General features: G+C 69.7%; 46 protein-coding genes, 1 tRNA gene and 1 pseudogene (1 of these 48 running past the window's edge). 11 read left to right on the top strand and 37 right to left on the bottom strand.

What is annotated here, in order from left to right:
• Nucleotides 1-1,396, top strand: partial view of a glycosyl hydrolase family 18 protein gene (locus ACFYNP_RS35620; RefSeq protein ID WP_388791354.1) — the 3' portion only. The gene continues 446 nt to the left of window position 1, outside the view; the window shows 1,396 of its 1,842 coding nt (coding positions 447-1,842); the start codon falls outside the window, past its left edge; its stop codon occupies nucleotides 1,394-1,396.
• A 158-nt stretch (nucleotides 1,397-1,554) separates the two neighbouring features.
• Here the strand turns inward: ACFYNP_RS35620 and ACFYNP_RS35615 are convergent, their stop codons facing one another.
• The 25 genes from ACFYNP_RS35615 to ACFYNP_RS35495 form a co-directional block, all read right to left on the bottom strand.
• Complete coding sequence (locus tag ACFYNP_RS35615) at nucleotides 1,555-2,001, bottom strand: DUF2550 domain-containing protein (protein ID WP_388420245.1); 447 nt, start codon at nucleotides 1,999-2,001, stop codon at nucleotides 1,555-1,557.
• A 127-nt stretch (nucleotides 2,002-2,128) separates the two neighbouring features.
• Nucleotides 2,129-2,503 carry a F0F1 ATP synthase subunit epsilon gene (locus ACFYNP_RS35610; RefSeq protein ID WP_100577446.1) on the bottom strand — a complete coding sequence of 125 codons (375 nt, stop codon included), beginning with the start codon at nucleotides 2,501-2,503 and terminating at the stop codon, nucleotides 2,129-2,131.
• A gap of 110 nt (nucleotides 2,504-2,613) precedes the next feature.
• Nucleotides 2,614-4,056, bottom strand: coding sequence for a F0F1 ATP synthase subunit beta (gene atpD, locus ACFYNP_RS35605; RefSeq protein ID WP_100577445.1), 1,443 nt, complete (start codon nucleotides 4,054-4,056; stop codon nucleotides 2,614-2,616).
• Nucleotides 4,056-4,973 (bottom strand): F0F1 ATP synthase subunit gamma, encoded by a 918-nt coding sequence (locus ACFYNP_RS35600; RefSeq protein WP_388420247.1) that lies wholly within the window; start codon nucleotides 4,971-4,973, stop codon nucleotides 4,056-4,058. Before ACFYNP_RS35600 ends, atpD begins: the two co-directional genes overlap by 1 nt.
• Before the next feature lie 23 nt (nucleotides 4,974-4,996).
• Nucleotides 4,997-6,589, bottom strand: a complete 1,593-nt coding sequence (gene atpA / locus ACFYNP_RS35595; RefSeq protein ID WP_350232672.1) for a F0F1 ATP synthase subunit alpha — start codon at nucleotides 6,587-6,589, stop codon at nucleotides 4,997-4,999.
• A 139-nt stretch (nucleotides 6,590-6,728) separates the two neighbouring features.
• Nucleotides 6,729-7,544: a F0F1 ATP synthase subunit delta gene (locus ACFYNP_RS35590; protein WP_388420248.1), complete on the bottom strand. Its 816-nt coding sequence runs from the start codon at nucleotides 7,542-7,544 to the stop codon at nucleotides 6,729-6,731.
• Complete coding sequence (locus ACFYNP_RS35585) at nucleotides 7,541-8,077, bottom strand: F0F1 ATP synthase subunit B (RefSeq protein ID WP_100577624.1); 537 nt, start codon at nucleotides 8,075-8,077, stop codon at nucleotides 7,541-7,543. Before ACFYNP_RS35585 ends, ACFYNP_RS35590 begins: the two co-directional genes overlap by 4 nt.
• A 53-nt stretch (nucleotides 8,078-8,130) precedes the next feature.
• Entirely contained in the window at nucleotides 8,131-8,367 is a 237-nt protein-coding gene (locus tag ACFYNP_RS35580; RefSeq protein WP_328309584.1) for a F0F1 ATP synthase subunit C, read from the bottom strand.
• 76 nt (nucleotides 8,368-8,443) lie between these two features.
• A complete protein-coding gene (gene atpB / locus ACFYNP_RS35575; RefSeq protein WP_100577440.1) occupies nucleotides 8,444-9,271 on the bottom strand; it encodes a F0F1 ATP synthase subunit A in 828 nt (275 codons plus the stop codon).
• 225 nt (nucleotides 9,272-9,496) lie between these two features.
• On the bottom strand, nucleotides 9,497-9,934 hold the full coding sequence (locus ACFYNP_RS35570; protein WP_388420249.1) for a hypothetical protein: 438 nt from the start codon (nucleotides 9,932-9,934) through the stop codon (nucleotides 9,497-9,499).
• A gap of 264 nt (nucleotides 9,935-10,198) precedes the next feature.
• Nucleotides 10,199-11,527, bottom strand: a complete 1,329-nt coding sequence (locus ACFYNP_RS35565; protein WP_388420250.1) for an MraY family glycosyltransferase — start codon at nucleotides 11,525-11,527, stop codon at nucleotides 10,199-10,201.
• A gap of 226 nt (nucleotides 11,528-11,753) precedes the next feature.
• On the bottom strand, nucleotides 11,754-12,998 hold the full coding sequence (glyA, locus tag ACFYNP_RS35560; RefSeq protein ID WP_388791352.1) for a serine hydroxymethyltransferase: 1,245 nt from the start codon (nucleotides 12,996-12,998) through the stop codon (nucleotides 11,754-11,756).
• 66 nt (nucleotides 12,999-13,064) lie between these two features.
• Complete coding sequence (locus tag ACFYNP_RS35555; RefSeq protein WP_167156911.1) at nucleotides 13,065-13,715, bottom strand: protein-tyrosine-phosphatase; 651 nt, start codon at nucleotides 13,713-13,715, stop codon at nucleotides 13,065-13,067.
• Complete coding sequence (locus ACFYNP_RS35550; protein ID WP_388420252.1) at nucleotides 13,712-14,359, bottom strand: L-threonylcarbamoyladenylate synthase; 648 nt, start codon at nucleotides 14,357-14,359, stop codon at nucleotides 13,712-13,714. The genes ACFYNP_RS35555 and ACFYNP_RS35550 overlap by 4 nt, the downstream gene beginning before the upstream one ends.
• A gap of 46 nt (nucleotides 14,360-14,405) precedes the next feature.
• Nucleotides 14,406-15,287, bottom strand: coding sequence for a peptide chain release factor N(5)-glutamine methyltransferase (prmC, locus tag ACFYNP_RS35545; protein ID WP_100577434.1), 882 nt, complete (start codon nucleotides 15,285-15,287; stop codon nucleotides 14,406-14,408).
• A 32-nt stretch (nucleotides 15,288-15,319) separates the two neighbouring features.
• Nucleotides 15,320-16,399: a peptide chain release factor 1 gene (gene prfA, locus ACFYNP_RS35540; RefSeq protein WP_388420253.1), complete on the bottom strand. Its 1,080-nt coding sequence runs from the start codon at nucleotides 16,397-16,399 to the stop codon at nucleotides 15,320-15,322.
• Between the two features lie 102 nt (nucleotides 16,400-16,501).
• Nucleotides 16,502-16,729, bottom strand: coding sequence for a 50S ribosomal protein L31 (gene rpmE, locus ACFYNP_RS35535; protein WP_053726981.1), 228 nt, complete (start codon nucleotides 16,727-16,729; stop codon nucleotides 16,502-16,504).
• A 157-nt stretch (nucleotides 16,730-16,886) separates the two neighbouring features.
• Complete coding sequence (locus tag ACFYNP_RS35530) at nucleotides 16,887-17,996, bottom strand: LCP family protein (RefSeq protein ID WP_388791350.1); 1,110 nt, start codon at nucleotides 17,994-17,996, stop codon at nucleotides 16,887-16,889.
• Between the two features lie 434 nt (nucleotides 17,997-18,430).
• The gene (gene rho, locus ACFYNP_RS35525) at nucleotides 18,431-20,500 is read right to left on the bottom strand and encodes a transcription termination factor Rho (RefSeq protein ID WP_388791348.1); all 2,070 of its coding nucleotides are present in this window, start codon (nucleotides 20,498-20,500) and stop codon (nucleotides 18,431-18,433) included.
• A gap of 403 nt (nucleotides 20,501-20,903) precedes the next feature.
• A complete protein-coding gene (thrB, locus tag ACFYNP_RS35520; protein WP_382597119.1) occupies nucleotides 20,904-21,821 on the bottom strand; it encodes a homoserine kinase in 918 nt (305 codons plus the stop codon).
• A gap of 281 nt (nucleotides 21,822-22,102) precedes the next feature.
• Nucleotides 22,103-23,161: a threonine synthase gene (gene thrC, locus ACFYNP_RS35515; protein WP_388420257.1), complete on the bottom strand. Its 1,059-nt coding sequence runs from the start codon at nucleotides 23,159-23,161 to the stop codon at nucleotides 22,103-22,105.
• Nucleotides 23,162-23,167: 6 nt separating this feature from the next.
• A complete protein-coding gene (locus ACFYNP_RS35510) occupies nucleotides 23,168-24,457 on the bottom strand; it encodes a homoserine dehydrogenase (protein ID WP_382597209.1) in 1,290 nt (429 codons plus the stop codon).
• A gap of 101 nt (nucleotides 24,458-24,558) precedes the next feature.
• A complete protein-coding gene (gene lysA / locus ACFYNP_RS35505) occupies nucleotides 24,559-25,950 on the bottom strand; it encodes a diaminopimelate decarboxylase (RefSeq protein ID WP_388791346.1) in 1,392 nt (463 codons plus the stop codon).
• Between the two features lie 71 nt (nucleotides 25,951-26,021).
• Complete coding sequence (gene nrtL / locus ACFYNP_RS35500; protein ID WP_388791344.1) at nucleotides 26,022-27,014, bottom strand: ArgS-related anticodon-binding protein NrtL; 993 nt, start codon at nucleotides 27,012-27,014, stop codon at nucleotides 26,022-26,024.
• Between the two features lie 90 nt (nucleotides 27,015-27,104).
• A complete protein-coding gene (locus tag ACFYNP_RS35495) occupies nucleotides 27,105-27,533 on the bottom strand; it encodes a response regulator (protein WP_388420279.1) in 429 nt (142 codons plus the stop codon).
• A 166-nt stretch (nucleotides 27,534-27,699) separates the two neighbouring features.
• Between ACFYNP_RS35495 and ACFYNP_RS35490 the strand changes: the two genes are divergently transcribed.
• A tRNA-Arg gene (locus ACFYNP_RS35490) sits at nucleotides 27,700-27,771 on the top strand.
• 434 nt (nucleotides 27,772-28,205) lie between these two features.
• Here ACFYNP_RS35490 and ACFYNP_RS35485 read toward each other — a convergent pair.
• The 4 genes from ACFYNP_RS35485 to ACFYNP_RS35470 are packed head-to-tail and all read right to left on the bottom strand — an operon-like array spanning nucleotide 28,206 to nucleotide 37,228.
• On the bottom strand, nucleotides 28,206-30,980 hold the full coding sequence (locus ACFYNP_RS35485) for a pPIWI_RE module domain-containing protein (protein WP_388791342.1): 2,775 nt from the start codon (nucleotides 30,978-30,980) through the stop codon (nucleotides 28,206-28,208).
• Nucleotides 30,981-31,012: 32 nt separating this feature from the next.
• Complete coding sequence (locus tag ACFYNP_RS35480; RefSeq protein ID WP_388791340.1) at nucleotides 31,013-34,528, bottom strand: hypothetical protein; 3,516 nt, start codon at nucleotides 34,526-34,528, stop codon at nucleotides 31,013-31,015.
• Complete coding sequence (locus tag ACFYNP_RS35475; RefSeq protein ID WP_388791338.1) at nucleotides 34,521-35,666, bottom strand: hypothetical protein; 1,146 nt, start codon at nucleotides 35,664-35,666, stop codon at nucleotides 34,521-34,523. Before ACFYNP_RS35475 ends, ACFYNP_RS35480 begins: the two co-directional genes overlap by 8 nt.
• Nucleotides 35,663-37,228: a PD-(D/E)XK nuclease family protein gene (locus ACFYNP_RS35470; RefSeq protein ID WP_388420263.1), complete on the bottom strand. Its 1,566-nt coding sequence runs from the start codon at nucleotides 37,226-37,228 to the stop codon at nucleotides 35,663-35,665. The genes ACFYNP_RS35475 and ACFYNP_RS35470 overlap by 4 nt, the downstream gene beginning before the upstream one ends.
• Before the next feature lie 44 nt (nucleotides 37,229-37,272).
• Between ACFYNP_RS35470 and ACFYNP_RS35465 the strand changes: the two genes are divergently transcribed.
• The gene (locus ACFYNP_RS35465) at nucleotides 37,273-38,178 is read left to right on the top strand and encodes a serine/threonine-protein kinase (RefSeq protein WP_388420264.1); all 906 of its coding nucleotides are present in this window, start codon (nucleotides 37,273-37,275) and stop codon (nucleotides 38,176-38,178) included.
• A 30-nt stretch (nucleotides 38,179-38,208) separates the two neighbouring features.
• Here ACFYNP_RS35465 and ACFYNP_RS35460 read toward each other — a convergent pair whose 3' ends face one another.
• Complete coding sequence (locus ACFYNP_RS35460; protein WP_388420265.1) at nucleotides 38,209-40,869, bottom strand: tetratricopeptide repeat protein; 2,661 nt, start codon at nucleotides 40,867-40,869, stop codon at nucleotides 38,209-38,211.
• A gap of 340 nt (nucleotides 40,870-41,209) precedes the next feature.
• Here ACFYNP_RS35460 and ACFYNP_RS35455 point away from each other — a divergent pair, with 340 nt between their 5' ends.
• The 3 genes from ACFYNP_RS35455 to ACFYNP_RS35445 all read left to right on the top strand — a co-directional run bounded on the left by ACFYNP_RS35455 (nucleotide 41,210) and on the right by ACFYNP_RS35445 (nucleotide 42,653).
• On the top strand, nucleotides 41,210-41,368 hold the full coding sequence (locus ACFYNP_RS35455) for a hypothetical protein (protein WP_329186016.1): 159 nt from the start codon (nucleotides 41,210-41,212) through the stop codon (nucleotides 41,366-41,368).
• Between the two features lie 245 nt (nucleotides 41,369-41,613).
• Entirely contained in the window at nucleotides 41,614-42,378 is a 765-nt protein-coding gene (locus ACFYNP_RS35450) for a hypothetical protein (RefSeq protein ID WP_388420266.1), read from the top strand.
• Nucleotides 42,375-42,653, top strand: coding sequence for a helix-turn-helix domain-containing protein (locus ACFYNP_RS35445; protein ID WP_388791336.1), 279 nt, complete (start codon nucleotides 42,375-42,377; stop codon nucleotides 42,651-42,653). The genes ACFYNP_RS35450 and ACFYNP_RS35445 overlap by 4 nt, the downstream gene beginning before the upstream one ends.
• Nucleotides 42,654-43,897: 1,244 nt before the next feature.
• Here the strand turns inward: ACFYNP_RS35445 and ACFYNP_RS35440 are convergent.
• A complete protein-coding gene (locus ACFYNP_RS35440) occupies nucleotides 43,898-44,497 on the bottom strand; it encodes a hypothetical protein (RefSeq protein WP_388791334.1) in 600 nt (199 codons plus the stop codon).
• 426 nt (nucleotides 44,498-44,923) lie between these two features.
• Here ACFYNP_RS35440 and ACFYNP_RS35435 point away from each other — a divergent pair, with 426 nt between their 5' ends.
• Together ACFYNP_RS35435 and ACFYNP_RS35430 are read left to right on the top strand one after the other, a co-directional pair.
• A complete protein-coding gene (locus tag ACFYNP_RS35435) occupies nucleotides 44,924-45,187 on the top strand; it encodes a CopG family transcriptional regulator (RefSeq protein ID WP_388420268.1) in 264 nt (87 codons plus the stop codon).
• The gene (locus ACFYNP_RS35430) at nucleotides 45,184-45,597 is read left to right on the top strand and encodes a PIN domain-containing protein (RefSeq protein ID WP_388420269.1); all 414 of its coding nucleotides are present in this window, start codon (nucleotides 45,184-45,186) and stop codon (nucleotides 45,595-45,597) included. Before ACFYNP_RS35435 ends, ACFYNP_RS35430 begins: the two co-directional genes overlap by 4 nt.
• A 325-nt stretch (nucleotides 45,598-45,922) precedes the next feature.
• Here ACFYNP_RS35430 and ACFYNP_RS35425 read toward each other — a convergent pair whose 3' ends face one another.
• Entirely contained in the window at nucleotides 45,923-46,045 is a 123-nt protein-coding gene (locus ACFYNP_RS35425) for a hypothetical protein (protein WP_388791332.1), read from the bottom strand.
• Between the two features lie 170 nt (nucleotides 46,046-46,215).
• On the opposite strand from ACFYNP_RS35425, the gene ACFYNP_RS35420 reads away from it, so the two are divergent.
• A complete protein-coding gene (locus tag ACFYNP_RS35420) occupies nucleotides 46,216-46,353 on the top strand; it encodes a DUF4253 domain-containing protein (RefSeq protein WP_388420271.1) in 138 nt (45 codons plus the stop codon).
• A gap of 43 nt (nucleotides 46,354-46,396) precedes the next feature.
• Here ACFYNP_RS35420 and ACFYNP_RS35415 read toward each other — a convergent pair whose 3' ends face one another.
• From ACFYNP_RS35415 to ACFYNP_RS35395, 5 genes are all read right to left on the bottom strand, one after another.
• Complete coding sequence (locus tag ACFYNP_RS35415) at nucleotides 46,397-49,480, bottom strand: type I restriction endonuclease subunit R (protein ID WP_388420272.1); 3,084 nt, start codon at nucleotides 49,478-49,480, stop codon at nucleotides 46,397-46,399.
• Nucleotides 49,477-50,697, bottom strand: coding sequence for a restriction endonuclease subunit S (locus tag ACFYNP_RS35410; RefSeq protein ID WP_388420273.1), 1,221 nt, complete (start codon nucleotides 50,695-50,697; stop codon nucleotides 49,477-49,479). The genes ACFYNP_RS35415 and ACFYNP_RS35410 overlap by 4 nt, the downstream gene beginning before the upstream one ends.
• Entirely contained in the window at nucleotides 50,694-52,256 is a 1,563-nt protein-coding gene (locus ACFYNP_RS35405; protein WP_388420274.1) for an N-6 DNA methylase, read from the bottom strand. The genes ACFYNP_RS35410 and ACFYNP_RS35405 overlap by 4 nt, the downstream gene beginning before the upstream one ends.
• Before the next feature lie 87 nt (nucleotides 52,257-52,343).
• Nucleotides 52,344-54,398 (bottom strand): hypothetical protein, encoded by a 2,055-nt coding sequence (locus ACFYNP_RS35400; RefSeq protein ID WP_388420275.1) that lies wholly within the window; start codon nucleotides 54,396-54,398, stop codon nucleotides 52,344-52,346.
• The gene (locus ACFYNP_RS35395) at nucleotides 54,395-55,069 is read right to left on the bottom strand and encodes a hypothetical protein (protein ID WP_388420276.1); all 675 of its coding nucleotides are present in this window, start codon (nucleotides 55,067-55,069) and stop codon (nucleotides 54,395-54,397) included. Before ACFYNP_RS35395 ends, ACFYNP_RS35400 begins: the two co-directional genes overlap by 4 nt.
• A 470-nt stretch (nucleotides 55,070-55,539) precedes the next feature.
• On the opposite strand from ACFYNP_RS35395, the pseudogene ACFYNP_RS35390 reads away from it, so the two are divergent.
• Nucleotides 55,540-56,368: pseudogene (locus ACFYNP_RS35390) on the top strand (transposase); the annotation flags it as partial.
• Between the two features lie 772 nt (nucleotides 56,369-57,140).
• Nucleotides 57,141-57,671, top strand: a 531-nt coding sequence (locus tag ACFYNP_RS35385; protein WP_388791330.1) for a hypothetical protein, incomplete at its 3' end; no start/stop codon positions are given.

Genomic DNA, 57,671 nt, shown 5'->3' with positions numbered 1-57,671 from the left:
CGCCCCCGGCACCCCGACCGCGAGCAACGTCACCGACACCGGCGTCTCGCTGTCCTGGTCGGCGGCGACCGACGACAAGGGCGTCAAGAACTACGACGTCTACCGCGGCTCCGCGAAGGTCGCGACCGTCACCGGCACGACGTACGCCGACTCGGGCCTGACCAAGGGCACGACGTACACCTACAGCGTGACCGCGCGCGACACGGCCGACCAGACGGGCCCCTCCTCGGGCTCGGTCACCGTGACGACCACCGGCGGGGGCGGCGGCCCCCAGCCCGGCGGTGACAAGGTGCGGCTCGGCTACTTCACCGACTGGGGCATCTACCAGCGCAACTACCAGGTGAAGAACATCGTCACCTCGGGCTCGGCGAGCAAGCTGACCCACATCAACTACGCGTTCGGCAACGTCACCAACGGGCAGTGCGCCATCGGTGACGCGTACGCCGACTACCAGAAGACGTACGACGCGTCCTCCAGCGTGGACGGCACCGCCGACACCTGGGACCAGCCGGTCGCGGGCAACATCAACCAGCTCCGCGAGCTGAAGAAGAAGTACCCGAACATCAAGATCCTCTGGTCCTTCGGCGGCTGGACCTGGTCCGGCGGCTTCGGCGCGGCGGCGGCCAACCCGACGGCCTTCGCGAACTCCTGCTACTCGCTGGTCAAGGACCCGCGCTGGGCCGATGTCTTCGACGGCATCGACATCGACTGGGAGTACCCGAACGCCTGCGGCCTGTCCTGCGACACCAGCGGTGCCACGGCCCTGACGAACGTGCTCTCGGCGCTGCGCGCCAAGTTCGGCAGCTCCGCACTCGTCACGGCGGCCGTCACCGCAGACGGTTCGACGGGCGGCAAGATGGACGCGGCCGACTACGGGGGCGCGGCGGCCTACGTCGACTGGTACAACGTGATGACGTACGACTTCTTCGGCGCGTGGGACGCCAAGGGGCCGACCGCCCCGCACTCCCCGCTCACGTCGTACAACGGCATCCCGATCGCGGGCTTCAACACGGACGCGGCGATCCAGAAGTTCATCGGCAAGGGCGTCCCGGCGAACAAGCTCAACCTGGGCATCGGTTTCTACGGCCGCGGCTGGACGGGTGTCACCCAGGACGCCCCCGGCGGCACCGCGACCGGGCCGGCGCCCGGCACGTACGAGCAGGGCATCGAGGACTACAAGGTCCTCAAGACCGCCTGCCCCGTGACCGGCACGATCGCGGGCACGGCGTACGCGCACTGCGGTTCCAACTGGTGGAGCTATGACACCCCGGCGACGATCGGCGGGAAGATGACGTACGTGAAGAACCAGGGGTTGAGGGGAGCCTTCTTCTGGGAGTTCAGCGGTGACACGTCGAATGGCGAGTTGATCTCGGCGATCGACAGCGGCCTCAAGTAACCCGGGCCGCGCTGCCCGACCCTGCCCGACCCTGCCTGACCCGGAAAGCGGGCCCGTCCCCCGCCCCGGGTCAGGCTTTCGTCTGCGGACCCACGGGGCTGGTCGCGCAGCTCCCCGCGCCCCCGAAGCACCCGGGTGCGGGCGACCCCAGCGAGGGCCTACGCCACGTTCACCCGCTGGCCGGGCGGGGCCGCCTCCAGCCAGGCGAGGAAACCGGTCAGCGCGTCCTCGCTCATCGCCAGCTCAAGGCGCGTACCCCGGTGCGTACAGCCGAGGATGATCGCGTCGGACAGCAACGCCAGCTCCTCCTCGCCCTCCGGCAGGCGACGGGAGACCACGTCGATGGCGGAACGCTCAAGAACCCGGCGTGGCCGAGGCGCGTAGGAGAAGACGCGGAACCACTCGATCCGGTCGCCGTTGTAGCGGGCCACCCCGTACACCCAGCCCTTGCCGCTGGTGTCCGGCACCTCCGGCAGGTTCCACCGCAGACTGCAGTCGAACGTGCCGCCCGAGCGCTGGATCAGCCGCCGGCGCAGACCGAAGACGAAGAGTCCCACCAGTACCAGCGCGACAACCAGACCACACACAAGCAGAGCGAGGGTCATCTACACCGACCTCCTCGCTCAACCAGTAATCCAGTAACGGAAAAATCTGCCTGCATCGCCTCAGCCGCGACCGGCTCCGGAAAATTCCGGACCGAGCCGCGGCTGAGGGAAATCTCCGGCGGGGGTGCTAGCGCACCGCCACCGCGCGCAGTCGTACGTCGGCGCGTCGCTCAGCGGCGGCGTCCGACTCCGACTTCGCGCTCTCCAGCGCACGCTCGGCACGCTGGACGTCGATCTCGTCCGCCAGCTCGGCGATCTCGGCGAGCAGCGAAAGCTTGTTGTCGGCGAAGGAGATGAATCCACCGTGCACCGCCGCGACGACGGTGCTGCCCTCGCTCGTACGGATCATCACCGGGCCCGACTCCAGCACACCAAGGAGCGGCTGGTGACCGGGCATGACGCCGATGTCGCCGGACGTGGTGCGCGCGACGACCAGGGTGGCCTCGCCGGACCACACGCTGCGGTCCGCGGCGACGAGCTCGACGTGCAGCTCAGTAGCCATGGTTGGCTCCTCGGGTCACCACCCGGCGGTTCGGCCGGGTGTTGGGTCGAATTCTAGTAGGCGTACACGAAGGGGCGGGACGCACCCGCCCCTTCGTGCGGTCGGGCGCGTCAGGAGACGCCCAGCTCCTTGGCGTTGGCCTTGAGGTCCTCCAGGCCACCGCACATGAAGAACGCCTGCTCGGGGAAGTGGTCGTACTCGCCGTCGCAGATCTGGTTGAACGCCGTGATCGACTCTTCCAGCGGAACGTCCGAACCGTCGACGCCGGTGAACTGCTTGGCGACGTGCGTGTTCTGCGACAGGAAGCGCTCCACGCGGCGGGCGCGGTGCACGACCAGCTTGTCCTCTTCGCCGAGCTCGTCGATGCCGAGGATGGCGATGATGTCCTGGAGGTCCTTGTACTTCTGCAGGATCGTCTTGACGCGCATGGCGGCGTCGTAGTGCTCCTGCGCGATGTAGCGCGGGTCCAGGATGCGGGACGTGGAGTCCAGCGGGTCCACGGCCGGGTAGATGCCCTTCTCGGAGATCGGACGGGAGAGAACCGTCGTCGCGTCGAGGTGGGCGAACGTGGTGGCCGGGGCCGGGTCGGTCAGGTCGTCCGCGGGGACGTAGATCGCCTGCATCGAGGTGATCGAGTGACCACGGGTCGAGGTGATGCGCTCCTGGAGGAGACCCATCTCGTCGGCCAGGTTCGGCTGGTAACCCACCGCGGAGGGCATACGGCCGAGCAGGGTCGACACCTCGGAACCCGCCTGGGTGTACCGGAAGATGTTGTCGATGAAGAAGAGGACGTCCTGCTTCTGGACGTCACGGAAGTACTCCGCCATCGTCAGACCGGCCAGGGCGACCCGCAGACGCGTGCCCGGCGGCTCGTCCATCTGACCGAAGACCAGGGCGGTCTTGTCGATGACGCCCGAGTCCTGCATTTCCTCGATGAGGTCGTTGCCCTCACGGGTGCGCTCGCCGACACCGGCGAACACCGACACACCGTCGTGGTTGTTGGCCACGCGGTAGATCATTTCCTGGATGAGGACGGTCTTGCCGACACCGGCACCACCGAACAGGCCGATCTTTCCACCCTTGACGTACGGGGTGAGAAGGTCGATGACCTTGACGCCGGTCTCGAACATCTCGGTCTTCGACTCAAGCTGGTCGAAGTTGGGCGCCTTGCGGTGGATCGGCCAGCGCTCGCCGATGTTGGCGTTCTCCTCGGGCTTGTTCAGCACCTCACCGAGGGTGTTGAACACCTTGCCCTTGGTGAAGTCGCCGACCGGCACCGTGATGCCGTTGCCCGTGTCGGTCACCGGGGCCTGGCGGACCAGACCGTCGGTGGGCTGCATCGAGATCGCGCGGACGATGCCGTCACCCAGGTGCTGGGCGACTTCGAGCGTCAGCGTCTTGAGCTTGCCGTCCTCGGCCGGGTCGGCGACCTGGACGTGCAGCGCGTTGTAGATGTCCGGCATCGCGTCGACGGGGAACTCCACGTCGACGACCGGGCCGATGACCCGGGCGACGCGGCCCGTGGCAACGGCCGTCTCAACAGTGGTCGTCATTACTTGTCACTCCCCGCGGTCGCGTCGGCCAGCGCACTGGAGCCACCGACGATCTCGCTGATTTCCTGGGTGATTTCGGCCTGGCGGGCCGCGTTGGCAAGCCGGGAGAGGCTCTTGATGAGCTCCCCGGCGTTGTCGGTGGCCGACTTCATCGCACGGCGGCGGGCGGCGTGCTCGGAAGCGGCCGACTGGAGCAGCGCGTTGTAGATGCGGCTTTCGACGTAGCGCGGCAGCAGGGCGTCGAGGACGTCCTCCGCCGACGGCTCGAAGTCGAAGAGCGGAAGGATCTCGTCCTTCGTGCCCGTCTGCTCCTGAGCCTTCTCAAGCGACAAGGGCAGCATCCGGTTGTCGACCGGCGTCTGCGTCATCATCGACACGAACTCCGTGAAGACGATGTGCAGTTCGTCCGCGCCGCCCTCGGCCGTCTCCGTCTGGATGGCCTCGATCAGCGGTGCGGCCACCTGCTTGGCGTCCGCGTAGGTCGGGCTGTCGGTGAAGCCGGTCCACGACTGTGAGACCTTGCGCTCACGGAAGCCGTAGTAGGCGACGCCCTTGCGGCCGACGATGTACGTGTCGACCTCCTTGCCCTCGCCGCGCAGCCGCTCCGAGAGCCTCTCCGCGGCCTTGATGGCGTTGGAGGAGTAGCCGCCGGCCAGACCGCGGTCGCTCGTGATGAGCAGGACCGCGGCGCGGACCGGGGCCTCGGCCTCGGTGGTGAGCGGGTGCTTGGTGGTGGAGCCGGTCGCAACCGCGGTCACCGCACGGGTGAGCTCGGCCGCGTACGGCGTGGAGGCCGCCACCTGGCGCTGCGCCTTGACGATGCGCGAGGCGGCGATCATCTCCATCGCCTTGGTGATCTTCTTGGTCGCGGTGACGGATCGGATGCGACGCTTGTAGACCCGGAGCTGCGCTCCCATGAGTCAGGTCCCTTCCGTCGTCGTCACTTGCTGGTGCTGACCGGCACGTCGTCGCCCAGGAGCTTGCCGTCCGAGGTCTCGAACTGCCGCTTGAAGCCGGCGATGGCGTCGGCCACGGACTGGAGCGTGTCGTCCGACATCTTGGCGCCCTCGGCGATCGAGGTGAGGAGCTCCTTGCGCTCGCGGCGCAGGTACTCCAGCAGCTCGGCCTCGAAGCGGCGGATGTCCTCGACCGGGACGTCGTCCATCTTGCCGGTGGTGCCGGCCCAGATGGAGACGACCTGCTCCTCGACCGGGAACGGCGAGTACTGCGGCTGCTTCAGCAGCTCGACCATGCGCTTACCGCGCTCAAGGGAGGCCTTGGAGGCGGCGTCCAGGTCGGAACCGAAGGCGGCGAACGCCTCCAGCTCGCGGTACTGGGCGAGGTCGACACGCAGTCGGCCGGACACCTGGCGCATGGCCTTGTGCTGCGCGGAACCACCGACTCGGGAGACGGAGATACCGACGTTCAGCGCGGGGCGCTGACCGGCGTTGAACAGGTCCGACTCCAGGAAGCACTGGCCGTCGGTGATGGAGATGACGTTGGTCGGGATGAACGCCGACACGTCGTTCGCCTTGGTCTCGACGATCGGCAGACCCGTCATCGAACCGGCGCCCATGTCGTCCGACAGCTTCGCGCAGCGCTCAAGCAGACGCGAGTGCAGGTAGAAGACGTCGCCCGGGTAGGCCTCGCGGCCCGGCGGACGGCGCAGCAGCAGGGACACGGCGCGGTAGGCGTCGGCCTGCTTCGACAGGTCGTCGAAGATGATGAGGACGTGCTTGCCGTCGTACATCCAGTGCTGGCCGATGGCCGAACCGGTGTACGGGGCAAGGTACTTGAAGCCGGCCGGGTCGGACGCGGGCGCGGCGACGATCGTCGTGTACTCCAGCGCGCCGGCCTCTTCCAGGGCGCCACGCACGGAGGCGATGGTCGAGCCCTTCTGGCCGATGGCGACGTAGATGCAGCGGACCTGCTTCTTCGGGTCGCCCGAGCGCCAGTTGTCGCGCTGGTTGATGATCGTGTCGACGGCCAGAGCGGTCTTGCCGGTCTGACGGTCACCAATGATCAGCTGACGCTGGCCACGGCCGATCGGCACCATCGCGTCGACGGCCTTGTAACCGGTCGCCATCGGCTCGTGCACCGACTTACGGACCATGACGCCCGGAGCCTGGAGCTCCAGGGCGCGGCGGCCGTCGGTCTCGATCTCGCCGAGGCCGTCGATCGGGTTGCCGAGCGGGTCGACGACGCGGCCGAGGTAACCCTCGCCTACGCCGACCGAGAGCACCTCACCGGTGCGCTGCACCGGCTGGCCCTCTTCGATTCCGCTGAACTCGCCGAGGACGATCGCACCGATCTCGCGCTCCTCAAGGTTGAGGGCGAGACCAAGGGTTCCGTCCTCGAACCGCAGCAGCTCGTTCGCCATGGCCGAGGGAAGTCCCTCGACCTTCGCGATGCCGTCGCCGGCAACGCTGACCGTACCGACCTCCTCGCGCGAGGCCGCGTCCGGCTGGTACGACTGGACAAAGGTCTCCAGCGCGTCCCGGATCTCCTCCGGCCGGATCGTGAGCTCCGCCATCTGGGTTCCCTGCTCTCCTTGTTGGGCCCGAAGTTTCTAAGGGGGTCTGGGGGCCGACCCCCAGGAATCTTCTGCAATTTCTGCACGGCCCAACCGGGCCGCAGGTGTTGCTAATTCAGTTGCTGTGCCGACCCCGGGGTCAGCGAGCCAGCCGCCGGTTCGCCTCTTCGAGGCGCTCCGCGATGGTGCCTTCGATGACCTCGTCGCCGACACGCACCGAGATCCCGCCGAGGACCTCGGGGTCCACGTCGAGGTTCAGGTGCATCTGGCGGCCGTAGATCTTCGCCAGAGCCGCGCCGAGACGCGCCTTCTGGATGTCGGTCAGCGGGATCGCCGAGGTGACCACGGCCACCATCCGGTCCCGGCGGCCCGCGGCGAGCTTGGAGAGGGACTCAAGTCCCGATTCCAGGCTACGTCCACGCGGCCGGGTCACCAGACGGACGACCAGACGCTCGGTGACCGGGTTCGCCCTGCCGCCCAGCAGGCTGCGCAGCAGCTCTCCCTTGGCCGCGACCGTGGCGGTGCGGCTGGTGAGCGCGGAGCGCAGTTCGGGGCTGGAGGTGACGATGCGGCCGAACCGGAACAGCTCGTCCTCGACGTCGTCCAGAGCGCCCGACTGCTGCGCTGCGGTGAGGTCGGCGGTGCTCGCCAGTTCCTCCAGCGAGTCCACCAGGTCACGGGACTGCGACCAGCGGGAGCGGACCATGCCGCTCACCAGGTCGACGGTCTGGCCGCCCACCTGGCCGCCGAGCAGACGCCCGGCCAGCTCGGCCTTGCCCTCGCCGGCCTGCGCCGGGTCGGTCAGGACCCGACGCAGCGAGACCTCGCGGTCGAGCAGCGTGGTGACGGCGGCCAGCTCGTCGCCGAGCTTCGCCGCGTCGACGGACGTGTTGTCCATCAGAACGTCGAGACGCTCACGTGCGGCGGCCAGTGCCTCGCGGCTCGCACCGTTCATCGGACGGCCTCGGCCTTCTCCTCAAGCTCGCCGAGGAAACGGTCGATGGTGCGGCTCTGGCGGGCGTGGTCCTCAAGGGACTCGCCGACCAGCTTGCCGGCCAGGTCGGTCGCCAGCTTGCCCACGTCCTGACGGAGCGAGTGCGCGGCGGCCTTGCGGTCGGCCTCGATCTGGGCGTGGCCGGCAGCGATGATCTCCTCACGCTGCCGCTGGCCTTCCGCCCTCATCTCCTGGATGAGCGCGGTGCCCTGCTCGGTCGCCTCCTGGCGCAGGCGGGCAGCCTCGTGGCGGGCCTCGGCGAGCTGCGCCTTGTACTGCTCAAGGACGCTCTGGGCCTCGGTCTGAGCGGCCTCGGCCTTCTCGATACCGCCTTCGATGGCCTCGCGACGCTCGTCCAGAACCTTGTTGATGTTCGGGAGGAGCTTCTTGGCGAGGAAGCCGAAGACGATGACGAAGGCGAGGAGGCCGATGACGAGCTCAGGCCACGGCGGGACGAGGGGGTTTTCCTTGCCCTCGGCCGCCAGCTGAACCATGGTGAGGTTCACATCAGTGCCTTTCGTCGGATCGGTCTAGTCGTGGCTGTTCGTCAGCTGTAGACGAACGGCATGACCAGACCGATCAGGGCGAGCGCCTCACAGAAGGCGAAACCCAGGATCTGGTTGGCGCGGATGAGGCCGGCCGCTTCGGGCTGACGGGCGAGAGCCTGCGTGCCGTTACCGAAGATGATGCCGACGCCGACGCCGGGGCCGATCGCGGCGAGGCCGTAACCGATGGAGCTGAGCGAGCCGGTGACGCCATCGGAGGCAGCGAGGATCTGGGACATGCCAGTTCTTCCTTCTCTTTCACGGACCGGTGGGGGTTGGCCACCGGACGACTGGGGGTATGGAGGGGGCGGACGGTCAGTGGTGCTCGGCGGCAGCGCCCTGGAGGTAGCTGCAGGCCAGGAGCACGAACACATATGCCTGAACGGCCTGGATGAAGAGCTCGAAGCCGGTCATCACGATGACCATCACGAACGAGACGCCGGAGTACGCGATGCCGATGCCGTTGAGCATGTACCAGCTGGCGATCGTGAACAGGAGCAGCAGGGTGTGACCGGCGAACATGTTCGCGAACAGTCGGACCGCGTGCGTGAAGGGGCGGACCAGCACGTTCGAGAAGAACTCGATGACCATGACCAGCGGCAGGACGGCGCCGAGCGACTTGTCGTAGCCGGTGAGGTTCTTGAAGCCGCCGACGAAGCCGTGCCGCTTGAAGGTGACGCTCATCCAGCAGATGTAGACGATCGCGGCGAGCACGGCCGGGTACGCGATGATCGACGTCACCGGGAACTGGGCGAGCGGGATGATCGACCAGAGGTTCATCATCCAGACGAAGAAGAACAGCGAGACCATGAGGGGGACCCACTTCTCGCCCTCCTTCTTGCCCATCGTCTCGTAGACGATTCCGCGACGCACGAAGTCGTAACCGGCCTCGCCGATCATCTGGAGCTTGCCGGGAGACTTCACCTGGGGCTTGCGGAAGGCCGCCCAGAAGAAGCCGACGATGACGACCGAGCCCAGCAGGGCCAGCAGCATCGGCTTGTTGAAGTACAGGCCGTTGGTGTCGCCCCAGAGCGGCTCGAAGAGGAACGAGTGCAGGCCGGGACCCTCGAAGCCACAGCCGTTCGACTGGAAGATGTGGCAGCTCGGATCGAAGGCGAGCACCTGCGTCGGGTCAGCACTCACCGCGGGCTCCTTCAGCGTGGCGCATAGGTACGGCAACCTCGTTGTGTCGGCGCGGCGCACAGCCGCGGTTCGGCACTGGACTGGTGTTACGGATGATGGGGCGGCGGTCGGGCATCAAGCCTCGCGATTGAGCAGGCGTCAGCTCAGATGCCCGCGCCCGCAGTGCCGCAGTTGGCACCGGACGATAGCAGGGTCCTGAACACGCATTTATTCCGGCCCTACCGTTCACGACGACGACCCCGTCTTTTCGGGCTTGCTGCCCTCGGCGGTATCCGGTTCGACGTAAAGGATCTTCGCCTTCATGTGCGCACGCGCCTGTGCGCCGATCCAGACGAGGGTCAGCGCGACGAGGGTGGCGGCGAAGCATTTGGGGTTGAACAGCGTCGTGTTCTTGAAGACCGCGACAAAGATGAAGAGCAGAAGCAACTGCGCGGTGTACAGCATCAGTCCCATCGCCTGGAACAGATGCGGAAGCGATTTGGCAGTGCGTTCCAGGACGACGAGTCCGATGCCCATGAAGAGGATCACGACCAGCGTCGCGACGATGGCGCCCACCGCCCCCTTGCCGCCCGCGACCACACCGCTGATCACGGCGGCAACAGCGCCCGCGGCAGCGGTGGGTAGGGCGGTGGGGAGAAGAGTGCGTGCGTCGTTGGACGGCATGGCGGCAGCTCCGCTTGCTGGTGGGGGCAAAGTGGTGTCGTCATGGACGAGCGTAAGCCCGGGCCGAGTTGGTCCCTCGGGCCAACGGACCGTCGCACTACGGTCCTTCGGCTCTGGCGCCGGGTCTCGTGAACCGTATCACAAACTATTTGATGAGGTCTTTACCATGGAAGTGTGATGGTCGGCACACTTGAGAGTGATGCCGCGCGTTTGTGCACAACGGGCTGCGAGATGTCTGGTATTGGGCGTTGGCGCGGCAAATCGTCAGCGCGATGCACCGGTCTTACGTCGGTCGGGGAAACGCGAACGGGGGCCGATCGCTGTCGCCCCGTTGACGCCGGAGACTCCGGCCGCCACGGGAGTGCGTTCGCCGCGCACCGCCTCGTCCTCCTCGGCGGCCATCGAGTGCACCGCCTCCGGTTCCCCCTGCGCGTGCCGGTAGCGCGGCGGCACGAAGCGCTCGGCCCACTGCGGGGTGCGCGGGGCGAACCGCGGCAGCAGCAGCAGGACGAGGCCGACCGCGCTCAGCGCGACGATCATCAGCACGATCCACATCGACGCCGAGTGCACCGAGTACGAGACCGCGCCGAAGGCGATGAGCGCCGACCAGAAGTACATGATCAGGACCGCCCGGCTGTGCGAGTGGCCGATCTCCAGGAGCCGGTGGTGCAGGTGTCCGCGGTCCGCGGCGAACGGCGACTGGCCGTTCCAGGTCCTGCGGACGATCGCGAGCACCAGGTCGGCCATCGGGATCGCGATGATCGTCAGCGGCATGAGCAGCGGGATGAAGACGGGCAGCATCGCGTGCGTGGCATCGCGGGTGCCGCCGAAGTTGAGCTTCATCGCGTCCGGGTCGACCTGGCCCGTGATGGAGATCGCGCCGGCCGCGAGCACCAGGCCGATCAGCATCGAGCCGGAGTCGCCCATGAAGATCCTGGCCGGGTGCATGTTGTGGGGCAGGAAGCCCAGGCACATCCCCATCAGGATGGCGGCGAACAGCGTCGCGGGGGCCGCCGCCTCGATCCCGTACCCGTACCAGATCCGGTAGGCGTACATGAAGAACGCCGCCGATGCGATGCACACCATGCCGGCCGCCAGCCCGTCGAGGCCGTCGACGAAGTTCACCGCGTTGATGGTGATCACGACGAGCGCGACCGTGAGCAGGGTGCCCTGCCAGGAGGTCAGCGAGACCGAGCCGATGCCGGGGATGGGCAGCCACAGGATGGTCAGGCCCTGCATGACCATGACGCCCGCGGCGATCATCTGGCCGCCGAGCTTGATCAGGGCGTCGATCTCGAACTTGTCGTCCAGGACACCGATCAGCCAGATCAGCGCGGCACCGGAGAGAAGGGCTCTGGGTTCGTTCGACTGGAAGACGGCATTGAGGCCGTCGAGGTGGTCGGCGACCAGCAGTCCCGCGCACAGACCGCCGAACATGGCGATGCCGCCGAGCCGCGGCGTCGGTTCCCGGTGCACATCGCGGGCGCGGATCTCCGGCATCGCACCGACGGCGATGGCGAACTTCCGCACCGGCCCGGTGAGCAGGTAGGTCACCGCGGCCGTGACGCACAGCGTCAGCAGGTATTCACGCACGGGCTGCCCCAGAGGTATCGCTGGCCATCTCAGCCCCACACCCTAGCTTCGCGCGCATGTGGTTGAAGACATGCGTATCCGGCAGATGGTTGCAGGTACCCCGCAGGAGCGGGGATAAGCCCGTATTTCTGCCCCTATGCGAATCCTGTGAAAAGCCCCGAACGCCGAAAACAGGCCCCTCTTATGGACGCCTCCATCAGTAGCGGAGCGTCCGCGGGGACCGGTCTCAGGGAGGCGGGAATCGCCGCGCCAGTTCCCGCACTTCCGCCCGCGTTCCCGGATCCTCCCGCATCGCCATCGCGAAGAGCACCGCGATTCTGGCCATTTCCGTCTCGCCCATTCCCTGGGTGGTGACGGCGGCCGTGCCGAGCCGGATGCCGCGGGCCTCCGCCTGCGGCAGTGCGCAGGCGTCCAGGACGAGCCCGGCGCCCGCGAGCCGGCCGCGCGCGGTACGGCCGTCGACGCCGAAGGGCGCCGGGTCGGCGAGCACGAGGTGGGTGTCGGTGCCGCCGGTCACGAGCCCGAACCCCTCGGCGAGCAGTCCCTCCGCGAGGGTGCGTGCGTTGGCGACCACCTGATGGGCGTACCCGGAGAACGCGGGCGTCGACGCCTCGCCGAAGGCGACGGCCTTGGCGGCGATCGTGTGCATCTGGGCGCCGCCCTGCGTGAAGGGGAAGACCGCGCGGTCGATGCGGGCGGCGAGGTCGGCGCCGCACAGGATCAGTCCGCCGCGCGGTCCGCGCAGCACCTTGTGGGTGGTGGCGCACACGACGTCGGCGTACGGGACCGGGCTGGGCGCCGCTCCCCCGGCGACCAGGCCGATGGGGTGCGCGGCGTCCGCGATGAGGTAGGCGCCCACGTCGTCGGCGATCTCGCGGAAGGCCTGGTAGTCGGGGTGCCGGGGATAGGCGATCGAGCCGCACACGATCGCCTTGGGCCGGTGCTCGACCGCCAGGTCCCACACCTCGCCGTAGTCGATGAGCCCGGTGTCCGGCTCGACGCCGTATCCGACGAAGTCGAACCAGCGCCCCGAGAAGTTGGCGGGCGAGCCGTGCGTGAGGTGTCCGCCGTACGGCAGGCCCATCGCCAGAACGGTGTCTCCCGGCTTCAGGAGGGCCGCGTAGGCCGCCAGTACCGCCGAAGTCCCCGAATGCGTCTGTACGTTGGCGTGGGCGGCCCCGAACAGGGCCTTGGCGCGGTCGACGGCGATGCGTTCGGCGACGTCCACGACTTCGCAGCCACCGTGGTGGCGGGCGCCGGGGTATCCCTCGGCGTACTTGTTGCCGAGCTCCGAGCCGAGGGCCGCGCGGACGGCCGGCGAGCTGAAGTTCTCGGCGGCGATCAGCTGGAGCGAGGTGGCCTGCCGCTCGGCCTCGCCGAGCAGCACATCGGCCATTTCGGGGTCCTGGCGCCGTACGGCCTCGAACCCCGCGCGTTCATCGGTGCGGCTGTCTACGGAGATGACCGGCATGACCCCAGCGTAGGTCGCAACCGCCGGGGGCGCCCGGCGTGCGGGGAGGCGGTACTCCGGGTGGTGTCAGTGGTGGGTCGGGACGCCGGTGAGGGCGGTGACGACCGGGTCCAGGGCCTGGTTGATCTCGTCCCCGATGGAGCGGAAGAACGTGATCGGGGCGCCGTAGGGGTCGTTGACCTCGTCGGCCTCGGCGTTCGGCGCGAGCAGCCAGCCGCGCAGCGCGGCCGCGGCCCGCACCAGTGCCCTGGCCCGCTCGACCATGCCCTCCTGGAGGGGGTCGGGCAGCGTGGCCGGGTCTATGGCCCGGACCAGCCGGGTGAACTCCTTCAGGGTGAAGGTGCGCAGGCCCGCGGAGTGGCCCATCGAGATGACCTGGGCCCGGTGGTCGCGGGTGGCCGTGAGGACCAGGTCCGCGGTGATGACGTGCTCGTCGAGGAGCTCGCGCCCGGTGAAGCCGGTCGCGTCCGCGCCGAAGTCGGCGAGGACGGCGGCGGCATTGGCCTCCATCGGAGCGCCCTCGTGCCCCCAGGTGCCGGCGCTCTCCACGATGAGGCCGCCCGTGAACGGGTCCCCGAGCCGGTCGCTCAGGGCATGGCGGGTCAGCCGCTCGGTGATGGGCGAGCGGCAGACGTTGCCGGTGCTGACGTGGAGGATGCGGAACGAGTTCACCGCGGGGTGAACCGTGCCTATGCCACGCCCCTCAGGGGCGGTCAATTGGCCACCTCAAGGTCGGGTACCACCTTGCGCAGCTCGTCCGCGTCGAGCGCACCGGCGCGCAGCAGCACCGGGACCTTGCCCGTGACGTCGACGATCGAGGACGGGACGATGCCCGGGGTCGGGCCGCCGTCCAGGTACACGGAGACGGAGTCCCCGAGCATGCCCTGGGCCGCGTCGCAGTCCTCGGGCGCCGGGTGGCCCGTGAGGTTGGCGGAGGACACGGCCATCGGGCCGACCTCGGTGAGCAGCTCGATGGCGACCGGGTGCAGCGGCATCCGGATCGCGACGGTGCCGCGGGTGTCGCCGAGGTCCCACTGGAGCGACGGCTGGTGGCGGGCGACCAGGGTCAGGGCGCCGGGCCAGAACGCGTCGACGAGCTCCCAGGCCTGCTCGGTGAAGTCGGTGACCAGGCCGTGCAGGGTGTTCGGCGAGCCGATGAGCACGGGGGTGGGCATGTTGCGGCCGCGGCCCTTGGCATCGAGCAGGTCCATGCAGGCCTGCGTGCTGAACGCGTCGGCGCCGATCCCGTACACCGTGTCCGTCGGCAGCACCACGAGCTCACCGCGGCGGACGGCGGACGCGGCTTCGCGCAGACCGGTGGTGCGGTCGGTCGCGTCGTTGCAGTCGTATCGCCGAGCCATTAGCGGGCCTCCTCGTACACATACACGGTCTGGGGGTGGGAGCGGATCACGGAGTGGCCTTGCGGGCCGTGGCGAAGCGGGGGCGCTTGTTCAGGTCGGGGTGGTCGGCGGCGTCCACCCAGCCGGCCTCCTCGTTGAAGATCCACGGCACTTGGCCGCCCTGGGTGTCGGCGTGCTCGATGACGACGAGCCCGCCGGGCCGCAGGAGGCGGTGCGCGGTCCGTTCGATGCCCCGGATGGTGTCGAGACCGTCCTCACCGGAGAACAGCGCGAGCTCGGGGTCGTGGTCGCGCGCCTCGGGGGCGACGTACTCCCACTCGGTGAGCGGAATGTACGGCGGGTTCGAGATGACCAGGTCGACCTGGCCGTCGAGCTCGGGCAGCGCGGTGAGCGCGTCGCCCTGGTGGAGAACGACGCGGGACCCCTCGACGTTCTTCCGCGTCCATTCGAGGGCGTCCTCGGACAGCTCCACGGCGTGCACGCGCGAGCGCGGCACCTCCTGCGCCATGGCGAGCGCGATGGCGCCCGAGCCGGTGCACAGGTCGACGATGAGCGGCTCGACGACGTCCATCGCGCGCACGGCGTCTATGGCCCAGCCGACCACCGACTCGGTCTCCGGGCGCGGCACGAACACCCCTGGCCCCACTTGGAGTTCGAGGTAGCGGAAGAAGGCGCGGCCGGTGATGTGCTGGAGCGGCTCGCGGGCCTCGCGGCGCGCGATCGCCTCCCAGTAGCGGGCGTCGAAGTCGACGTCCTTGACGTTGTGCAGCTCTCCCCGCTTGACGCCGTGGATGTGCGCGGCGAGCTCCTCCGCGTCGAAGCGCGGGGAGGGCACGCCGGCGTCGGCCAGCCGCTGGGTGGCCTGGGCCACCTCGGCAAGCAGCACGCTTCGGGGGCCTGGGGGTCGCCCCCCAGAGTTTTGCTGCACGCTGGTCCTCCGGCAGTCGTACGGGGGTGTGATTACTGGGCGGCCGCGAGCTTGGCGGCGGAGTCCGCGTCGACGCAGGCCTGGATCATCGCGTCCAGGTCGCCGTCGAGCACCTGGTCCAAGTTGTACGCCTTGAAGCCGACACGGTGGTCCGAGATGCGGTTTTCCGGGAAGTTGTACGTCCGGATCTTCTCGGAGCGGTCGACCGTGCGCACCTGGCTGCGGCGCGCGTCGGCGGCCTCCTGCTCGGCGGCCTCCTGGGCGGCGGCGAGCAGCCGGGAGCGCAGGATGCGCATGGCCTGCTCCTTGTTCTGGAGCTGGCTCTTCTCGTTCTGGCAGGAGGCGACGACGCCGGTGGGGACGTGCGTGATGCGCACGGCGGAGTCGGTCGTGTTGACGGACTGGCCGCCGGGGCCCGAGGAGCGGTACACGTCGATGCGGAGGTCGTTCATGTTGATCTCGACGTCGACCTCCTCGGCCTCGGGCGTGACGAGCACGCCGGCGGCGGAGGTGTGGATGCGGCCCTGCGACTCGGTCGCGGGCACGCGCTGCACGCGGTGCACACCGCCCTCGTACTTCAGGCGCGCCCAGACGCCCTGGCCGGGCTCGGTCGCACCCTGGCCGCCCTTGGTCTTCACGGCGACCTGGACGTCCTTGTATCCGCCCTGGTCGGACTCGGTGGAGTCGATGATCTCGGTCTTCCAGCCGACCCGCTCGGCGTAGCGCAGGTACATGCGCAGGAGGTCGCCGGCGAACAGGGCCGACTCGTCGCCACCCGCACCCGCCTTGATCTCCAGGAGTACGTCCTTGTCGTCGCTGGGGTCGCGCGGGACCAGGAGCAGGCGGAGCTTCTCGGTGAGCTGCTCGCGCTGCGCGGTCAGGTCCTTGACCTCGGCGGCGAAGTCCGGGTCGTCGGCGGCGAACTCGCGGGCCGTCTCGATGTCCTCGCCCGTCTGCTTCCAGGCACGGTAGGTCCCGACGATCGGCGTCAGCTCGGCGTAGCGCTTGTTCAGCTTGCGCGCGTTGGCCTGATCGGCGTGGACCGAAGGGTCGGCGAGCTTCGTCTCAAGGTCGGCGTGCTCGCCGATCAGGTCCTCGACCGCTTCGAACATCGGTTGCTCCTGGGGTTCAAACGGAGAAGTAGGTCTTGACGGCAAAGCGCCGGTCGCGGCGCCCCCGGAACGGAGGCGCCGCGGACCGGCGCAGTTGGCTCGCTACTTCTGGGCGGAGCCGGCAGCGGCCTTGCCGAAGCGGGCCTCGAAGCGGGCCACGCGGCCGCCGGTGTCCATGATCTTCTGCTTGCCCGTGTAGAACGGGTGGCACTCGGAGCAGATTTCGGCGCGGATGGAGCCGCCGCCGATCGTGCTACGGGTGGTGAAAGCCGCGCCACAGGTGCAGCTGACCTGGGTCTCGACGTACTCGGGGTGGATGTCGCGCTTCAAGGTGTCTCCTAGGTTCGGGAGGGCTCCGGGTCGCAGGCGCGGATTGCGCATACGTGAACCGGGGCCGACGTACCAGTCTGCCAGGACTGGCCGCATCTCCCAAAACCGGGGTGGAGGCCCGTCTATTCCCGGGCCCGTCGGGCGGTGGTGCGGGCCGCTACTGCCCGGCGACGTAGCCGCCCGCGGTGCCCTTGTCGCCGGCCGAGTCGGCGGTCGCGGACGCCGGGATCGGCTGGTCCTTGGCGAGGGCGTCCCAGACCTGCTTGGACTGCTCGGGGAGCGGGCTGACGCGGTTGGGGTCGAGCTTGTCGTACTGCACCGGCAGCGTGATCATCTTGACGTTCGAGGCGTCCAGGCCCTTGAGCCCGTTGGCGAAGCCGATCAGCGAGTTGACGGAGCTGATGTCCGAGTCGGTGGTGATCGCCTTGGTGGCCGCGTCGGCGAGACCGTAGAGCTTGGCCGGGTTGCTGAACACGCCGACGCTCTTGATCTGGCCGATCAGGGCCTTGATGAAGGCCTGCTGGAGCTGGATGCGGCCGAGGTCGCTGCCGTCGCCGACCACGCCGTGCCGGGTCCGTACGAGGCCGAGTGCCTGCTCACCGTTGAGGGTGTGCCGGCCGGCCGGCAGGTCGAGGTGGCTCTTGTCGTCCTTGATCGGCTTGTTGGTGGTGACGGGCACCCCGCCGAGCTGGTCGATGAGCTTCTTGAAGCCGGTGAAGTCGACCTCGACGTAGTGGTCCATGCGGATGCCGGACATCTGCTCCACGGTCTTGACGGCACAGGCCGGGCCGCCGACCTCGTACGCCGTGTTGAACATCTGCCGCTTGGCGCCGGGGTCGGTCTTGCCGTCCTGCGTGGTGCAGGAGGGGCGCGTGACCAGGGCGTCGCGCGGGATGGAGACCACGCTGGCCGTCTTGTGGCCCTGGTACACGTGGATGACCATCGCGGTGTCGGACCGGGCGCCGCCCCCGTCGTCGCCGTACTCCTTGTTGGCACCGGCCCGCGAGTCGGAGCCGAGGACCAGGATGTCCTCCGAGCCGTTGTCGACGTTCTGCGGGCGCCCCGTGCCGAGCTGGGCGTTGATGTCGACGCCCTTGAGGTTGCCGTTGAGCTTGAAGTACACGTAACCGAGTCCGCCCCCGCCGACGAGCACCACGCCGGCCGCGCTCCAAGCGGCTATCCGCACGGCGCGACGGCGCGTGCTGGGGCGCTTGCGGCGCTTGCCGGCCCCGCGTATTCGGCTGCTGCGTGTGCCCTGCTCGGTCATGGTCTCCTCAGTTCTCGGTGCTCCTCCGATTACCCCCTGCCCAGGTCTTCAGGCACGGATTGTCGACACTTGTCAGACGTCGAAGCACCAAGCAGGGTTGCACAGGGTTCTAAGAAGGCCATAAGAGCGCATCCCGGCCGCCGCGCAACCCGGATCCGGCCCCACCGCCCTCACCTGCGGTTTCGCGAGGGCTCTCGGCCGCAGCCGGAGCGGTCGCGGCCGCCGGGCGTGTGTCGAATGCCTCAGCCTGCGCCGCGGGGGCCGACCGGCCGGCGCGAGCCCCCGAGAGGGCACGCACCCGGGCCCGCGAGGTCCCGGCCCGCCCCCTCGCGAGGCACTCACCGAGCCCCCGGGACGACCCGCCGCACACGAGAGCGCCCCCGGCACCGAAGTGCCGGGGGCGCTCTCAACTGGCCCTGCTGGAACCGGAGTTACTAGTCGTTGCCGTTGCCCGGGCCCGGCGTCGTCTTCTGGATCTGGAGCAGGAACTCGGCGTTCGACTTCGTCTGCTTCATCTTGTCCAGAAGCAGCTCGATGGCCTGCTGCTGGTCGAGCGCGTGCAGCACCCGACGCAGCTTCCAGACGACCGCGAGCTCGTCGCTGCCGAGCAGGATCTCTTCCTTGCGGGTGCCGGACGCGTCCACGTCCACCGCCGGGAAGATGCGCTTGTCGGCGAGCTTGCGGTCGAGCTTGAGCTCCATGTTGCCGGTGCCCTTGAACTCCTCGAAGATCACCTCGTCCATGCGCGAACCGGTCTCCACGAGCGCGGTGGCGAGGATGGTCAGCGAGCCGCCGTCCTCGATGTTGCGCGCGGCACCGAAGAAGCGCTTCGGCGGGTAGAGCGCGGTCGAGTCGACACCACCGGACAGGATGCGGCCGGAGGCCGGGGCCGCCAGGTTGTACGCACGGCCCAGACGGGTGATCGAGTCGAGCAGCACGACCACGTCGTGACCGAGCTCGACGAGGCGCTTGGCGCGCTCGATGGCCAGCTCGGCGACCGTGGTGTGGTCCTCGGCGGGACGGTCGAAGGTCGAGGAGATGACCTCGCCCTTCACCGACCGCTGCATGTCGGTGACCTCTTCCGGACGCTCGTCGACCAAGACGACCATCAGGTGGCACTCGGGGTTGTTGTGGGTGATCGCGTTGGCGATCGCCTGCATGATCATGGTCTTGCCGGTCTTGGGCGGGGCCACGATCAGGCCTCGCTGGCCCTTGCCGATCGGCGACACGAGGTCGATGATCCGCGTGGTCAGCACACCCGGGTCGGTCTCCAGACGGAGCCGGTCCTGGGGGTAGAGCGGGGTCAGCTTGTTGAACTCCGGGCGGCCGCGGCCCGAGTCGGCGGCCATGCCGTTGGAGGAGTCCAGGCGCACCAGCGCGTTGAACTTCTCGCGGCGCTCGCCGTCCTTGGGCTGGCGGACGGCGCCGGTGACGTGGTCACCCTTGCGCAGCCCGTTCTTGCGGACCTGGGCGAGCGAGACGTACACGTCGTTCGGGCCCGGCAGGTAGCCGGAGGTCCGGATGAACGCGTAGTTGTCGAGGATGTCGAGGATGCCCGCGACGGGGATCAGGACGTCGTCGTCGGCGACCTGCGGCTCCGCGCCGAACTCGTCACGGCCACCACGGCGGCCACGGCGGTCGCGGTAGCGTCCGCGCCGGCCACGGCGGCCGCCGTCGTCGTCGAAGTCGTCCTGCGGGCCGTTGTTGTTCTGCTGCTGACCCTGACCCTGCTGCTGGCCACCCTGGCCACCCTGGCGCTCCTTGCGCTGGCCGCCCTGCTGGTCCTCGCCCTTGCCCCGGCGGTCGCCACGGTCCCCGCGGTCGCCACGCTCTCCGCGCTCGCCACGGTCACCGCGCTGGCGGTCCCGGCGGTCCCCGCGGTCGCCCCGCTCGCCACGGTCGCGGCGGTCCCGGCGGCCCTCGGCGGTGTCGACGGCCTCGGCGGCCTTCGACTCGGGCTGGGCCTCGGTCTTCACCTCGGCCCTCGCCTCCGTCTTGGTGACGGTCTCGGTGGCGGCCGAGGCGGACTCGGGGCTGCCGGAGGGCGCGGTGGCGCGACGGCGACGGCGCTCGCCCGCGGGCTGGTCGTCCTGGTCGGAGACCTTGGGGGACGGCTGGCCGGGGATGTCGATCTGCTGCTGCGCGGACTGCTTCTCGGCGGGCGCGGCGGCCTCGTCGCCGGTACGGGCCTTGGAGGTGGCGCGGCGCTTCGGCTTGGTCTCGGCGTCGGCGGACGCGGCGGCGCTCTTGGCCGGGGCCGAGGAACCGCCTCCGGCCTGCGCCTCCTTGATGACCTCGATCAGCTGGCTCTTGCGCATGCGCGCGGTGCCCCTGATGCCGAGGCCGGACGCGACCTGCTGCAGCTCGGCCAGGACCATGCCGTCGAGGCCGGTGCCGGAGCGGCGGCGCCGTGAGGTGGTGCCAGAGGCAGCACCTGCGGCGGGCGCGGAGGTGTCGACAGAGCTGTCGGCAGTCACGCCCATCAGATCGGTGGTGTCGCTCACGAAGGGTCCTTCCCTGGAGCGGACGTCGGCCTGTCTGGCTCGGCGACCGGTTGTGCTGTCCGGCTGCGGCCCGTGATCTTCTCGACCACTGATCGTGCCGGGGCGGTGGCCCGCCGCGTACGGCGGAGAGACAAAAGTGCGTGGGTTCCGGCCCGAGATCCCCCTGCTCGGCCCCTGCCGGGAAAAAGCGTGGGGTGTCGTGCCGGTTCCGGAGCGTGCTCGCAACTGCTCAGGCAGGCTGCACAGGCAGTTGGGGAGGCTCTCGGAAGAATGGCGGTCCCTGAAGGGGACACGAAGCACCGCGCCACGAAGACGACCGATGCAGACTTGAGGTTAACACTACCGGATCCAACAAACATTCCCCCTCTCGTTCACCGGCAAGCCGTGCTTCCCGCGCCCGTACCTACGCTCCGAGCGGCAGGACGCTCGCGCCCGCGGCGTCGAGATTGAGCCGGTTGGCGGCCCATCCCTCCCCCGCAAGGCGTGCGACCTTGTCGGCCGCACCGTCCTCGACCAGCGCGAGCACCGTGGGCCCCGCGCCGGAGATGACCGCGGGCACGCCGTCCGCGCGCAGCCGGTTGACCAGTGCCACGCTGTCCGGCATCGCCGGTGCGCGGTACTCCTGGTGGAGCCGGTCCTCGGTGGCGGCGAGCAGCAGCTCGGGACGCCTGGTCAGGGCCTCCACGAGCAGGGCCGCCCGGCCGGCGTTGGCCGCGGCGTCGACATGCGGGACCGTGCGCGGGAGCAGCCCGCGGGCCGTCTCCGTCAGGACCGCCTTGCCGGGCACGAAGACCACCGGAACGACGGAATCCGCCGGGTCCATCCTGATCGCGCGGGCCGCTCCCCCGTCCATCCAGGACAGCGTGAACCCGCCGAGCAGACAGGCGGCCACGTTGTCGGGGTGTCCCTCGATCTCGGTCGCGAGCTCCAGCAGCGCCGCGTCGTCGAGCCGGGCGTCGCCGCCTATCGTCACGGCGCGCGCGGCGACGATGCCGGCGCAGATGGCGGCGGAGGAGGATCCGAGGCCGCGGCCGTGCGGGATGCGGTTGGCACAGACGACCTCAAGGCCGCGCGGCTGCCCGCCGAGCAGGTCGAAGGCGGTGCGCAGGGACCGTACGAGGAGGTGGCTCTCGTCGCGGGGCAGCGTCTCGGCGCCCTCGCCCGCGATGTCGATGCCGAGGCCGGAGTCGGCGACGCGGACGACCACGTCGTCGTAGAGCCCCAGTGACAGGCCCAGGGAGTCGAAGCCCGGGCCGAGGTTGGCACTGGTGGCGGGGACGCGCACCCGTACGGCGGCGGCGCGGAATGCGGGACCGGCCATCGCTCTGATGACTCCTTGTGAGGCTGCTGCTGGTGTCTGCTGCGAGATTTTCGAAGACGTACGGAACACCCGAGGGCCACGTGGGCGACTGCACCACGGCATATTGCGGCGGGGCGGGTTGGGTACAGCCTATCGAAGGAAGGTTCTGTGGCGACATAGGGCGCACAGGAGGCGCACGATGCGTGTCGCGAGCCCCCTGTGCCCCTACGGCGTGACTTGTCCGGCTTTACGTACGCGTCCCGGCGGTGCGGGACGCGTACGCCAGGCGGCGCGTCGGCGAACTACGCGAGACCGAGGCGCTCGGCCGCGGCCGCCGCGTCGACCGGAACGGTGACGGGCTGCGGGGCTCCGGCGACGGCCCAGTCGGGGTCCTTGAGCCCGTTTCCGGTCACCGTGCACACGATCTTCTGGCCCGGGTCGACCAGGCCGCGCTCGGCGGCCTTGAGCAGACCGGCGACCGAAGCCGCGGAGGCCGGCTCGACGAAGACACCCTCCTGCGAGGCCAACAGGCGGTAGGCGCGCAGGATCTCACGGTCCGTCACCTCGTCGATGAACCCGCCGGACTCGTCCCGCGCGGCCAGCGCGAACTGCCAGGACGCCGGGTTGCCGATGCGGATCGCGGTGGCGATCGTCGAGGGGTCCTTGACGACCTCGCCGCGCACGATCGGCGCCGAGCCGGAGGCCTGGAAGCCCCACATGCGCGGGGTGTGCGTCGAGACCTTGTCCCCGGCGTACTCCTGGTAGCCCTTCCAGTACGCCGTGATGTTGCCGGCGTTGCCCACGGGCAGGACGTGGATGTCGGGGGCGTCGCCGAGCGCGTCCACGATCTCGAACGCGGCGGTCTTCTGGCCCTCGATGCGCACCGGGTTGACCGAATTGACCAGCGCCACCGGGTAGTTGTCGGACAGCGAGCGCGCGAGCGTGAGGCAGTCGTCGAAGTTGCCGTCGACCTGGAGGATCTTGGCGCCGTGGATGAGGGCCTGGCCCATCTTGCCCAGCGCGATCTTGCCCTGCGGCACGAGGACCGCGCACACCATGCCGGCCCGCACCGCGTAGGCGGCGGCCGAGGCCGAGGTGTTGCCGGTGGAGGCGCAGATGACCGCCTTGGCGCCCTCCTCCTTCGCGCGGGTGATCGCCATCGTCATGCCGCGGTCCTTGAAGGACCCGGTCGGGTTGGCACCCTCGACCTTGAGGTGGACCTCGCAGCCCGTGCGCTCGGACAGCACCTGCGCGGGCACGAGCGGCGTGCCGCCCTCGCGGAGGGTGACGACCGGGGTCGTAGCGGAGACGGGGAGCCGGTCCCGGTACTCCTCGATGATTCCGCGCCACTGGTGGGTCATTGCTGGTTACTCCCCTTCAACACGCATGATGCTGGCGACACCACGCACGGTGTCGAGCTTGCGCAGGGCGTCCACGGTCCCGGTGAGGGCCGCGTCGGCCGCGCGGTGGGTGACGACGACGAGGGAGGCCTCGCCATCCTTGCCTGACTGCCGCACGGTGTCGATGGACACCCCGTGCTCGGCGAAGACCGTCGCCACCTGGGCGAGCACGCCCGGCTTGTCGGCCACGTCGAGGCTGATGTGGTAGCGGGTCACGACATCGCCCATGGGGCTCACGGGCAGCTGCGTGTACGCCGACTCCCCGGGCCCGGTCGATCCGGCGAGCTTGTTGCGGCAGACCGCGACCAGGTCGCCGAGAACGGCGGACGCGGTCGGGGCGCCGCCCGCGCCGGGCCCGTAGAACATCAGCTGACCGGCGGCCTCGGCCTCGACGAACACCGCGTTGTAGGCGCCCCGCACGGAGGCCAGCGGATGGTCGAGCGGGATCATCGCCGGGTGGACCCGGGCGGTCACGGAGCCGCCGTCGGCGGCGCGCTCGCAGATGGCGAGCAGCTTGATGGTGCAGCCCATCTGGCGTGCCGAGGCGAAGTCGGCGGAGGTCACCTCGGTCATGCCCTCGCGGTACACGTCGTCGAGACGGACCCGGGTGTGGAAGGCGATGCCGGCGAGGATGGCGGCCTTGGCGGCGGCGTCGAAGCCCTCGACGTCGGCGGTCGGGTCGGCCTCGGCGTAGCCGAGCGCGGTGGCCTCGTCGAGGGCCTCCTGATAGCCGGCGCCCGTCGAGTCCATCTTGTCGAGGATGAAGTTGGTCGTGCCGTTCACGATGCCGAGGACCCGGTTCACCTTGTCGCCGGCGAGGGACTCGCGCAGCGGGCGGATCAGCGGGATCGCCCCGGCGACGGCGGCCTCGTAGTACAGGTCCCGGCCGTGCTCGACGGCGGCCGCGTGCAGCGCGGCGCCGTCCTGGGCGAGCAGCGCCTTGTTCGCGGAGACGACCGAGGCGCCGTGCTCGAACGCGGTGGTGATGAGGGCGCGGGCCGGCTCGATGCCGCCGATGACCTCGACCACGACGTCGATGTCGCCGCGTTTGACCAGCGCGGTGGCGTCGGTGGTGACCAGGGCGGGGTCGATGCCCTCACGCACCTTGGAGGGCCGGCGGACGGCGACTCCGGCGAGCTCCACGGGTGCGCCGATGCGCGCCGTGAGGTCGTCGGCGTGCGTCGTCATGATGCGCGCCACCTCTGAGCCGACCACTCCGCAGCCCAGCAGCGCCACCTTCAGCGGACGCGTACGCATCATCCGACCTCGTTTCCTCTTCAAACCTGCAATGCGAACCAGTCTCACTCACCGGACCGGGGTTTCTGCCCCCGGTCCGGATCCTGAGACAAGTATTTCATTTACCCGACGTCGAGACGCAGGAGATCTTCCTCCGTCTCCCGCCGGACGATCACCCGCGCCGACCCGTCCTTCACGGCGACGACCGGCGGCCGCAGAGCGTGGTTGTAATTGCTGGCCATGGAGCGGCAGTACGCCCCGGTGGCCGGCACCGCAATCAGATCACCCGGCGCGAGATCGGCGGGCAGGAACGCGTCACGCACCACGATGTCACCGCTCTCGCAATGCTTGCCGACCACCCTGACCAGCATCGGCTCGGCGGCGGAGGTGCGCGAGACGAGAGCGACCGAGTACTCGGCGTCGTAGAGCGCGGTGCGGATGTTGTCGGACATGCCGCCGTCCACGCTCACGTAGGTGCGCAGGCCTTCGAGCGGCTTGATGGTGCCGACCTCGTACAGCGTGAACGCCGTCGGACCGACGATCGCGCGGCCCGGCTCGACCGAGATGCGGGGCACCCGGAGGCCGGCGGCGGCGCACTCGCGCGTGACGATCTCGCTGAGCGCCTTCGCGATCTCGTGCGGCTCGCGGGGGTCGTCGTCCGAGGTGTACGCGATGCCGAGGCCGCCGCCGAGGTCGATCTCGGGCAGCTCGACGCCGTGCTCGTCGCGCACCTCGGCGAGCAGCTGCACGACGCGGCGCGCGGACACCTCGAAGCCGGCCATGTCGAAGATCTGCGACCCGATGTGCGAGTGGATGCCGACCAGTTCCAGCCCGTCGAGCTTGAGTGCGCGGCGCACGGCCTCGGCGGCCTGGCCGTCGGCGAGCCCGATGCCGAACTTCTGGTCCTCGTGCGCGGTGGCGATGAACTCGTGGGTGTGGGCCTCGACGCCGACGGTGACGCGGATGAAGGCCTTCTGGACCGTGCCCAGCTCTTGAGCGATGTGCGCGACGCGCACGATCTCCTGGAAGGAGTCGAGCACGATCCGCCCGACCCCGGCCTCGACGGCCCGCCGGATCTCGGCCTCGCTCTTGTTGTTGCCGTGGAAGGCGATGCGCTCGACCGGCATCCCCGCGTCCAGGGCGGTGACGAGCTCGGTGCCGGAGCAGACGTCGAGGTTCAGCCCCTCCTCGTGCAGCCAGCGCACAACGGCCCGCGACAGGAAGGCCTTTCCGGCGTAGAACACGTCGGCGTCGCGCCCGAAGGCGTCGGCCCAGGACCGGCACCGCTCACGGAAGTCGGCCTCGTCGAGGAAGTAGGCGGGGGTCCCGAACTCCTCGGCCAGGCGCGACACTTCGAGCCCGGCGACGGTGACCTCGCCGTCCGCGTTGCGCCGCACGGTGCCCGACCAGACCTTCGGGTCAAGGGAGTTGAGGTCGGCGGGGGGCGCGGAGTAGTGCCCCTCGGGCAGCACGTCGCCGTGGCGGGGGCCGGCGGGGTGGGCGGATCGGCTCATGTTCTGTACGTCTCTTCTCTTACGCGTCTGCGGTCACCACGGCGGGCGGCGGTGAGGTCCGTCCGCGCATGTCACAGGAGTTCGGGTGCGTCGATGCCGAGCAGGGACAGGCCACCGGCCAGCACCGTCCCGGCGGCCTCGGCGAGGGCCAGCCGCGAGCGGTGGGCGGCCGAGGGTTTCTCGTCACCGAGCGGCAGCACCGCGTGCTGGAAGCGGAGCAGTTCGTCGGCCACGGATTCGAGGTGCCGGGCCAGCCGGTCGGGCGCGTGGTGGCGGGCGGCGCCTTCGAGCACACCAGGGTGGTCGCGGAGCAGCCCGAGCAGCCGCTCCCCCTCGGGCACGGCCCCCGGCTCGGCCGCGAAGCCCAGCTGGAGCGCGTTGCGGGTGAGGGCACGGCTGCGGGAGTACGCGTACCGCACACGGAAGAGGGGGTTGCTCTCGCGCTGGGCCAGCAGTTCCCCGGCGTCGGTACGCGGCCGGTCGTGCCGGGCGGCCCGGAGTGCGGCCCAGCGGGCGGCATCGACCCCGACGAGCCCGGCGAGCCCCGGCGTGGGACACGGGAGGACGGCCAGGAACTGCCCCGGCTCCCCTTCCGCGACGATCCGTGCGTCGGCCCCTTGGCTCCGCAGCAGCCGCACGACGACCTCGACGACGACCCGCGCCCGCTCCTCGCCCACGGCAGCGAAGTCGTACGCCTGCCCGCGCAGGGCGTCCCCGTATCCGTACGTGGTGGGCGACCCGAGCACCTGCCGCACCACCCCGGACTGAACCTCTCGCTCCAGCGTGATGTTGAGGAAGCCCGGCCCGCTGATCTCGACGAGGGCGATACCCGGCCGTCCGGCGATCCGTCCGCGCAGCACCTCGGCGACCTCGCGGGGCGGCCGGCCGGTCACCGCGGCCAGCTTGAGGGCGATCCCACTGGCGTAGTCACCCCCACCGCCGGGCCTCGGCCGCTCGACCTTGACGGTCTCGGGAACCATGCCGCCGATCGGACCCAGGGCACCCTCGTCGACCGCGCTGCGCACGGCGCGCACGACGGTACGGGAGAGCTCTGCGGGGGTCACGGGACAAGCGTATGGGAGAGGGGGGGTCCCTCCGCGAACCGGTTTCGCCATACGGGCAGAACGGCGGGCTCGGGTCACATCGACCGGGGGTCAGCCCCGGCTGCTGCCGGCCCGCCCGGGCTCCCTGCTGCCGTCGGCAGACGGCGGAGCCTCCCGGTGCAGCAGCAGCTGCCGTACGACCCTGACCAGCTCGGCGGGCTCGAACGGCTTCGCGAGAAAGGCGTCGACCCCGGCGGCGAGCCCGGTCTCCACCTCGTACTGCGTGCAGGCGCTGATGATCGCGACGGGCAGTGCTCTGGTCCGCGGATCGGAACGCAGCCGGGCGGCCGTACGCAGCCCGTCGAGCCGGGGCATCATCACATCGAGGGTGACCACGTCCGGGCTGACCCGGTGCACGACCTCCAGGCATTCGGCACCATCGGCCGCGGTCACGACCTCGAAGCCCTCCAGCTCAAGGTTGACCCTGATCAACTGCCGGATGACCTTGTTGTCGTCCACCACAAGGACCCGGCCGGACACGCCTGACACACCTTGAGGTTAGGTCCGAGGAGGGCACCGCGTCCGGGTTTTCCCCACTTCCACCCCGCCCGGGCGACCCGGCCCGCCGAGGGGACCGAAATACCTGTTCACAGCCACCCCGAGAGAGCTGGTAGGGTTCTACCCGTCGCCGCCAAACACGGTGAACGCCCCCGTAGCTCAGGGGATAGAGCAACGGCCTCCGGAGCCGTGTGCGCAGGTTCGAATCCTGCCGGGGGCACTCCGGATCAAGGCGCTGAACAGCGGAAACGCAGTTCAGCGCCTTTCTTGTGCATGCCAAAACGCACACGGCCTACTCGGCCGTGACCACTCGCCCCAAATAGCCCTGATCAGGGGTTTTCCATGCCCGAGCGGACGAAATCCCGATTGTCCGATCCCGCGAAGTTAACTCCTGCGGGACAAACGTGGGCCAGAAAGCCGCATGGCGGATCCGTCACCCTCAGGAGGCTGCTTTGACCTGCATGTTTACCGAGCGGGACAGTCAAAAGGGACACGGAGAAACAGGCCGTTGCACTTTCCCGGACCCGATTCGGCACAGTCGCGCGAAGGCGTTCACGCCCGCCCAGCAGCGATATGCCCCCATGTCCGACTTACGCGAGGGAACAATGATTCCTATCAGCGTCGTTGGGACGCACCATGCAGGCGGCGCCTCACTCACGGAGCGGATGACGTGCTCCCCTCCTCCTTCGTTACGGCCACCGGAAGCACGTACTCACCGGTGAGACGCGCCAAGTGCAGTGGGAGGGGCCGGGCGAGCGGCGGATAGTCGTCTTGGTAGCGCAGCTGGTGCGTGAGCGTCGCCCACTCCGCCGGCCGGTCAGGCAGGTCCCCTTCACGCCCAGAGTCCGCCAGTGCCTTTTCCGACAGGCAGCCGAGAACGGTGATCTCCAGCTGCCCAGGGTTCCAGGCCGACTTTCCGGGTGCTGTCCGGCTCTGTGACGTGGGCGCCAGCTTCATGAGTCCCTTCGGCAGTTTCGCCACCGTGTGCGGCTTCGAGGCCGTGCTTGCGAAAACACGGCTCTCCGTCTCCGCCGTTCCCCACACGCCCTCGGCGAAGCCGACGCGGCCCTTGGCGTCATGGGCGTACCACTCCGCTACTTCCTCCCGCGCATTGGCGTCCCGTACGAGCACCACCCGCAGGTCGTCGCCGTAGAGCGTGTGGCGCTGGGCGGGTTCAGTGCCGAAAACGAGCATGTCGCGGGCCAGTTCACCGTTGCGAAGGCCGGGCCAGCACTGGCGCAGATTGCCGGCGTCCGCCAGCAGGAGCGTCGGCCGGTCGCGGAGCTGGAAGAGCAGTGCTCGGATCTGCCGCTCGGTCTCCCGCTGCCTGTGCTGCTCCACGCCTGGGAGGGCAGCGGGCCGGAGCCCTCCCCGGGCGGCCACGCCATCGCCAGGGCCGCCTGTATCAGCCTCCTTCTCCTTCCCGGTCTCAGCCACTGGTTCCCCTGCTTGGGAGAGCAGCAACAGCTTCGGGTACGGCACCCATTCGGCGCGCTCAGCGTCCCACCCCTCGATGACGCCCGGTCCTCCGTCCCCGGGGCGGACCCGCACCGCGACCAGCCGATGGACGGGGCACCGCGTGGGCCCCTTCCTGGTGTGGCGTACGAGCCAGAGCGCCACGTACTGGAGGTCGCCGGGAACTCCGGCCCCCACTCGGTGGGCGGGCGGACTGATGGCACCGAGCTGCCGGAAGACGTCCAGCCAGGTCCACTTGACCCGGTGCTCCAAACCGCTGTCGGTGTCGTCGGGCAGGTTGATGAACTGGCTCAGCCGGTCCTGCCGCGCCCAGGCAATGCGCAACGCATGCTTGGGGTCGGAGTCGGGGACGGCTGCGAAGCGTTCCTTGCCGCCGATCTCCGTGATCACGACTCCGGCCGCGTCGGGACGCGGGACCGCTCGGTCCGCCACAAGTCGGCAGCGCCCTTCGACGGCTTCGGCCAGCCGGACGGCCCTGGGGCGCCTGCGCTCCCGGGAGACCTGCAGAGCGTCGGCCAGGGGCCCCGCGGGCCGGGCTCGTACGCGGATCTCGACCCCCTCGCCCCGCCACCGCCAGGTGTCGTCACCGGCCGGCCCCACGCTCTCCCCGGGAGGGAAGCCGATGAGCTTCGGCAGTTCCGCGAGCAGCGCGGCACGGGTTTCCGGCGACTGCCAGAAGACGTCGATCTCCAGGGGACGGCCGTTGAGTGCGCGTGCCAACGCCGCCCGCCGCTGCAGGGCCAGCTGCGTGTCCCGGACGCCCGGACCGCGGCCGGCTCCCGAACGAGGCAGCAATGAGGGGGTGTTGCTCCGGGTGACCCGCGTGAGGTCGGGGACCCGGGTCAGCATGGGGCGCAGCCCGTCCTCGACCCAGGCGTCCAGATCCGCCCGCTCCTGTGGCATCAACCCGGGTCCGACCTCGTGCGGGCCGATCGACGGGTGGTAGACGATGCCGGCGGCCACGTCACCGGACCCGTTGATCCAGCGTTCCGGGTGGGAGAAGAGCGCCTCGGGCTGCGGGTAGTTGCGTACGATGTCCAGCTCGGGCAAGAGCGGTGCGGGGCTGTGGTGGCGCCAAACCAGTTCCTTCAGCCGCCGGTCGTAGCCGAGGGTGTTCACCATCAACCGGTGGCCCCGGTCCGGCCCTCCCGGCCATGGCAGCGGAACGTCGAGCAGAACGGTCGCCCCGCCGAGCTGGTGAGGGCGTACGTCCAGCTGGGTAGCCCACCGGCGAACCTGCGTGGACACATGGACACGGAACCGTGGGGCGAACGCCACGGTGTGGACGGTGATGCTGAGGCAGGCCGAGTAGTACCAGGTCTGTCCGCGGCGCTCGTGCCTCTGTGGCGGCCAGGAGATGAGTCGCGCGCCGTTGCCCGAGCTCTCGACTCGGAAGTGGAATGTGGTGCCCCCGGTGCGGAACGTCCGGGCGGCCAGCCGGAAGGCGACCCACTCGGGCAGCAGGCCGTAGAGCCGTGCGGCAGGTTCGGCTGTTCCGCCCGCCGAGGTCACGGTCTCGGTGAGGTCGACCGATTCGGCCTCCCAATGTGGCAGCTGTACGGCCTCGGCCGGGTCGTCGGAGCGGAGTCTCTCCTCCAGGTCGGCGCCTTCGGTGTCGTCCTCCTCCCGGTACATGCCCGCCGCCCAGGTGCCGATCACCGGGGCCAGCACCTCCGGCGGGACGGCTTCCCGCGCGTAGAGCCATGGCAGGCGGCCGTCCGTTCCGGCGTTGCGGCCGGTCGCGATGACGCCGGGGGCCATCGCCTGGAGCAGGGAGTTGAGCCTGCGTACGGGGAGCCGATCGGGGCGGACGGAGCCCGTGCCGGCCTCGGCGTGCATCCTGGTGAGCTCGGTGTGCAACTCCTCGCCGAGCCGCAGCACACTCATCTCCTCCAGCCACGGTCCATGGAGCGGGTCGGGTTCGTAGGCCGCGTTGCGAATGGCGTGATACACGAAATTTCCTCCTGGAAGCCGGAGTTCGGCGCTTACGGGTGGGCCGGGGCGGGAGCAGGGGCAAGCAGATGGGTGAGCATGCGCCGGAGGGGTTCGTACAGGGCGTGGGCGATGAACTGCTCCTCCGCGCTCTTCGTGTCGCCCTCGAAGTACGGGTCCAGCACGTCGAGCATGCTGTGCAGCAGGCTGGACTTGGGGGTGTCGGCCTGCGGTGGTACGGCCCCGCGGTTCGGGGCGAAGGCGGCGTCGACGAAGACGACCCGGGCCGGCACGCCGCCGCGCACCAACCGCCCGATCACCTGCCAGATCAGGACCAGCATGTCCCAGGTGACCTGCGCCCGTACCTCGTCGTCGAGGCGGCTCCACGCCATCGAGCGGGCGAGTACCTGGTACCACTGCGAACGGGCGAGGCGGCGGACCTCGTCGGCACCTTCCTCGACGGTGGCCTGTCCCTGTACCCAGGTGTCGAAGTCACCGCCGGTGACGGCGCGGACGATCCAGTCGTTGACGGCGTGGACGGCCAGGGACAGGTCCTCGGGGTGTGGATTGGGCCGGGCCAGGAAGTAGACCGTGCCGATGGCCGCCTCGTCGTCGTCGTTGAGAATGTTGTGGCCTCGCTCCACGGCCAGCAGGGGCGCCACGAGGATGTTCGCGTTGAGGTCCTTCAGGTGTTCGACGTCGCCCCGGCGCAGTGACCGGGCGCGGTAGGCGGACGGCGCCTCGTCCTCCGGGGCGATCTCCTCGTCGTCCGAGACCAGGCACAGCACGCTGTCGTGCCAGCGGGAGTTGAGGTTGTGCAGGGTGTCGGCCACGATGCGCGCCTCGGCGTAGCTGCCAACCAGCAGGAGGATCTGGTCGCGCTTGCCTGGGCGAAGGGAGAGCAACTCGCGCTCCAGCGGACCTCCTTCGGGGGCGTCGTACTCCCCCGACGCGCCAAGGTGGGTGGCGATGCGGCGCAGCTTCTCGGGGCGGTCGTCCGGGTGCGTTCCGGACAGGCGCAGCTTCTCGTCACCGTCGTCGATGAACTCGAAGCGCATCAGACTCTCGTTCGCGATGCGTTCGGTCACTTCGGCCGGCGGCTCGATGATCACGCCGACCGGGACGCAGACGTGGTAGCGGCTGGACGCGCCCGCCCAGCTGCTGCCGGACATGAGCAGCAGATGGGCGCCGGGCCTGCCGTCGACGGAGGCGAGGTGGGGCATGGCGCGCAGCAGTTCACGTCCGACGCCGCTGCAGCGGAAGAAGGTCAGCTCGCCGCTGCGGACTCCGCCCTTGTCCTCGCCCGGGACCCGGAACTGGAAGCCGAGTACGTTGCCCATCGGAGCCTCGGGCACCATCGGGCCGTAGTCGAGCGGCCGACGGTACATCGTGTTGTAACCCAGACTGAGGGCAGCCTCGACGCGGGGCCACATTGCATTGATCATGGCGAGCCGCGGTTCGAGGGCACTGAGCAGCAGCGTGAACTCGAATCGTTCGGCAAGCTCTTGGTGCCACTGCTCAGGGGTCTGGGGTGGTGGCTTCGGCTTCCGGCGGCGGCCTCGTCCCTTCTGCCGCTCCTCCTCCTGGCGCTGCCACTCGTCGTACTCCTCCGTGTATTTCTGTTTCCGGACAGCCATGTACTTCAGGTCGATGTGGAAGACCTCGTCCATGACCTCGGTCAAGTGGCGCCGGGTGTTCTCCGGGTTGCCAGTGTGGAGCAGTTCGTTCAGGAGGGCGGTCAGTCGGCTGAAGTCCTCCTCCGTCCTGTGGCGGCGGTCGCCGAAGGGGTTGTCCCGAAAGGCGTCCAGAAGCTTGCCGAGAGCCTGTCTCGGGGCGTGGTTCCGGTGTTCCGGCCCGCTGCCGTCGGGGAGTTCGTAGCGCTCGTCGAGCAGTCCGAGCTGCAGCGTCCAGGCGCTGAAGTAGCCCGTCCGCACCCACCTGCGCAGGTCATACCTGGCGACGAGCATCGCGTACAGCCGGTCGGTGGCCGATCCGGCGGTGTTGAGGGCGGCGGCGAAGGTCTCCACGTCCCGTTCGGAGAGCTGGGTGCGCCCGCTGGCCGCGAGTTCCCGGATCTTGTGTCGGCTCAGTTGGTCGATAAGCCCCTTGTCCTCGTCGCTGGCGAGGACGACGGCGGGTGCGAAACTCTGGTCGAGCTGCATCTGCACACGGTCGGCCTCGTCGATGATGACGAGGTCGCTGCGGCGGCAGGCGAGTTCGAGGTAGCGGATGCGCTCGCCGTTCTGGGGGCTGGGCGGCTCGGCGTCGATCAGTCCGGCCGGCGTGGCCACCCAGATCAGGGCGCCGACCAAGATGCGGGCTCCGTGGTGCCGGGGGCAGACGGACCAGTACGGGCAACTCGTCGCGTTCTTCTGCCATTCGGAGGCCCGGCCGCCACCTTTGTCGCGCCTGGGGTCCGACGGTGGCCGGAGCCGGGAGCAGGGTGCCTCACCGAAGGCGAGCGGCTCGGTGGACGAAGTGGCGCCCTGCCGCCTGACGTTGAGCACGCAGGAGGTCCCGAGGTAGGCGAAGGCAGGGTCGTCGTGGGCGAGCAGACGGTGCTCACCCCGGCCCGCCAGCCGACGGTGCAGCCGCTGGGCGTGCCGCTCTCGGCCGGAGGACCCGAGCACGGGTGCGGCGGCGCCGTCGGTGTAAAGACCGTAGAGTCGGACGAGCTTCAGCACCTCTGCGACGTCGGTGACCACGATGGTGGTGCGCCTGCCGAGCTTGGCGAGATGGACGGCGATGATGTCGCGCAGCGTGCTCTTGCCCGCGCCGACGATACCGAGCAGGTGCTGGATCCCGTCGACCGTGAACGAGAAGTCCTCGTCCTTGCCGGCCTTGTGGAACGGGCCGTTCTCCTTGGCGGACAGGTCGAAGGCCCGCAGCCGCTCCAGCCAGCGCGGCGGCCTTCCCTCGCCGACGCGGGCGTGCGTGGCGTCCATGTCCGCTGCGGTGCGCTCCAGGCCCTTCCTGGTGAAGACCAGGGGCTCTCCGGCGCCGGCCGGTTCCAGGTCCATGTCGTGGGCTACGAGGGGGGTGTGAGGAACGGATGGCAGATCGACGACGGCCAGGGTGCGGCTGACGGGGAAAGCGTGCGGGCCCTGGCCCGCGACCGGCATGCGTTTGCCCGCCAACGGCGGTGCAGCACACAGCAGTTGCTCATAGACGGAGAAGCGGTCACTGGCGAGAGAGAGGTCGCGGCGGGTGGCGGGCGACTCGGTGTCCGGTACGTCGTAGCCGCGCACCCTGGGGTCGAACAGCTGGTAGTTCTCCAGCGCCTCGCGCCAGGTACGGCCCCTGCGCAGTGTCCACAGCGAGTACCGGGCAACACGCAACGTCCGCGCGGTGTCCGGCGGCAGCCGCGCTTCGTGTGCCTCGGCGAACCCGTATCCGCTGAACAGTACCCAGGCGCTGCCCGCGGGACTGCCCGGCATCAGCTTCTGCTGGAGGTACAGGCCGAGTTCCACCTGGCAGAGGGTTTCCAGGGCTGTCTTGGGGACGGCCGTCCCAAGGAACGCCTTGAGAGCGCCGAGCACGTCGGTAAGCGGCGGGGTGATGCTACGCATCGTCCTTCTCCTCTCTCCGTGCCCGACCCAGGGCGGGCACGAGGTTCACAGGTGTGGTGAGCACCAGCCGGTCCCGCAAAAGCGCGGGAAGGGCGTCGGTGAAGGCCCCCCGGTAGCCTTTCCGTCCGGCGAGCGCGTCCGGGACCACGACGAGGGTGCGGTCCACGAGGGGCGCGCTGTCGGTGAGATATGCGGCGAGGAGGGCCGGCTGCAGGCGGTCATACACCTGGATGTCGACGATTCCGGCACCGGTGTCCCTCAACCGGTAGGCGGACAGGGGCCCCGACACGGGCTCATGGTCGATCCCAGCGCGATCCAGCGCGTCCAGCGCGGCCTCTTCGGTCCGGTACGGCAGTGCGAGGAACGTCCGCAGCGAACGCCGCAGGATCCAAGTCTGTTCCGGATCGCGGATCAGTTCCGGAGGGTCGTCGCGCGGGCATTCCTCCCCCTCGCACCAGATGTCCGCGTCGGTGTCGGACGACACGGGTACGGGCACGGCCCGGTCCCTGGGCAGCGCGGGGAGCCCACACACGGGACAGCGCAGGAAGTCGCCGTCGACAAGCAGGGATTCGGGCAGCGGGCCGTAGAGGTCCTTGACACGGCTCCAGACGGCCGTGCTCCAGCCGGACCTGAAGCGGTCCTGTCGGTGGACCACCGGGTGACGGGCCAGGAAGCTCCGGCACTGCCGGTAGCGCTCGCCCGTTCCGCACCGCGCTTCCAGGTCACCGAGAAGCGCGCGGGCTTGCGCCGCCACGCCCCCGTCCGGCCCGTGCGAAGCGACTTCGAGGCACGACCGCGTCGGCATCCGGCCGACCGGGTGCACCAGCGTCGCGCCCGGGGTGACCAGGGAGGCGGGAACCGCGAAGAGCGGATCGCCCGCCGGCTTGGTCCGGCACCACTCCCACAACTCCGGAAGGCTCCTCGGCGGTGTCTCCCCGACGTCGAGGCAGTGCATTACGGTGCGGTCCAGCGCACGCTGGGCGACGCCGGGATAGGGCAGAGCGAACGAGCGCAGACCCTGAACCTCGGCGAGGGCAGCCGCCATGCGAGCAAGTTCGCGGAAGAGTTCGCTTCCCGCGCCCTCAGATTCCTCGCCGGTGTCCGGCCGGTCGGCCCGGCTCGCCGCCCCCGCCCTCATGCCGCGGCCTCGGTGGCGGCCGACACCGAGCACCAGCGGGCCACTTCGCACCGCTGGCAGGAGCGTCCGGGCACAGCCATGTAGCGGTCGTCGCCGTGCCAGTCGGCCACCATCGTCCGCAGGACTCCCTCAGCCGCGGTCCGGTTGGCGGAGGCGAAGGGGTCGATGATCTCCAGGTCGGCACCGCCGGGGCGGAGCACCTCAAGCTCGACCCGGGCACGGGACGGAGCGCCGCCCAGGTCACCGCGGCCGATCAGCACGACCGCCAGGGCCAGTTGCGGGTAGAGCTCCAGCAGGGGACGGTTGGACCGCCGGTCGGTGGCGGAGGTCTTGGTCTCGCGCCACACCCATGAGCCGGCGTCCCGGTAGAGCAGGTCGGGTGCGGCGATCACCACCACGTCGGCGACGGTGTCGTGCCGCACCACCCTGGGTTCGGTCCGCACGTCCGTCCCGTCCCCGACGCACCGCAGCGGGCAGACCGCGGCGTGCCGCCGCAACAGGATTGCGCCGAGGGTGCGTTCGCGGTCGGGCAGGTCGAATCCGTCCGGCACCCACTCCTCGGGAACCTCGACCGTGCACGGTCGAGGCGATCCGTGGCCGTGCCGGTCGGCGAGGTAGGCGTGCAGGGCCCGACCGCGCTCGGCCGTCACCTCGCGCTCGACGGAGTCCGCCGTGGGCAGGTGCAGCCGGCGCATGTGGTCGCGGGCCGGGCAGGCCCGGTAGTTGCGCCCGTTGGTCACCGACCAGGTGCGGCGGGGCCGGTTCGGCGACTCGATGCCCAGCAGTCCGGGCGCCGCGCGCAGCGCCGGGCAGACCGACAGGTAGGGACATCCGCCGCAGGCGGAGCCAGGGCGGTATTCCCGTCCGTCCAGTACGCCGGCCAGGGCGTCGGGGCCGTGCTCGCGGTACCGGGCGAGCGCCTGCTCCCGGCTGCCGGCGAAGAGCTCCCGCGTACGGCCGTCGAACAGCGCGAACTCCACGATCCGTACATGCTCCGGCAGCGGCCCGGGGGCGCCCTCGGCCAGCACCAGGGCGACGGCGGCGATGAACCCGTCGGGCGGCAGATCCCGGTTCAGGCGGTGCACGGGCAGACGGAGTTCACGGTAGGCACCGTCGGCGGAGGCCAGGCAGCGGCCCCACACGGTGAAGCGGTACTCCTGGGCGTTCCGCGAGTCGGGGCCGGACGGCCGGTAGCGGTACGTCCACGGTTCGGGGACCTCGTTCAGGGGGCGTTCCGGGTCGGCGGGGAAGGCCGCCTCGTACGCCTTCACACCATGGTCCGACCATGTCCTCAGGCCGTCGTGCAAGGGCGCGGTACGCGTCCGGGGCAGGCTGCCGGAGGGCCGGAAGCGGGCGTCGCAGGCGGCCATGAAGGGGCCCAGAGCGAAGTTCTCCAACCGCTCGCGGCGGCGCGGTACGGGGTCGGCGGTGTGGTAACCGCGGGTCTTGAGGGCATCGGCGGCGGGGCACCGGAATTCTCCTCCCTTGAACATTCCGGCGGATACCGTGATGACTTCGGAGGTGCGGGTCACCCCGTCGGGGGGCAGCCACGGCTGTGACATTCTCTGCTCCATTTCTGTACGGACGAAAGAAAATAAGGGTGGCCATGAGGGAGATCGAGGAGATCGGCAATGTGGAGAAGCGCTACGAAGTGCTGGACAGGGTCGGTGATGGTGGCCACGGCGACCTCTTCCTCGGCCGTGACCGCAGGAGCGGGGAGAGAGTGGCGCTGAAGCTCCAGAAGGCCCGGGACCTCGGCCCCGAGAGCGTTTTCCACTCGGCCGGAACCCACCTCCTCGAAGAGGGCTCCCGCATGATGATGCTGACGGGAATTCAGGCGATTCCAGAAATCATCGCCACCGGGACACACCGAGGGCGCCGATGCCTGGTCATGGAATTCGTCGACGGACTCCAATTGCAGGACGTCCTGTTGACGGCCAGGCCCGTCAGGCATCCTGAGGTAGTCGCGTCCGTCATCGGCCAACTGTGCGAAATTCTGCGGGAAGTGCACGACCGGAATCTGGTGCACTGCGACCTCAAACCCGAGAACGTCATCGTGCAACCGGACGGCCGTCTCCGGCTCATCGACATGGGCCTCGCGATCACGGCGGGCGAGGAGACACTTTTCGAGCGCGGCACGCGCGGCTGGGCCTCCCCCGAGCAGTCCGACGCGTGCCCCGCAGGAGGTCTGACGCGGCGGGCGGACATCTTCGGGCTCGGCTGCATCCTGTTGGAGATGACCGTCATGCGGCTCCCCTACGGCGGACTGGAGGAGCGGGCGGAACCGGGCGGCCCGGTACTGCCGGCCGACAAGCTCGCCGAGCTCCCCCCGGAGTTCGCCTCCCTCGCACTGTGGATGGTCCGGTGGAAGGCGGAGGAGCGCCCGGCGGATGTCCGTGAGGTGTTCGACCGACTCCGACGGTACCTGCCCCTGTTGGGCTCGCGGCGTCCGTCGAGGCGGCTGCGCCCCGACCCGACCGAGTACTACCGCACGCATCCGCCCCGGCTGTGACGGCGATCCGAAGGTCGCCGGCCGGGCGGGTCACCTCAACCCTTCCAGCAACTCCCGGACCTCGTGTACGCCTTCGCCGCCCATCAGTTCGCGCAGCACGATGACTCTCTCCAACTCCCGTACCGCTGTGTCGGTTTCACCGGCGGACACCAGAACGTTCGCGAAGAGCATCCGCGTCTTGTCCTCGTTGGGCCAGTTCTCCTGTTCGCGGTAGATGTCACAGGCCCGCCGGTACAGGGAGATGGCCTCGTCCCGCTCGGCGCGGGCCAGGTGCACCTTGGCCAGGGTGAACAACACGTCGGCCAGGCCACTGCGCTCCACCGTGCGCTCGACCACGCCTAGGGCGTCGGCGCACCGACGGAGCGCCTGCGCGTGCTCGCCTCGGTCGTGGTGAAGTGCGCCGAGGGCGTTCAGGGCGGCGGCCTCCCCCACCGGGTCGGACACCTCCCGGCACAACTCCAGTGCCTGGCACAGCGCTTCCTCCGCCCCCGTCCGGTCGCCCTGCTTGCGCAGGGTGATCCCGAGCCGGTGCAGCGAACGGGCAAGACTCAGCCGGCCTGCCTCACTGTGGTCCTCCTTGCTGAGCCGGACGGCACGGTGCAGGTGGCCCGCGGCCGCGTCGTATTCGCCGAACCGCCACTGTGTCCCCGCCAGCATCCGGTGGACCATGGCGCAATCGACCGGGGCGGCGGCGGATTCGGCGGCGTCGACGGCGTGCAGGAGGTTCCTCCGCGCGTCGCCGAGGAGGTGCCGACGCCACTGATAGGTGACGAGGGCCATCGAAAGCAGCCAGGTGTACCGTTCGATGCCCTGGCCGATGGCTAATCGGATGCCTCGCTGAACAGCGGCGTATTCCTCGTCCAGGTACGCCATCGCCTGCCCCGGTTCCGTGGGGTCGGTGACCGTGACCCCGTCGGGCTCGCCGATGGGCAGGGTGCGCTCGCGGTCGAGCACCCGGTCGCAGACACGGACGTTGTGCAGCTGGTGTTCCAGCACCTGCCGTACGGTCGCCCGCTCGATGTCCGTCGTCTCTCCGTCCGCCGCTGGCCGCGCGTGCCGGTGGGCGAAGGCCCGCACGAGGTCGTGCAGTCCGTACCGGTCGCCCTGGCGCTCAACCAGGTTCGCCGCCACGAGCTCCATCAAAGCCCGGTCAGTGCGCGCTCCTTCGCCCGCCACCCTTCCCAGGTCCATCACCGCCTCCCAGGAGGCGGTCGGCCCGGGGTGGACGGCGAGCTGCCACAGCAGCAGCCGGGCCTCCGCACCGAGCACGCGTACAGAGCAGTTCAGCGCTGCGCGGACCGACAGTTCGTGCTCCGGCATATCCAGGGTGTCCAGCCTCGCCCGCTCCCGCTCCTCCTTCATGTCCCGCACCAGGGCGGGGAGGGTACGCAGCGGACGCGCACCGCCTTCCAGGAGTCGAGCCACCACGGTGAGCGCCAACGGCAGCCGCCCGCAGAGGCCGACCAGCTCGCTGAAAGCCTGTGCGTGCTTCGCCCGGTCCTCGACCGACACCTTCTCCTGGAGCACCTCCAAGGCGTCCGCCTCTTGCAGCGGCTCCATCTTGCGGAACAGCACCTTTCTCTCGGACTGCAGGCGCAACAGGTCGTTGCGGCTGGTGATGATCACGGCGCAGGTGCCGTCTCCGGGGAGCAGCGGCAGCACCTGCTGGGCGTTGCGCGCGTCGTCCAGGACGATGAGTACCGACCGGTGGGCCAGTGCCGACCGCAGCGCATTTCTCTTGCTTTCTGGTCCGGTCACCGTGGTGTATGGCGGCAGCACGGCCAGGAACCCATCCAGGACTTCGTCCGGTTCGGCGGGCCGCACGTCTCCGTCGGCGAACCCGTTCAGTCCGGCGTGGAGCACCCCGTCGGGGAACCGCTCCCGAAGCCGACGGGCGAGGTGGTTGGCCACCGTGCTCTTCCCGACACCCGCCATTCCGCTGATGAGAACCAAGGCCAGATTGCCGGCGTCCTGTTCCTCGCACACGGCGTCCACAAGGTTGCGGATCAGTTCGTCTTGGCCGACCGGCCTGCGACTGCTTCCGGGCAACTGGTCAGGGACAGGCGGCAGGAGCGTCCCACCGGGCCGTTGGGCAACTCTCCGAACCTGGTCGATGGCGCTCCGCAAGTCGGCGTCCGGCGTTCCGTTGCGCTTCGTCCACGCGTTGATGAGACGTTCACGCCGACGCTGCGGCAGGTCGCCGTGGGCGAGCAGGTAGAACCGGAAGACCTGGGGAAGTTCCGGTGCGCGCTCGAACCACTTCTCCGTCTCCTCACGGAGCCACTTCTCCTCCCTGGATTTGTAGGCGGCGTCCATCCGAGCGTGCACGGCGGCCATCAACTCGGCCCGCAACGCCTCCCGGCGCAGTTGAAAGCCGCTCTCGGTCAACCCGCGCAGCGGTTCGCCGCCGTCCCACTCCTCCAGGGCCGTGCCAAGTAGCTCGAACCGCTCCGGATGGTTCAGCCCTGCGGCCCTCGCCACCCGGTCGCGGAAGCGGAGCAGGTCGATGCCGCCCTCCGGCGCGCGGAGCGTGCAGTGACCCGACTTGCCGCCATGGGGCACGACCTCCAAGCCAAGTCGCTTCCGCAGGTCGGAGACAGCACGGTCCACCAGGCTGCGGGTGTTCTCCTCCCCCTCCCAGAGGACTTCGGCGATCTCCTTCCTGGTGCATCGGCAACCCGCTGATGTCACCAGAAGCGCGAACAAGCCGGCTGCCTTCGAACCGCCGCAGACCCTTCCATCGCCGTCCCCTTCGACTCTTACCGGGCCCAGCACGTACCCCTCCATCGCCCTTCCCCTCTCCGCAGCGGAAGCAGTGTTCCGGGCCTCCGATGGCGCCCCCCTCATCTCTACGTTGCGATGTGCCGCTTCACACGCACTTGCTCTTTCACGCCCCCAGGCCTCAGTTTTCCCTCAGTTTCCGCTCCACGGCCTCCTTCCGTCCCCGTGCACGATGACACCAGCCGCTCGCAGAAACGCGAAGCGGCAACGTAGTCATCGATCGACCCATCAGAAAGGAACCGCAGGTCTTATGAACAACCGTCAGCGAAACCGTCGGGCGAGCCGTCTGCGCAAGTCCCCCGACTGGCCGCCGACCCGGCGCCAGCGGGCGGCCGACCGGACCGAGGGCACCACACCGGCGACCCCGCAGGCCGAAGCGCCGGACGTCTCTCCCTCCGAGACCGCCTGAGCTTCACAGCTCATGAATGGGTGCCCGTCCCGGGCGGGCACCCACCCACTGCGGCCCCATCCCTCTGAACTACTCCGCCCGGCGAGCTCGCGGCATTTCCGCACTGTCACACGCTCGTGGCCAAAGGCGGCGATTCCCGGTCGACAAGACCGGCACCGGCGGCTCTTCAGCCCGTCCAGCACATCGACATCTCCGGCGCCTTCAGCACCTTCGGCATCTTCAGCCCAGAGAAAGGACATTTACTGATGTATCCACTATCCACCAGTATGTTCGCCTCGGTGAGGCGGCACTTCGACGACCTCCGAGTCCGCGACTCGGTCCTCGTGACCGTTCCCTCAGCCATCGAGGGGGCTGAGCCGGTCCGGCTCACCGCTGCCGAGACACACGAGGCCTTGTACGGGCCGGGCTCCGACCCACAGTTCGCCGCCGAGGTCTGGAAGGAGGTACTCAGCACCGCGCTGCGTGACCTCGCTCCACACGGCACCGGCACGCTCCTGGCGATCTGGCTGGCTCTGCCCCGGTTGACCGGGACGGTCTACCGCGTCTGTACGCGCCTGCGTGCCGATCGGTCGGACGTGGAGGCCGAGATGGTCCTGGCCCTCTTGGAGGAACTGGCGGCCCCGGACGCCGCGAGCCGGCTCTCCGACTCGTCCCTGATCCACGCCGCGCGCACCAGGGCGTGGTGCTTCGCCCGCGACGGCCTGCGGGAGCTCCCCTCCACCCATGTCGAGCGCATCGCCCAGGATCGCGCGCTCAGCGCGTCCGACGGGGAGGCGGACGCTCCGGTCGAGGAGTGCCTGGACGTGCGGGTCGATCGCCCGGACGGCCCGGACGGGCTGCGCGCCCCGCTGCGCTTCCGAGTGCGCCCGGAGCATCTGCGCAAGGGTGCCCTCGCCGACACCGACGACGCGACGAGGGACCGTTCGACGCACCACACCCCCCGGAAGAACCGACGGTCCGAGCGCCGCGCGGGCACCCGGCCGGTCCGCCCTGCGGGGAGGCGAGCATGAAGAACCCGACGGAGGGCCGACTCAGTTTCTCCGAGATGTTCGACCTGCCCGTGACAGTGGATCTGCGGACGGCGTGCCGAGCGTTCGGGATCGGTTCGACGACCGCGTACCGGCTGATCCGCGAGGGCGAGTTCCCCTGCTCCATCCGCCGCGTCGGACGCAGGTACAGGATTCCGACCAACGAGCTGATGCGCGCCCTGGGGATCGAGGACCACGCTCTGTACAGCGTGGACCTGAAACTGGACACAGACGGCCCGAGCGCCGACTTCCGATAAGGAAGAAGTGGGGCCCCGTGTGCCCACCACCGTGCAGCCCCGTGGCTGATACCAAGGGGCTGCACCGGCCTTGCTTCTCCCCACACCGCCCGGTCCGCCACTCGATGGCGCCTACTGAGTCGCCAGGCCCGGATGGTCGTGTGCCATGGCAAAGTCGCATGGTTGGCCTGAGGTGAGACCTCAGCGCCGGCTGTGACAGAGGGTTCGGGTTCCGTACACGGAGGAAGACCTCCGTGTACTCACCGAAGATCGAAGGCAAGGCGGTCGTATCCTCAGTCCCGGGGACGCGCAATGAGTCGAGAACGAGGACTCCACAAAGCATGAGCAGCAGGCCGATAGGCACGACGCATCGTCAGAAGCAGCGTCGAAATGACTTCTCACCGCCCAGACGATGATCGAGCCAGCGAACGCTTCACAGAACCGCCGGTAAGAGACGTGTGTCCGTCCCGTGACAGGCTCCACGTCATGCACTCCGAGAAACAGATCGACGCGACCATGCCACACCTGAGCAGCCTAGGAAAGCTGCAGCTCAGACGCCTTTTGCGGCAGGTTCCAGCGCCGCCCCACACTCCACATGATGCGTCATCGAGAAGGCATCGACCGACCCGCACCACACATACCCGTTCAGTTCTTCGACACCAGATTCCGATGGACGAGTCGGTGTGCACGCCCGGACGCGTGTGCGTCATGTGCACCGTCAACCACCTCACCGGAACCAGGCGCCTGCGAGCGCTACTCGTACTCGCGCAGGAGCCTGTCGATGCGCTGGTTGGCAATCTCCTGCCGCCCGTACAGACACTTGGCGTACGTGGTCATGAGCACCTCGACGCTGTTACCGGCGCGCTCGGCGACCTCCGTCGGGTCGACGCTGGCGTTAAGCCAGGTGGAGAGTGCCGAGTGGCGCAGATCGTATGGGCGGGCCGCGAGCACACCAGATCCGGAGGAAGACCGAGTTCACGCGCCTCCTGCCAGGCACGGTCGTAGGTACTGGACCCGACGATGCCTCCGCGCTCATTGAAGAACAACCGCCCGTCGTCCGCGACGCCGAAGGTATCGATGCTCTCCCGCCAGAGCGCTACCAGTTCGGGCGGTAGCGGTACAGGTCGGGTGTCGTCGGCTGGACGGCCCTTGAGTCCGCGTTCGTCGTGGGCTCTTCCGGTGTCGGTCCACCGCTTGCCCGCCTGCGGCAGTGTGCGGTGCACGGTCACCTGGCCCCAGCCCTCGGCAGGCAGCACGCAGTTGGGCTAAGACACCCCGACCGCTTCGGCGGGGCGCAGCCCGGCGTAATACATGCCAGCGAACAGCCCGAGCAGCCGCCGTCCACGTGCCCGTCGGTAACCGCCGACGTAGGAGACCGCGCACAGCAGGGAACGTGCCTGGCCGGGGTTGGCGACCACCCGCGGGTCGACCTGGTCTACGGTCTCAGCCACGCTCCACTTGATGGGAGCGAGCGGATCGGCGGGCAACTTGCGCTGCTCGACGGCGTACCGCACGGCGGTGACCAGGACCTTGTGCTTGTGCCGCTGCGTCTCGGCCGCCGCCACCGCGCCGTCCTGATTGAGCCGCAGCGCTGTCAGCAGGGACCGCATCACGGCCGGATCCGTCAGATCGGCCAGCGGACGTGAGGCTCCCTCCACCCAGCGCAGGGCCATCCGGACGTCAGTCGGCATCTGACGCAGCCCCGGGCGGGGGACGATGAACGCCCAGCCCCGCATCGCCCGCCGCAGCAATTTATCGCTCGGACGGCCCCGCACGTCTCGGAGCAACGCCCGGGTGATCGCGCACAGCGCGTCGCTGGTCTCGTCCCGGGTCTTCGCCGCGATCAGCGGCCACCTCATCTCCATGTACTCCAGAGCAAAGGCATACCAGCTGATCCCGGCCGCGCGACCCCGAGACGAGCTACGACTGATCCCCGCGGGGGACTCATCCGCAGTGCCTTGTCGAACGGCACGAAGGAGCACGGCGCCCAGATCATCGGCCAGCGCCCTGATATCCGTCGCACCCGCCGTGCGCCGGCCAGTCACGGCCCTTCCTCCACGTTTCCGGCCGGGGACGCCGCGCGCCTGCGATTTCGAGTTCCTCATGACGTCCGCCACCTCCCTGACACGTGAACGTCTCGGGTGCCCATATCAAGCCCGGCAGCAACAACGCCCCCTGGAGTCCCGTCGTACGCCCAAACCCAGCTTCGTGCTCGTGTCGGACCAGCACCGCGACGGCTGTCTCTGCCAGCTCCACTCAACCAAGGGAGGATGGGAGGTAGGATAGGTAGCATGAGTGAGCCCACCGGCAAGTACTCGATCACCATGCCGCGCGACATCGCCGAAGCAGCCAAGGCCCGCAGTGGCCTCTCCGGACTTTCCGCTTACGTCGCCGCAGCTGTCGCCCGCCAGATCGAGCGGGACAACCTCAACGAACTCATCACAGTGGCGGAGGCCGAACACGGCCCCATCACCGACGAAGAGATTCAGGCTCTGCGCGACCAACTCCACCAAGCCCGGGAGCAGCAGACCCAAGGCGGGGCGAACGCCGCGTGACCCCATCCCCCGCCACCCCCGGCGGCACCCTGGTCCTCGACAGCGAAGGGCTGGCCAAGGCCGTCCTGCGCGACCGCACGGTCACCGGCTGGCTCGCCCTCGCCCGCGCCGACGACCTACGGGTGATCACTTCCGCAGCCACCCTCGTGGAAGTGATCCATCCACGGATCAATCGCCCCGCGCTGGAATGGACCCTGTCCCGCCTCGTCATCGAACCGGTCACCGAGCCCATCGCCCGCCACGCCGCCGCCCTCCTCGCCGACGCCGGCCTGCACGGCCACAAGTACGCCATCGACGCCATGCTCAGCGCCACCGCCCTCACCGCACCCCGCCCCGTCACAATCCTCACCTCAGACCCGGAGGACCTCACCACGCTGTGCAGCGGAGGCGCCACGATCATCAAGATCTGATGCCAGATTCGGCACAGTCTCGCGAAGGCGTTCCCGCCCGCCCGACAGCAATACGCCCCCCATGTCTGCCGCGTCCGCTGACCGCCCAGTCGCGCACCATATGCGGTCAGAACTGGAGCCAGGGGAGCGACCGGGGTCCCGCCTTGGCGCGGTCGGGTGCGCCTCAGCGGTCCTCCACGATGAAGCAGGTCCGTTCATAGAGCTCGTCGAACGTGATGACTTCGACGTCCTGGATAGGTCGCCTGTACTGCTGGAAGGAGGTGATCTTCTCCGGGTTCGTCGCGCTCCGGTCACTGAACTCACCGAGGTTTCCAATGACCAGTACCTATCGGGGGCGGGCGATGGAGCTTTCGATGTCGGTCGGGGCACCGTCGCCCCGATAGAGCCTGTGCAGTTCGCCGGTGACCAGCCGTAGGTCCTTGTGGGCGTTCTTCTGCCCCTGTGCCACGGCGCCGACAACGTCCTTGGAGACCTGGTGACGTCCGGGGGCCGGTACGGCGCGCAGGCCACGCCGCCCTCACCAGCGGACGCTACACAGCCGATGACCTGCTACGCCTGGTCGAAGAGCCTCGGCTACGACATCCTTACTGTCTCGGTGGCCGCTCCGCCCCACACCTGGTGAAGGCCGAGGCGATCGCCGCCGAGCACTACGCCTTCTGCCCGGACAAGATCGTCCAGGGCCACCACGAAACCCTCCGCACCTACGGGGCCAAGGCAGTCCTGGACCGCCACGTCTGGCACTTCTGGTGGGACTGACGGCACGCGGCCAGGTGCGCCGTCAACCGACCGGAGCGGCGCGTCACGTCCACTCGTCGGCCTGCTCCTCTGCCTGCCTTAGCACCCGCTCGACAGCCGCCTGGAGTTGGTCGGGCGGGTAGCCATGCCTGCGCAGCAGCCGCAGCACACGGGCCACGACGCGGTCCCGGGCCTGGTTCTTCAGGCGCCAGTCGACTGTGGTGACACTCCGGACCTGGCCGTACAGCTCGCGCGCGAGCCGGGCCAGGATCGCCGCCCCCACCATGTCGGTCACGAGCGGGTCGACCACGAGCGCGTCATAGAAGGCGAGTTCGTCCTCGGTCAGTTCCAGCCGCTGCGCCCGCGCACGGTCGTCGGACACCTCGCGGGCCAGGGCGACCAGGGACGCCATGACCTCGGCGGCCGTCACCAGGCCGTTGGCGTAGCGGTCCACGGCCTGCCGCGTCCTCGCGGTGAGGGCCTCCTGGCGGACGACGTTGTCCGGGTGCGCCTGCCGGATGTCCCTGACCAGCGTGCGGCGCAGCGCCTCGACGGCGAGATGCGGGCGCCGGCTCGCCCGGAGCCGGTCCAGCAGCCCGTCGTCCGGGCGGGAGAGGTCCGCTCCAGCCAGGCCTGCCGCGGCGTACAGGTCGGCCGGGGCACCGGTGTCGTCGGCGGACCCGGCCAGCTTCTCCCGCGCGGTCCGCACGGCCTCGAAGAAGCGGATGTCCACGAGCAGGTCCCGCACCCGGGCGTCCGCCGGGCAGAGCGAGAACGCACCGCGCAGCAGGTCCACGTGCCGCGTGAACCGGTCGCCGCGCAGGGCCGTTCCCGGCCGTGTGCCGGGCTCGGGGGCGGCGAGGTGATCCAGTACCGCCGTCACGGCCTCCCGGTACATGTCCGGGCCGCTCCCGTCGCGGATCTCCCGCCACGGGCAGCTGGCCAGGACGTCCAGGAGCCGCCGGTGGTTGTCCCGTACTGCGTCCACCGCGTGCGCGACGTCCGTGACGGGTGCGCCGTCGTCCCTGTCCTGCCGAGTGGCGTCGGCCAGCACCTCGGCGAGTTGCGAGCCGACGCCTTGGTAGTCCACGACCAGGCCGGACGGCTTGCCGTCCCACGTGCGGTTCACCAGGGTGACGGCCTCCAGCAGCGCGGGGCCGCGCATCCGCTGGTCCAGGTAGAGGGTGTGCAGCGGCGGGGCGTCGAAGCCTGTCAGCCACAGCGACCGGACGATGACCAGTTCCAGTTCGTCGTCGGGGTCCACGATCCGCCGCTGGATCGTCCTCAGCCCCTCCGGGGTACGGACGTGGTCCGCGATCTCGGCGGAGTCCCCGATGTGGCCCGTGACGGCCGCCCGGACCCGCCCGTCGGTGTCGGACAGCAGCCCCGTCCGGGGGTCCCGGCCGCCGGTCCACTCCGGCCGCAGCCGCGCGAGCGCTTCGAACAGCCGCGCCGCAGCCAGCCGTGACGAGGTCACCACCATGCCCTTGCCGGGCCGGCCGGTGAGTTTGGCCATCTCGGTGCGCCGCACGTCCCAGTGCGCGAGGACGTCCCGAGCCAGCGCCTCGGTCCGCGCGGGGGAAGCGGCCAAGTCAGCGGCATCAGGAACGAAACCGACGTCGAGGTCGAAGTCGAGGTCCACGTCCTCGGGCGGCGTCCGGATCGGGCGCGACTCGTAGAAGACGGGCACGGTCGCGCCGTCGTCCACGGCCTGCGCCAAGTCGTAGGTGTGGATGGTGTCGCCGAACAGGGCGTGCGTGCGCCCGTTCCGGTCGTCCGCCAGGGTGGCGGTGAACGCGATGAAGGTGGCGTTCGGAAGCGCCTCGCGCAGGTTGAGGGCGTGCAGGGCACTCTGTCCGCGGTGGGCTTCGTCGACCACGACGATGACGTCGCGGCGTGCGGACACCAGCGGATGGCGGGCGCCCGCGTCACGTTCCTCGTGGGTGAGGCGGAACTTCTGCACGGTCGCGAATACGACACCGCTGTGGGCGTGTCGCCGCAGCAACTGCCGCAGCTGTGTGCTGTCCTGGGCCCATTCGACGCCGCCGCCGATCGCCGCCGGCAGGGTGCAGCTGGCGGTGAAGGCCGCGTAGAGCCGGTTGCCGAGGTCGACGCGGTCGGTGAGGACGACGAACATCGGGTGCGGCAGTTCGGGCGCCCTCGCGGCCTTGCCGACGTAGAACAGCATCTCCTGGCTCCGGCCCGCGCCCTGCGCGTGCCGGACGACCCCTGCCCTGCCGTCCGTCGCGACGGCGGTCTCGGTGGCGCGGACCGCCGCGTTGACGGCGAAGAACTGGTGGGCCCTGGCGAGGGTGACGGTGTCCACCGCGCCCGTCCGGCGCGCGGAGTACGACAGGAAGTTGGCCACTAGATCAAGGAGCCGGGCGGGTTCGAAGGCGCCGAGCAGCATCCGCTCCAAGGCGCGCCCGTCCTGCCTCTCCCTCCGGCGCAGCAGCGCACCGTCGGGGTCGGCGTGCCAGGGCGCCATGTGGTCCCAGGCAGTGAACGGGGTGCCCATCCGGGCGGTCGCGCCGTCGGAGACGAGGGTCACCAGGACGTTCGCGAACGTGCCCGTCTCCTTCAGATCGCGGCGGTAGCCCTGGATCTGGTCGTACGCGTCGCGGGCGCCGTCCCGGCCGCCGGTCCGCTTCAGCTCGACGGCCGCTAGGGGCAGGCCGTTCACGTACAGCACGATGTCGAAGACGACAACGCGGTCCTGGGCGCTACGGACCTTGACCTGGCGGGCGGCGAGCAGATCGTTCGCGTACGGGTCGGAGAAGTCGACCGGCCGAACCATCGTGTGCCGTTCCGCTTCGCCGGCCGCGTCCGAGTACGGGACGCCGACGCCGCTGACCAGCCGCTGGTGGAACCGGTGGCTCTCACGGAGGTCGTTCTCAGTGGCCCGTTCCAGTAGTTGGGCGACCGCGTCGTCCACGGACCGCTCGGGCAGGTGCGGGTAGCGCCGCCCGATCGCCTCCCTCAGGCGCGGCCGCAGGACCAGGTCGTCCCAGTCGCTCCGCTCCCCGGAGGACGGCCCGAGTTCGGCCCCGTCGACCGGCCGCCAGCCGTACTCGCCGAGCAGTTCGAGGGTGTGCCCTTCCAGCTCTCGCTCGGTCGGCCCTGCGGTGCCCGCGCCGTGCTCGCTCATCCTGCCTCCCCCACCGCGCGGGCCGCGTCCCCGACCCGCAACCGGCCGGAGACCAGCCCGGGTAGCAGGGTGTCGCGCAGTGCCGCGAGGGTACGGTTCTCGGCCGCGGTCTGCGCCGCGCTCGCGTGCAGGGCGTCCAGTCTCGCGGACAGCCCGGCCCGCTCGCCCTCGGCCGGAAGGAGAAGGGGCCAGCCGGGCATGTCCCCCAGCGGAAGCCGGTCCACACTGGTGCCGTGGAGGGTACGGCGGCCGATCTCGTCCTGGAACGCGGGGCTGAGGTAGGCGTGCAGGAGCAGCGCGCCGCCCGCCGCAGGGGTCTTCGCCCGTAGGAGTGCCATCCGGCGGCCCAGGCACGCGCGGACACCGGGCGGCATGAGCGCCGCGTGGCCGAGCCGGGTCTCGTACGAGAACAGCACGTCGCCGGCCCGTGGTCTGACGCGCCGGGTCCAGCTGGCGAAGTCCTCCTCGGACAGGTGGGCGGAGGCAGCCAGGTCCAAGCGGCCAACGCCCAGGCTGCTGATGCTGAGGAACCAAGGGCCGGATGCGGTCTTCACCGGCGTGGCATGCGGCCCATCGTGCAGTTCCGCGACCTGGCCCAACCGCTGCGGGGGGCCCAACGACGCCGCCGCGAACGAGGCGCCGGCCAGCTCAAGGCAGGTTTCGGCCGTGCGCTCGTTGGCGGCGATCTTGTCGTCCAGTGCCCCGAGGACATCGGCAACGGCCCGCTGCTCCGGCAGCGGCCGGGCGGGGACCGGGAGATCGCCGAGGATGTCCGGGGTGACGTGCGGAACCCCCGTGGTCACGGCACGCGAACGGATCAGCGCCACCATGCCCGGGTCCACGAGGCAGTAGTAGAGGAACCTGGTGTCCGCCCGGTCCTGGTCCACCCGTATCCGCGCCTGGGCCGGCGACAGGACGTACCGGTCATGGATTCCGGCGGGCACAATTCCCACCTGACCGAGCGTACCGCGCTGGGTGAGGACGAGGTCGCCCGGAACGGCGAGGTGGCGGGCGAGTGCGCCGTCCGCGCGGTCGGCCGGGACGTAGACGAGACCGGCCGACGAGAAGTACCCGCCGCCAGCCAGGTTCTGGCCGCGGACAACCGGGACCCCCTCCGGGACGAAGTCCCGCTTTCCGAGGCGGGCGCCGAGCGGTCCGCCGACGAGGCCGTCCGGCACGGCGAAGTCCTTCAGGGGCCGCATGCGGACAGCCGTCACGACACTCTCCGCAACTGCGCGTCGACGGCCTTCGCCAGTCGCTCGGACTCGGCGAACTGCTCGCGCAGCAGGGCGGTCAGTCGGGCGACTCTCGCGTCCGGCGGCTCGGCGTCCGGGTCCGCCGCGGCCTCGGCCGTGCCGACGTACCGGCCTGGGGTTAGGACGAAGTCCTGCTCGGCGATGGCAGAGAGGGGCACGCTCGCGCAGAAGCCCGGCTCGTCCTCGTACGTGCCGGCGCCGGGCTCGCCGCGCCAGGCACGGACCCGGTCGCCGATACAGACGATCTCCTCGTCGCTCAGCTCCCGCAGGGTGCGGTCCGCCATGAACCCCAGTTCCCGGGCGTCGACGAACAGCACCTCGCCGCCGCGTTCCCGCGCCCAGCCCGAGCCCCGCCCCTTGCCGTCGGCGAGGAGCCACACACACGCCGGGATGGCGGTGGTGCGGAACAGCTGGCTCGGTAGCGCGATCACGCAGGCCACCAGGTCCGCTTCAAGCATTGCCCGGCGGATGTCCCCCTCGCCGGACTGCCTGCTGCTCATCGACCCGTTGCCGAGCACCACGCCCGCCCGCCCGCCCGGGGCGAGCTTGCTCACCGTGTGCTGGAGCCACGCGTAGTTCGCGTTGCTGACCGGCGGGGTGCCGTAGACCCAGCGCCGGTCCATCGCCAGGAAGTCGCCGCCCCAGTTGGAGAGGTTGAACGGCGGGGCGGCCAGCACGACCTGTGCCTTGAGGTCCGGATACCGGTCGTCGCGGAAGACGTCGGCCGGCCCGGTGCCGAGACCGGCCTCGATCCCGTGGACAGCTAGGTTCATGTGGGCCAGCCGCCAGGTGGTGGCGTTCCGCTCCTGACCGTAGAACGCCACGTTCAGCCAGTCGCCGCCGTGGGTTCTGACCGAGTTCGCCGTCTGGACGAACGTGCCGCCGGAGCCGCACGCCGGGTCGTACACCCGCTCGCCCTCCCGGGGTCCGAGAACTTCCACCAGCAGCCGGACGACACTGGCCGGGGTGAAGAACTCACCGCCCCTGCGCCCCTCAGAGGCGGCAAACCGGGCGAGGAAGAACTCGTAGACCTCGCCCACAACGTCCGGGGCGCCGGGCCCGCCGGCCTGTTCCTGGAACACCACGCGGTCGAGCAGCTCCACGAGGTCGGCTAGGCGCCGCCCGTCCACACTGCTGTCGCCATAGATCTTCGGGAGGGTCCCGAGCAGGGCCGGGTTGTAGCCCTCAATCGCGCGCATCGCGGAGTCGATCGCCTCGCCGATGCCAGCCACGCCCCCCGTACCCCGCGCCAAGTCCACGACGCTCTCCCAACGGGCGGCCGGGGGCACGTAGTAGACGCCGGAGCCCGTGTACTCACGGCGCTCCTCCAGGGTCGCTAGCAGTCCGGCCTCCTCCCATCCGCCTTCCGCGCGCAGTTCGGCCTCCAGCTGCTGCCGCCGCTCGGCCATCGCCGCAGACACGTACTTCAGGAAGACCAGGCCCAGCACGAAGTGCTTGTAGGCGGCGGCGTCCAAGCTGCCGCGCAGCTTGTCGGCGGCACGCCAGAGGATGTCCTTCATCTCCTCCGGGGACCGCTTCTTCCGTGGCGGCACAGCTGCCTCGCTTCTCTCGTGTTCGACTTCGTGCTTCCCACATGGGACCACCGGCTACCGGCTCGGCCGCCGCCGCAACGCCAGCGCGCCGTCGGCGACCCCGGCGGCGAGCCGCTCGGCCAGCGCGTCCAGCGCGTCCAGTTGGCGCCGCACCTCGGCGCGGTGCCGGTCGGTCTCGGCGAGGACGGCCTCCAGTTCGGTGATCTCCTCGGGCGGCAGCTGCGGCAGGTCCATGTCTCGTACGCTCACCCGTCGCACCAGCGAACCGCTGCTGCGCTGCTGGTTCCTGGGCGCGGCCAGCAGCCGGGCCAGCGGGTGCGGGCCGATCCACAGACCGCCAGCCGGGCCGCCCGTCGCCCGCTGCTGCTGGTGCTGCGCGTACGCGGTGATCCGCAGGCCCTGGACCGGCGCCAGCAGGACGCAACCGCCCACGTCGTCCACATGGGTGCGCACCCCGTGCTCGGTGAGCAGCAGGACGTCGCCACGCTCGGTCACCGCCGCCTGCGGGTAGCCGGCCAGCGCTTCCGGCGCGATACGCCGCCGACCGATCGGCAGTGTGCCCAGCATCTCCTCCCGGCCGATGACGACCAGGCCCTCGTCGGCGATGTCCTCGGAGTGGATGCGGTGCCCCGGGAGCAGCTTCAACTGCCCGGCCCGCACGTGCTCGTCGAGCCGGCGGTGCGGCACCGGGTTCTCCCGTTTGGCGATGCCCAAGCCGCCGATCCACTCCCGCAGGTCGGGCAGCGCCGCCGCCGCCTCCCGGCGGGCGTCCAGGGACGCCCCGAAGTGGTCGAGTCCCGGCTCGGGGGAGGCCAGTCGGTGGGCGGGCAGCAGGGACCGGCCGTCCAGCAGCTGCTCCCCGCGCGGGCTCGCGGCCGTCACCGGGATGTCACGGACCTCTTCGGACGCCGAGAGGTCCGCCGTGCTCAGCGCGTCGGTGACGAACTCGGCCCAGCGCTGCCCCAGCCCCGTCCGCAGCGCGATCCGGTCGCCGTCCACGACCCGCGTCAGGCCGCGCTCGGCCAGCCCTGCGTCCCGGCGCAGGACCAGCAGGGCGAGTTCCGCACCGGTGCGGAACGGATGGATGCGGCGCGGGAGTTGGACGATGCCGGCCACCGCGTCCTCCATGAGGAGGTGCTCCCGCAGCCGGACGTTCGGGCTGCGGACGCCCGTCCTCCGACGGGCCAGCGTCCACGACGGCACGACCACGTACGCGGTGCCACCGGGCCCGAGCAGCCCCAGCGCCTCGACGGCCCGGCTCAGCGGCCCGTCCTCGTCCGTCTCGCGCTCGCCCGCCACATAAGGCGGGTCGACGACGACGACGTCGGCCGCCGTGCGCCCGTCGGCCCTCAGCGCCGCGACGTCGGCGTACAGGTCGACGCCGCGCACACCGTGCGCCAGCAGACGGTGGCCCAGCAGTTCACGGCGCAGCCCATCCGCCTCCATCGCGGTGATCCGGTCGTGCCGGCCGCGGTCGAGGGCGAAGAGCAGGTCTCCCGTGCCAGCGTGCAGGTTGATCACGGAGGGGCGGGCACATTCGGCCTCGCGACGGCGGACCAGCGTACCGATCAGCTCCGCCACCACCGCCGGAGTGGCGTCCATGGCCAGGTCGGATTCGAGTCGGCCGGCCAAGCCGAGCACCGCGTCGGCGGCGGCGCCCGGCGTCTCGGTACCGTCCAACAGCTCGTCCACCGCTTGTTCGAGCTGTCCACCCGCGACCGGAGCCCGCCGGTTACCCGCTGCCGTATCCGCGATCAGCGACAGGGCGGACCTGATCAGCGTCTCCGCCGAGATGCCGTCGTGCTTCAACGCGACCAACCGCCGCAACCGGAGAGCCTCCCGGAACCGGTCTCCGTACGTCGGCATACGTCCGTCCTCCTGCCGTTCCGCGTCGGGGACGGGCCGGGTGTCCAGCCACTCGGCGACTTCCTCCGCGTCGAACAGCGGCTTGTTCTCGGTGCCGCCCATCGCGGCCGGAAAGGACGCGTGCCGACGGCGCCAGTTGCTCACGGTGGGGCGGCCCACGCTGGTGAGTTCCTTGATCTCGCCGAGTGTCACCGGCTTGAACCGGTTCCGGTTCGTGCCCGTCCGCTGGTTCCCCTGGCTCACAGCCGAATCTCCTCCTCTCCGGACAACACTCGTTCCTTGCGGGCCAGCACCTGCGGAACTTGGCCGAACTTCTCGTGCAGCGCGGCCGTCTCGGGGCTGACGTAGCCCATCAACGTGAGCGCGGCGGCGAAGCGGTCCTCCAACTCCATGTGAAAGACGCGCTCGTGGTGGGCGACCCGATTCCGCAGCTTCAGAAGTCCCTTCAACTCCACGTGCAGTTCATCGCGGCGGACACCGTGCGCCCGAAAGAGGTGCTGAAGCGACGCGTTCCACAGCTGCATCTCGTAGTGGCGCCCTTCGCCTCTGGCGAAGAGGCCAACCCAGAAGCCGAACGACAACTGCGCCACGACGTCACAGGGAGCATCCGGCTTGCGCATCGTGCGCAGCTTGTCCTGGGCATCGGCGATGTTGCCCTGGCCGACCTGGTGCAGTCGGATGCGCCGGTCGTTCCACCAGTCGTCCCGGCGGTACTTGCCCGCGAGCTGCCGGTGGACGGCGTTGCGGTAGCAGATCTCCAGGTCCCGCAAGATGCTGTGTAAAGCCCGGCTGACCTCTGCGTCCCACGCATACAGGCGCAGCGCCACCGTGACATCGCCCTCGCATACCGCGAGGAACGGCTGAAAGCGCTCCGCCGACATGGCCCGTACCAGTTCCTGCTCGTCACTCCGCATCACTGCGCCCCCTGTGTCAGACGCAGATGGCAGATAGCTGTGCTAAATTTTTCTGCGTACGCCTTGGAACTTCTGTCACTGCACCTGGTTGCACACAGCCCGAGGCAAGAATCATGATTTGGCTCCCTGCCCCGAGGTCCGCCCGCAGCGATCAGGCGGACTCCGGGGCATAGCTGTATCCCGGGACACAGCCGCTGAGGCTGGGCAACGTTCACCACTTCGACCAAGGCCAACGCTAGCAGCGCCGCCGTCGCCGGTGCCATCTCTACAGATATCCAAAACTGAGAAGCCCACTTCTCAGTAGAAGCTCGCTACCGGCGAGCAGCAACGGACCCGTAAGCGCTAGCTCTCCCGTACAGCCCGGCGAGAAGCTGGCAGGGTTATCTGGGCCGCGGTCAGCAGCAAGCTGCTGCACCATGCCCCTCCTCTCACATCGAGAGGGAAGGACTACCGGCCCACACCCGGCTCGCCAGCTGACCGCGAAGTTCGACAGCGTGCTGGTGATCGTGGACCAGGCCGCCTCCATCGCAGCCCTACCGCTCACCGTCGCCCGCGATGCAGGCTGCAAGGTCGCCTACCTGCCCGGACTCGCCACGTGCCGGATCGCCGACCTCTACCCGGGCGAGGCGGAAACCGGCGCCAAGGACACCGCGGCGATCGCGGACGCTGCCCGCACCATGCCGCACACCCTGCGCTCGCTGGAACTGACCGACGAGATCACCGTGCTCATCGGCTTCGACCAGGACCTCGCGGCCGAGGCCACCCGCACCAGCAACCGGATACGCGGCCTGCTCACCCAGTTCCACCCCAGCCTGGAACGCGTCCTCGACCCCGGCCTGGACCACCCCGCAATGACCTGACCGCTGAAACGCTATGACTCCCCGGCCGCACTACGGAAGGCCGGCCGCCGCAGACTCGTCGAAGCCCTCCGACCCAAGGCCCCGCGCGTGGCCCAGCGACTGATCAACGACGTCTTCGACGCACGGGACGAGCAGACCGTCATGGTCCCGGGGACCGGCAACCTCGACGTCGTGGGGCCTTCCTAGCCCGCTCGCTCACGGCCGTCCACGAACAGCGCCGGGCCCTGGAAACCCAGATGCCCTGCTGGAGGACCACTGTCTTTCCAAGGTCCTGACCTCGATGCCTGGGGTCACGGTCTGGACCACCGCCACCTTGCTGGTCACCGTCGGTGACGGCACCAGCTTCCCCACCGCCGGCCACCTCACCTCCTACGCCGGCCTTGCCCCGACAACCAAGTCATGGGGGACCTCGATCCACGGCGAACACGCCCCTAGAGGCGCAACCGACAGCCAGCACAACCGCATGCCCTCAGGGCACGCGGACGATAAATGGCGGGGCATATCCGCCGGAGGCCACTCGCCCGTCACCACGGGGGAGGTCCTCCCGCCGAGCCCGGCGCACAACCGGCCCACTTGGCTTGCCCGCGTGCTCCGGACTGCCTCCCTGTTCGATTGAGGGGCGCACCACATACCCCTTCGCTTGTCCGAAGAATTCGTGATCTACGTCATGCTGCATGGATCGGCCACCACAGGGAACGATCGAGACAAGGCAGGCAAACAAGCTATTTCATTTCTGTGAGACATGCACGGGACGGCGGACCCAACAGGGCGTCAGTTAGGCCGCCGACCTGGAGAAACGCCCAGGATTCCCACGTCCTCCGGAGCCGTGTGCGCAGGTTCGAATCCTGCCGGGGGCACTTCGCTTCAACCTCAAGATCAGACGGTTGACCAGCGCGAGTGCCAAGCTTGAAAAGCGGGACCCTGTGCCACTGGGTCCCGCTTTTCGCTGTCTCCGTCCGCTGCCGACATCGGTCCCACGGGCAGCGGTCCCACGGGCCCCACACGCGCGCGTTATTCCCATGCCATCCCCCCTGCGCCGTCCACATGTGGACCAGGCCTCCCCCTGTGCCGTCCACATGAGGACCAGGCCTCGGGAACCCTGCACAGCACAAGGGCATCTGGCGGGCCTTAGGAGGCCGCTTCGCCACCACGGACGCCGGCGCCCCGATACGGAATCGCCTACTCCCTCGGGGCCGGGGCACCCGAGGCTGATGACACTGGCCCGCTCATCATCTGACGACCCGCTTGAGTGGTTCATCTACTTGGGTGTGATCGTCGTCTACGCTCTCGGCCGCTGGTTCTTCGCCTGGCGACAGGCTCGCCGCGACGGCCAAAGCCACCCTGCACGTGCCGCGTTGGCCGAGGACGACAGTTCCGGGACCACGCGGCGGATACCGTACGGCGCCGCCAGTTCCTACCGGCAGCTCTTCGGCTTCTTCGGCAGCGGCCTTGCGGTGGCCTTGGTTGCGTCCCTGACCCATGGCCGGCTCCGGGTCACGCTGATGTGGACCATCATTCCGCTGCTGACCTGGCGTTGGCGTATCTCGATTTCCGAAGGTCCCGAGAGGCACGCGACTGATGCCCTGCGGGAGGTGACTGACGGAAGTGAACGCGAAAAAGCCCCGCACCGTGACCCTGAGGGTTTGGTGCGGGGCTTTCCCCAAAAATTGTTCGGCGGCGTCCTACTCTCCCACAGGGTCCCCCCTGCAGTACCATCGGCGCTGAAAGGCTTAGCTTCCGGG

This window comes from Streptomyces sp. NPDC006691 (assembly GCF_042869955.1).
In the GTDB taxonomy this organism is placed as follows: domain Bacteria; phylum Actinomycetota; class Actinomycetes; order Streptomycetales; family Streptomycetaceae; genus Streptomyces.
This window is presented reverse-complemented; position numbering and strand designations above follow the sequence as displayed.

Bases quoted from the DNA above. Each gene is read 5' to 3' on its own strand.
- ACFYNP_RS35475 (WP_388791338.1), bottom strand. From the start codon at position 35,666: ATGAGGGCGGGGGCGGCGAGCCGGGCCGACCGGCCGGACACCGGCGAG.
- ACFYNP_RS35440 (WP_388791334.1), bottom strand. From the start codon at position 44,497: ATGGAGATGAGGTGGCCGCTGATCGCGGCGAAGACCCGGGACGAGACC.
- ACFYNP_RS35415 (WP_388420272.1), bottom strand. From the start codon at position 49,480: ATGAGCGAGCACGGCGCGGGCACCGCAGGGCCGACCGAGCGAGAGCTG.
- ACFYNP_RS35530 (WP_388791350.1), bottom strand. From the start codon at position 17,996: ATGACCGAGCAGGGCACACGCAGCAGCCGAATACGCGGGGCCGGCAAG.
- ACFYNP_RS35450 (WP_388420266.1), top strand. From the start codon at position 41,614: ATGTATCCACTATCCACCAGTATGTTCGCCTCGGTGAGGCGGCACTTC.
- ACFYNP_RS35480 (WP_388791340.1), bottom strand. From the start codon at position 34,528: ATGCGTAGCATCACCCCGCCGCTTACCGACGTGCTCGGCGCTCTCAAG.
- thrB (WP_382597119.1), bottom strand. From the start codon at position 21,821: ATGGCCGGTCCCGCATTCCGCGCCGCCGCCGTACGGGTGCGCGTCCCC.
- atpA (WP_350232672.1), bottom strand. From the start codon at position 6,589: ATGGCGGAGCTCACGATCCGGCCGGAGGAGATCCGGGACGCGCTGGAG.
- ACFYNP_RS35510 (WP_382597209.1), bottom strand. From the start codon at position 24,457: ATGCGTACGCGTCCGCTGAAGGTGGCGCTGCTGGGCTGCGGAGTGGTC.
- glyA (WP_388791352.1), bottom strand. From the start codon at position 12,998: ATGCCGGTCATCTCCGTAGACAGCCGCACCGATGAACGCGCGGGGTTC.
- ACFYNP_RS35455 (WP_329186016.1), top strand. From the start codon at position 41,210: ATGAACAACCGTCAGCGAAACCGTCGGGCGAGCCGTCTGCGCAAGTCC.
- ACFYNP_RS35405 (WP_388420274.1), bottom strand. From the start codon at position 52,256: ATGAAGGACATCCTCTGGCGTGCCGCCGACAAGCTGCGCGGCAGCTTG.
- ACFYNP_RS35395 (WP_388420276.1), bottom strand. From the start codon at position 55,069: ATGCGGAGTGACGAGCAGGAACTGGTACGGGCCATGTCGGCGGAGCGC.
- ACFYNP_RS35600 (WP_388420247.1), bottom strand. From the start codon at position 4,973: ATGGGAGCGCAGCTCCGGGTCTACAAGCGTCGCATCCGATCCGTCACC.
- ACFYNP_RS35585 (WP_100577624.1), bottom strand. From the start codon at position 8,077: ATGGTTCAGCTGGCGGCCGAGGGCAAGGAAAACCCCCTCGTCCCGCCG.
- ACFYNP_RS35445 (WP_388791336.1), top strand. From the start codon at position 42,375: ATGAAGAACCCGACGGAGGGCCGACTCAGTTTCTCCGAGATGTTCGAC.
- ACFYNP_RS35615 (WP_388420245.1), bottom strand. From the start codon at position 2,001: ATGACCCTCGCTCTGCTTGTGTGTGGTCTGGTTGTCGCGCTGGTACTG.
- lysA (WP_388791346.1), bottom strand. From the start codon at position 25,950: ATGAGCCGATCCGCCCACCCCGCCGGCCCCCGCCACGGCGACGTGCTG.
- ACFYNP_RS35570 (WP_388420249.1), bottom strand. From the start codon at position 9,934: ATGCCGTCCAACGACGCACGCACTCTTCTCCCCACCGCCCTACCCACC.
- ACFYNP_RS35465 (WP_388420264.1), top strand. From the start codon at position 37,273: ATGAGGGAGATCGAGGAGATCGGCAATGTGGAGAAGCGCTACGAAGTG.
- atpD (WP_100577445.1), bottom strand. From the start codon at position 4,056: ATGACGACCACTGTTGAGACGGCCGTTGCCACGGGCCGCGTCGCCCGG.
- prfA (WP_388420253.1), bottom strand. From the start codon at position 16,399: ATGTTCGAAGCGGTCGAGGACCTGATCGGCGAGCACGCCGACCTTGAG.
- ACFYNP_RS35610 (WP_100577446.1), bottom strand. From the start codon at position 2,503: ATGGCTACTGAGCTGCACGTCGAGCTCGTCGCCGCGGACCGCAGCGTG.
- ACFYNP_RS35590 (WP_388420248.1), bottom strand. From the start codon at position 7,544: ATGAACGGTGCGAGCCGCGAGGCACTGGCCGCCGCACGTGAGCGTCTC.
- thrC (WP_388420257.1), bottom strand. From the start codon at position 23,161: ATGACCCACCAGTGGCGCGGAATCATCGAGGAGTACCGGGACCGGCTC.
- ACFYNP_RS35470 (WP_388420263.1), bottom strand. From the start codon at position 37,228: ATGTCACAGCCGTGGCTGCCCCCCGACGGGGTGACCCGCACCTCCGAA.
- ACFYNP_RS35435 (WP_388420268.1), top strand. From the start codon at position 44,924: ATGAGTGAGCCCACCGGCAAGTACTCGATCACCATGCCGCGCGACATC.
- ACFYNP_RS35580 (WP_328309584.1), bottom strand. From the start codon at position 8,367: ATGTCCCAGATCCTCGCTGCCTCCGATGGCGTCACCGGCTCGCTCAGC.
- ACFYNP_RS35550 (WP_388420252.1), bottom strand. From the start codon at position 14,359: ATGGCTCGGCGATACGACTGCAACGACGCGACCGACCGCACCACCGGT.